Here is a 54,908-nt window from a genome sequence, read left to right as displayed (position 1 = left end):
TCCAGGGCACGCCCCAGGCCGCGAGCTCCCGCACCGCCTTGGGCGCCATGTGGGCGAACATGCGCGCGACGAGCTGGTCGCAGCCCCAGTCCGAGCCGCGCACGGTGTCGCCGAAGTGCACATCCTCGTTGTCGCCCATGCCCTTGAAGGCGTTGCCCAGGCTCGCCTGCATGCCGCCCTGCGCCGCCACCGAGTGCGAGCGCTTGGCCGGCACCAGCGACAGCACCTCGACGCGCAACCCGCGCCGGGCCGCGCCCACCGCGGTGCGCAGGCCGGCCAGGCCGCCGCCCACGACCAGCACGTCGGTGTATTCGATCCTCATCGCGCCTCCTCGGCCGCAGTCGCTCCGCGCTGCCAGGTCGGCACGTAGCGCTCGCCGGCGCGCGGCGCATGCTCGATGCCCATGCGGATCTCCGCCAGCAGCGTGGTCAGCCCCAGGGTGAGCAGGAAGGCGATCAGCCCCCACATCGCCCACTTCAGCCGGCGCCGGCTGGCGCGCACGTCGCGGCCCTCGAACCAGCCCCACTTCACCGCCAGGCGGTACAGGCCCACGCTGCCATGCACCTCGACCGCGAACAGCAGCGCCAGGTAGAGCGGCCAGAAGCCGCCGGTCCACACGCGGTCGGCGGATTCGAAGGGCCCGATCAGGTCGGGATGCATGAACATGGCGTACAGATGCACCGGCGCGAGGAAGAACATCGCGAAGCCGGTCACCACCTGCACGAACCACAGCGTGGTGTCGCCATGGCGCAGGCGGCCGCCGTGGCGCGCGGCGATGCGGTACTGGCGCCAGTCGGCGGGAAACTTGCGCAGCGCCAGCAGGGCATGCAGCGCGAACAGCGAGGCGATCGCGGCGACGAAGGCCGACACCAGCCAGGCCTGCGGGCGCGGCAGGAAGAAGTAGCCCTCGAAGAAGCGCGCCACGCCCCAGGCGAAGTCCGCGCTGATCAGGATCGCGGAGACGAAGCCCATGTGGAGCCACATGAACAGAGCGAGGGCGAGGCCGGAGAGGGCCTGGAGCAGGTCCAGGCGTGCCGGCCAGGGCGACGCGGCCGAAGCCGCGCAAGGTCGCGGGAGCGTCATGAAGATGCGAATGGCAGGACAGGCAGCACACTATACAGCCAATGCCGCAGTGCACAACCTACGCCACCGGGCCCAAGGCCTCGCGCAGCTTCATTCAGTGGATTAAGTCACACCCTCCGTTGCCGCAACGCAACAGCATGCTTGCGAGACCCTCCCGACGACCGCGGTGCGCTCCCCGTACGCCTGCTGCCCGCTACGCCTGCTGCCCGCTACGCCTGCCTCCCCCTATGCTTGCCTCCCCCTCGCCGGCCGCGGGCGGCGGAGGACGCCCAGGAACAAGGCACCCGCCAGGAGCAGCGCCGGCAGCGGGGGCTCGGGCACGAAGGCGGTGCGCACCTGGCGATACATTTCGTCCGCGAGGATCACATGCGCCGCAGCGGACGGATGCACCACGTCCCAGAACAGATGCTCGTCCGGCTCGGAGCAGATCGTCGGCGCGGGCGCGCCGGGCGCCGGTGCCAGATACAGGCCTTGCAGGCAGGCCGTCTCGATGTCGGTGAAGCCGTTGGCCGCAGGATTGCGGACCACGTCGTCGAGGAGGCCGAAGGCGTCGAAGCGCAGCACCTCGAGCCCGGGCACGCCGGCGAAGGATTGCAGGACCCCGTCGATCGCCTGGTTGAACGCCATGCTGTACTGGCGCGCTGCTTCCTGCGCCGGCTCGCCGAAGGCCGCCACCACCGGCATCGCGCCGATGTCCGGCACGGTGGGCACCATGAGCTGGCGCGCGCCCAGCCCGACCAGCCCGCCGATCACGCCGGCCACGTCCCCCACCGCCTCGACCAGACGGGCACCCGCCGCGTCGGTACCGCTCACCTGGGCGAGGCGCAGCACGTCCTGCAGGTCGTTCGCCCCCGCCCACACCAGATACAGCGCCGAGGCCTCGGCAGCGCCACCGGCGAGCCCGTCGCGGTAGCGCCCGAACTGTCCGGTGAGACTGAAGGACGCGAAGTTGGCCGGCCACACGAGGGGCGGCAGGCCGTTGGCGTCGACGTCGAAGGAGTGGTAGCGCGAGCGCGCCCCGCCCACGGCAAAGTTCGTACCGCCCGGCAGCGCCGAGGGGGCGAGCTCCCCGGGAAGGCCCAGCTGGTCCCACAGGCGCTCGGCATACACCGGACCATTGGTGAAGGTCCCCTGCGCGTAGGGAGGCGACACCGGGATCGCGGCGCCGCCGGTCACGGGATTGGCCTGACCGGTCCACGCGTACAGGTTGCCGGTGTCGGACAGGCTGTCGCCGAACACGTACAGGCTCGACGGCAGCGCGTGGGCGCTTGCGGACAGCACGAACAATGCGACGCTCGAAACCGCCATCGCTGCTGCGCGACGGCTCGCTTTGCCGGGTAGGGCCATGGTGCTCCTCCAGTTTGAGGTGAGGCTGGCCCCGCTACCCGGGTGCCATCCGCAGACAAGCTCCACTCAATATATGCCATGGCGACCGATCTGCAAGAAGCGCGCGAGGTCGCCGCCGCGGCCGCGCTGCTAGAATGCCGGCACGCCACCGACCGGAGCAGCCCGGATGTCCCGCCACACCAAGATCGTCGCCACCCTCGGCCCCGCCTCGTCCGATCTCCTTACCCTCGAGCGCATGGTGCACGCCGGCCTCGACGTGGTACGGATGAACTTCTCCCACGGCAAGCCCGAGGACCACGTCGCCCGCGCCGAGACCATCCGCGACGCCTCCGCGCGCGCCGGCCGCCCGGTGGGCATCCTCGCCGACCTGCAGGGGCCCAAGATCCGCGTCGGCAAGTTCGAGGAAGGCCGCGTGACGCTGACCCGCGACGCGCCCTTCATCCTCGACGCCCGCTGCGAGCTCGGCAACGCCCAGCGCGTCGGCCTCGACTACAAGGACCTGCCCAAGGACGTGAAGCCGGGCGACGTGCTGCTGCTCGACGACGGCCGCCTCAAGCTCACCGTGCAGCGCGTGGTCGGCCACGAGATCCACACCCTCGTGAAGGTCGGCGGCGAGCTGTCGAACAACAAGGGCATCAACCGCCAGGGCGGCGGGCTCACCGCGCCCGCGCTCACCGCCAAGGACATGGACGACATCCGCACCGCGGCGCTCATCGGCGTGGACTTCGTCGCGGTGTCCTTCCCCAAGAGCGCGGCGGACATGTACATGGCGCGCCAGCTCATGCGCGCCGCCGGCTGCGCCGCGCTCTTGATCGCCAAGATCGAGCGCACCGAGGCGGTGGCCAACCTCGACGAGATCCTCGACGCCTCCGACGGCATCATGGTGGCGCGCGGCGACCTCGCGGTGGAGGTCGGCGACGCCGCGGTGCCGGCGCTGCAGAAGAAGATGATCCGCGCCGCGCGCGACCGCAACAAGCTCACCATCACCGCCACGCAGATGATGGAATCCATGATCACCAGCCCGGTGCCCACCCGCGCCGAGGTCTCGGACGTGGCCAACGCGGTGCTCGACGGCACCGACGCAGTGATGCTGTCGGCCGAGACCGCCGCCGGCAAGTTCCCGGTGGAGGTCGTCGAGGCCATGAGCCGGGTCTGTCTGGAAGCGGAGAAGTCCTACGACACCGGGCTCGACCGCGAGATGCTCGACCGCGTGTTCACCCGCATCGACCAGTCGATCGCGATGGCGGCGATCTGGACCGCCTACCACCTCAAGGTCAAGGCGATCGCCTCGCTCACCCAGACCGGCTCGACCGCGCTGTGGATGAGCCGCCTGATCGCCGGCGTGCCGATCTACGCGCTCACCCCCGAGGTCTCGGCGCGCAACCAGATGACGCTCTACCGCGAGGTGCATCCGCTGCTGATGAGCCAGACCCACCAGGACCGCGACGTGCTGCTGTGGGAGGCCGAGCAGGTCCTGCTCGAGCAGGGCGTGGTCGATTACGGCGACCTCATCGTGCTCACCATCGGCGAGCCGATCGGCAGCTCGGGCGGCACCAACACGCTCAAGATCGTGCGCGTGGGCGAGCACCACCGCCCCGGCACGCTCGACGACCCCGTCTGAATGCCCGTCCGCGGCGGGCGACGCGGCCAGCGTCCCCGCGCACAAGCTAAAATATCGTTTTCGATCGTCCGGTCGCCACGCCCGGCGGCCTTTTCCGGAGAGATTCCATGCCCCTCGTTTCCATGCGCCAGCTGCTCGACCACGCCGCCGAACACAGCTACGGCCTGCCCGCCTTCAACGTGAACAACCTCGAACAGGTGCAGGCGATCATGGAAGCGGCCGCCGAGTGCGACGCCCCGGTGATCATGCAGGCCTCGGCCGGCGCGCGCAAATACGCCGGCGAAGCCTTCCTGCGCCACCTCATCGACGCCGCGGTCGAGGCCTATCCGCACATCCCGGTGGTCATGCACCAGGACCACGGCCAGTCGCCGGCGATCTGCATGGGCGCGATCCGCTCGGGCTTCTCGAGCGTGATGATGGACGGCTCGCTGCTGGAAGACGGCAAGACGCCCTCGTCCTACGAGTACAACGTCGCCGTCACCCGCGAGGTGGTGAAGTTCTCGCACGCCATCGGCGTCAGCGTCGAGGCCGAGCTCGGCTGCCTCGGCTCGCTCGAGACCGGCCAGGCCGGCGAGGAAGACGGCGTCGGCGCCGAGGGCACGCTGGATCACAGCCAGATGCTCACCGATCCCGACCAGGCCGCCGACTTCGTCAAGCAGACCGACTGCGACGCGCTCGCGATCGCGATCGGCACCAGCCACGGCGCCTACAAGTTCACCCGCAAGCCCACCGGTGACATCCTCGCGATCGAGCGTGTCAAGGCCATCCACGCCCGCATCCCCAACACCCACCTGGTGATGCACGGCTCCTCCTCGGTGCCGCAGGAACTCCTCGAGATCATCCGCCAGTACGGCGGCGACATGAAGGAGACCTACGGCGTGCCGGTCGAGGAGATCGTGCAGGGCATCCAGTACGGCGTGCGCAAGATCAACATCGACACCGACATCCGCCTCGCGATGACCGGCGCGATCCGCAAGTTCATGTTCGAGAACCCGTCGAAGTTCGACCCGCGCGAGTTCAACAAGCCCGCGCGCGAGGCCGCCAAGCTGGTGTGCAAGGCGCGCTACGAGGCCTTCGGGTGCACCGGCATGGCGAGCAGGATCAAGGCGGTCTCGCTCGAGAAGATGGCCGCGCGCTACAAGGCGGGCGAGCTGAGCCAGATCGTGCGCTGATCACGGGCCCGGGGCGGGCAGCGCGCACGCGCGCGCCACCCGCCCATTCCGACATGTCCTCGCTCTTCGAACAGCACCCGCTGCGCCGCACGCTCAGCGACGAGGTGCACGCGCGTCCGCCGGTGCCGCTGGACACCCCGGAATTCGTCACCTACCTGGCCTTCCTGCACCATGAAGGCAGCGCCGGGCGCGAGGCGGACCACCTCGCCGCGCTGGCCGGGCAGCTCGGCCAGCCGGCACCGAACATCGAATCCGGCCACGTGCTGCTCGAGGCCGAGGGCTTCCGGCTGAAGTGGGAGCGCCACAACGAGTTCTCCAGCTACTGCTTCTTCCGCCGCATCGAGCCCGGCGACAGCCCCGACGACTACGCCCTGCTCCACGTTCCCGCGGCGTGGCGCAAGGCCATCCCCGGCCTGCTGATCGCCGCCACCCACATCGAGCTGCGCAGCGTCGGCGAGGTCCCGCTCGAATCCGTACTGCACCAGCAGTCGCGCCACGGCCAGGCCCTGGTCGCCTCGAGCGTGTCGGACGGCGCCGGCTGGGTGCTCACCGACTTCCACCTGCACGACGGCTTCTCGCACTTCCTGCTGCTCGACAACGGCTTCACCCCGCGCCAGGCCGGCCGCATCGCCCAGCGCCTGGTCGAGATCGAGACCTACCGCGTCATGGCGCTGCTCGCCTTCCCGGTGGCCAAGGACACCGGCCGGCTGGTGTCGCGCGCGGAAGACGAGCTCGCCGACCTCATGGACGGCATGGGCCAGTCGCGCAGCGCCGAGGACGACCGCGCCGTGCTCGCCCGTCTGTCGCGCCTGGCCGCCGAGGTCGAGCGCTCGGTCGCACGCACCACCTTCCGCTTCGGCGCCGCCGGCGCCTACTACCGCCTCGTGCGCCAGCGCATCGACGACCTGCGCGAGCAGCGCCTGCCCGGCTTCTCGCCGATCGGCGAGTTCATGGACCGCCGCCTCGTCCCCGCGATCGACACCTGCACCTCGATCGCGCGCCGCCAGGACGACCTCTCCGGCCGCATCGCGCGCAACTCGCAGCTGCTGCGCACCCGCGTCGACATCGAGATCGAGCGCCAGAACCAGGAGCTGCTCGCGCAGATGAACCGCCGCGCCAAGATCCAGCTCCACCTGCAGGAGACGGTGGAAGGCCTGTCGGTGGTGGCGATCACCTACTACGCCTCGCAGCTGGTGAATTACGTCGCCAAGGGCGCCAAGCACCTGATCGAGCCGCTGACGCCCGAGGTGCTGACCGCGGTGTCCATCCCGGTCATCGCCGGCATCGTCTACATGGGGCTGCGGCGGATGCGCAAGCTGCTGGGCACGGGAGAGGACGGCCAGGCCCACTCTTGAGCGGGCCGGGCGCCCGCGCCCCCGCGGCGGGCGGGCCACGGCTCAAGTCAGCACGGCGTCGAGCGGACGGCGCAGCGATCGGGGCATCGCCGGCCCTCTCCCGAACCGGATCACCAGGTCCGGCCGGCCGCCCGCAATACCGAGGAAGGCGCCGAAGGCGGGGCGCAGCGAGGCGAGCTCGACCGGCTGGTTGAGATGTGCGCTGCGCACGCCCAGCGCGGTCGCCTGCAGCGCGAAGCGCTGGAAGCAACGCCCCGCCTCGATCCAGTGCGCGCGGTCGTCGCGCTCGGAGACGAACACGGCGATCCCGGCGGCGCTGCGGACCTGCCGCGCATACTTGTCGCTCTCGGCCTGCTCGGTGAAGAAGGCATCGAACAGCAGGCTGCCGAGCCAGGCAGGGGCGGTGGGGTTTCCGGACGCCCCTGCGAACAGGCCGTCGCCGGAGCGCGCCGCGTCGCCGCCGTTGAAGCGGATCCACGCCTTGAGCTCGCGCACGAACGCGGGATCGCGCATCTGCGCCGTGTTGCCGGCGACGACGAACTCGAGCACGCGCTCCAGGTCCGGCGCCGCGGTGAGCAGGCGCACACGCACGCCCCTGCCTGTGCCGGCCGCCTCGAGCAGCCCCAGCTCCGCGTTGGAAAGCGGCCGCGAGTCGAACTCGCCCCGGGTCGACTGGCGCAGCGGGATGGCCTCGAACAAGGCGCTTCGCCGACTCGCCGCGGGCACCAGCGCGCAGTGCAGGCGCCTTCCTCCCTCGCCGGCCTGGCCCGTCTCATCGGCCTCGGCGACGAGCGCAGGCTCGCAGTGCAATCCCATCGCCGGCGCCGCCTGCACGAGGTTCTCGGCGGCGCAGCCCAGGCTGACGAAGAGGTGGTGGTCGTCCGGATCCACGACCGGGCAGCGCCGCGCGTAGTCGGGGAAGATGGAGACCGCGCGCTCGGCCAGCGCGAACTTCCAGCACTGCGTGTTGTGGCTGGACGGCGCGAGGGTCGCATAGCGCACGAGCTCGCGCAGCACTGCGCGCGCGTCCGCCTGCACCGGCTCGCCATGGCGCCAGGTCGAATCCGCCGCCGCCTCGTACGCCGCTGCGCCGCGGACGTGGGACAGGTAGCCGGCCCCGCCCGCGCCCCCCAGCCCGGCCAGCGCCGCCACGCCGATGAATCGTCTTCTCTCCATGCACCGCCTCCGTCCCACCACCCGGTCTCCAAGGCAGTCTAGACGCGCCTGCGGGCAGGCGCGAGGCGGGCTGCTCTCCAACAAGCTCTGCACCTGGCAGACCCTCGCGACCCTACGCGGAACCGGGTCCAGCCGCTGCGGTCTTCAGTGCGTGTTCACAGCCGGAGCCGCAAGCATGTCCTCCCATTCCGGACTCCGCCGCCGTCTCGTCCTCGGCGGCAGCGCCACGCTGCTCTCCGCGCCGCTCGCGGCGGCGCAGCGCGCGCTGACGCCGAGCCAGATGCTCGGCCCCTTCTACCCGGTCACGCCGCCGCTGCACCAGGACAACGACCTCACCCGGGTCGAAGGCCGCAGCGGTCGCGCCCTTGGGCAGATCGCCGACCTCTCGGGCCGCGTGCTCGACCTCGACAGCCGCCCGCTGGCCGGCCTGCGCGTGGAGATCTGGCAGTGCGACGCCAACGGCCGCTACCGCCACCCGCGCGACCGCGGCGACGTCGAGGAGGACCCGAACTTCCAGGGCTTCGGCCACACCGTCACCGACGCCGAAGGCCGCTACCGCTTCCGCACCATCCGCCCGGTGCCCTACCCGGGGCGCACGCCGCACATCCACGCCGCGGTGATCCAGGAAGGGACCCGCCCCTTCGTCACCCAGATCTACGTCGCCGGCGAGCCGCTCAACCTGCGCGACGGCCTCTTCACGCGCGTGCCCGAGGCGCTGCGCCCGCTGCTGCTCGCCGACTTCGTACCGGCAGACGACCCGGTCGCGACCCTGGCGGCGGAGTTCGACTTCGTGCTGGCGCCGGTGCTGGCCGGGCTGTTCGAGGCGAATACCGCCTGAGGGCCCGGGCTACACCAGTTCGACGCCGTTCTCGGCGCACCACTCGCGCAGGGAGGATTCCTTGGCTGCCTCCTCGTAGTCGAACCACTCCTGCAGCTTGCCCTTGCGCTCGAGCAGTCCCTTGAACTTGCCGTAGGCGCCGCGGTGCCTGAAGAAACCGACGATCGCCTCGACGTCGCCAGGTAGGCGCTCGACCGCGAACCGCATCACCAGGTCGGCCCCCAGGTCGAGGTCGTTCTTGCGCGGCAGCGTGAGATAGGGACCGGTCTCGAGTTCGTCCGGGACCTCCTCCGGGTCACCATGCTCGGCGTCGGTCGAGTAGTGAACGGTGCCTCGCTCCAGGCTGAGGTAGGCCTCGACCTCGTCCAGGCCCCCGAAGGAGGTGAACTCGAAGGCCGTGAGAATGTCGTCGAACTTTGCGGTCACCATGATTCTTCCTCGCTCCATGCTCCGGACGTGGGACCGATTTTGATCCGTGCCGTTCTCCCGGCCTGCGCGCTGGCGAGGCCGCCGCAGCCATGGCCGGGCGTGGAAGCAAGGCGGTACGCGTAAACCGGTGCGTCGCAACCCGCCTCCCCTATAATCCCGGCTTTGCCAGCAACCCGAGGCCCCACCGTGGCGACGCCCATTTTCGAGACTTCCATCCAGAGCCTGCCGCTGCTCGGCCGCGGCAAGGTGCGCGACATCTACGCCGTCGATGCCGACAAGCTGCTGATCGTGACCAGCGATCGCCTGTCGGCCTTCGACGTGGTCCTGCCCGACCCGATCCCCGACAAGGGCCGCGTGCTGGTGGCGCTGGCGAACTTCTGGTTCGACCGGCTCGGCCACATCCTGCCCAACCAGCTCACCGGCATCGACCCCGAGACCGTGGTGGCGGCCGACGAGCGCGAGCAGGTGCGCGGCCGCGCGCTGGTGGTCAAGCGCCTGAAGCCGCTGCCGATCGAGGCGGTGGTGCGCGGCTACGTGATCGGCTCGGGCTGGAAGGACTACCAGGCTACCGGCGCGATCTGCGGCATCGCGCTGCCGGCGGGCCTGCAGCAGGCCGCCAAGCTGCCGGCGCCGATCTTCACGCCTTCGTCCAAGGCCGACATGGGCGAGCACGACGAGAACATCTCGTTCGAGCAGGCGCAGGCGCGCTGCGAGGCGCTGATGAAGGACGCGCTCGTCGGCACCGGCAAGACCGGCGCCCAGCTCGCCGAAGAGGCGCGCGCCGCGGCGATCGCGTTGTATTCCGAGGCGGCCGAGTTCGCCGCGACCCGCGGCATCCTCATCGCCGACACCAAGTTCGAATTCGGCATCGACGCCGCCGGGACGCTGCACCTGATCGACGAGGCGCTGACCCCGGACTCCTCGCGCTTCTGGCCGGCGGACGGCTACCGCGAGGGCATCAGCCCGCCTTCCTTCGACAAGCAGTACGTGCGCGACTACCTGGAGACGCTGGACTGGAACAAGACCGCGCCCGGCCCGAAGCTGCCCGCCGACGTGATCGAGCACACCGCCGCCAAGTACCGCGAGGCCTACGAGCGCCTGACCGGCCGCAAGCTGGACTGATCGCACCGCTCGCCGCATCCCCAAAAAAGGGGCGCCCCACCGGCGCCCTTTTTTCCGCCTGACTCCTACCACCAGACTCCTCACACCTGACGTCTGACGCCTCCCGCCCGACGCCTCCCACCCCATTGCCACTTGCTATCGACCCGATCCAATTCTCATTCACGAACCATTCCCATGCGCTCCGATCATAGATCGCGTGATGCCTGCCTCCTGCCCGGCTCGACCCCGCGGTCCCCGGAGCCCGCAGGCGTCCGTCCCGATCCGTAACGAGGAGTGAAAGATGGACAAGCCCTACGATTCGCTCGATCAGCACTTCGACCTGCCCCAGATCCGCACGGTCGGCCGCGACCGGCCGCTGCAGTGGCTACGCGCCGGCTGGCGCGACCTGCGCGAGAACCTCGGCGCCAGCCTGGCCTACGGCATCCTCCTGTCGGCCATCGGCTACGCGATCCTGGCCTACGCCGCGGATCGGCCGTATCTCTTCATCGCCGCGATCTCCGGCTTCATGCTGATCGGCCCGCTCGCCGCCGCCGGACTCTACGAGCTCTCGCGCCGCGGCGAACAAGGCGAGCGCATCGGCTTCTTCGGCTCGCTGCGCGGGCTCATGCGCAACGCCGACAGCCTGGCCTTCTTCGGCGCCTTCCTGGCGATCGCGCTGCTGGCCTGGGAGCGGCTGTCGGCGATCCTGTTCGCGCTGTTCTACCGCGGCGACGTGGACAACGTGACCAACTTCGTCGCCGGCGTCCTCGCCGCCAACGACAACCTGTACTTCGTCTTCGCCTACCTGATGGTGGGCGCGGTGCTCGCGCTGGTGGTGTTCTCGCTCTCGGCGATCGCGATCCCGATGCTGCTCGACCGCGACACCGACGCCGTCACCGCGGCAATGACCAGCCTGCGCGCAGTGCAGGTGAACTTCGACACCATGGCGCTGTGGGCGCTGATGCTGGTGGTGATGATCGGCATCGGCTTCGCCACCATGATGATCGGCATGGTGATCCTGCTGCCGCTCGCCGGCCACGCCACCTGGCACGCCTATCGCGAGCTGGTGCGCTGAAGGCCTGAAGCCCCCTCGCAGCGGCGGGCGCAGGCGCCCGCCGCGCGCTTTTGCGGCAAAATAGCCGCCTCTCGTCCGGCCGCGCCGGACCGCAACGACAAGGTCGAACATGCAACAAGGCACCCGCCCCTCCCCCGCCAATCCCCTGCTCGACTTCGCCGGCATGCCGCGCTTTGCCGACATCCGGCCCGAGCACGTCGAGCCCGCGATCCGCGGCCTCATCGACGAGAACCGTGCGCTGATCGAGCGCCTCACCGCCGACCCGGCCGCGGCGACCTGGGACGGCTTCGTCAGCCCGATGGACGAGGCCGGCGAGCGCCTCGGCCGCGCCTGGGGCGTGGTCGGCCACCTGCACAGCGTCTTCGACGTGCCCGAGTGGCGCGAGGCCTACAACGCGATGCTGCCGGACATTTCGCGCTTCTACGCCGAGGTCGGGCAAAACCTGGCGCTGTTCGAGAAATACAAGGCGCTGCACGACAGCCCCGAGTTCGCCACCCTGTCGGCGGTGCGCCAGCGCATCCTCGACCACGCCCTGCGCGACTTCCGCCTCTCCGGCGCCGAGTTGCCCGACGAACAGAAGCCGCGCTTCCAGGCCATCCAGGAAGAGCAGTCCCAGCTCGCCGCCAAGTTCTCCGAGAACCTGCTCGACGCCACCAACGCCCATGCCGAGTGGATCTCCGACGAGACTGGCCTTGCCGGCATCCCCGAGGATGCGCGCGAGGCCGCCCGCGCCGCCGCCGAAGCGGAAGGCAAGGAAGGCTGGAAGTTCACCCTGCAGATGCCTTCCTACCTGCCGGTGCTGCAGTACGCCGACGACCGCGAGCTGCGCGCGCGCATGTACCGCGCCTACGCCACCCGCGCCTCCGAGCTCGGCAATCCCGAACTCGACAACGGCCCGCTCATCGGTCGCATCCTCGCGCTGCGCCATGAAGAGGCGCGCATGCTCGGCTACCGCAGCTTCGCCGAGGTCTCGCTGGTGCCCAAGATGGCCGACACGCCGGAACAGGTGCTCGGCTTCCTGCACGACCTCGCCGCCCGCGCCAAGCCCTTCGCCGAGAAGGACCTGCAGGAACTGAAGGCCTTCGCCAAGGCCGAGCTCGGCCTGGACACGCTCGAGCCCTGGGACGTGGCCTACGCCTCGGAGAAGCTGCGCGAACAGCGCTACGCCTACTCCGACCAGGAGGTGAAGCAGTACTTCCCCGAGCCCAAGGTGCTCGACGGCCTGTTCGGCGTGATCCGCGCGCTGTACCGGGTCGACATCCTCCCCGACGAGGCGCCGAGCTGGGACCCGGACGTGCGCTTCTTCCGCATCGAGAAGGAGGGGGAACTCGTCGGCCACTTCTACCTCGACCTGCATGCGCGCAGCACCAAGCGCGGCGGCGCGTGGATGGATTCGGCGCGCAGCCGCCACCGCAACACCTGGGGCAGCGACACGCCGGTCGCCTACCTGGTGTGCAACTTCCCCGGCCCCGTCGGGGGCAAACCCGCCACCTTCACCCACGACGACGTGCTGACGCTGTTCCACGAGTGCGGCCACGGCCTGCACCACCTGCTCACCCAGGTGGACGAGCTCGCGGTGTCCGGCATCCACGGCGTGGAGTGGGACGCCGTCGAGCTGCCCAGCCAGTTCATGGAGAACTTCTGCTGGGAGTGGGACGTGCTGCAGGGTATGACTGCGCACGTCGACACAGGCGAGCCGCTGCCGCGCGCGCTTTACGACAAGATGATCGCCGCCAAGAACTACCAGAGCGGCATGCAGACCGTGCGCCAGCTCGAGTTCTCGATGTTCGACCTGCGCCTGCACGGCGAGTTGGACGCGTCCTCGGGTCCCGTCCCGATCGAGCGCGTGATGGCGCTGCTGGCCGAGGTGCGCCGCGAGGTCGCGGTGATGATCCCGCCCGCCTGGCACCGCTTCCCGCACAGCTTCTCGCACATCTTCGCCGGCGGCTACGCGGCGGGCTACTACAGCTACAAGTGGGCCGAGGTGCTGTCGGCCGACGCCTTCGAGGCCTTCGAGGAAGCCGGCGCCGGCCGCGGCAGCCTGCTCGACCCGGAGACCGGCGAGCGCTTCTGGCGCGAGATCCTCGCGGTGGGCGGCAGCCGCCCGGCGCTGGATTCCTTCAAGGCCTTTCGCGGCCGCGAACCTAAGGTCGACGCGCTCCTGCGCCACAGCGGCATGGTGGCGCAGGCCTGAAGGTCGGAATCGAAGGCCAGAGCGCATCGATCCGAGAAAGGCAGACCCCTATCGCAATTTGCTATTAATCGCAAATTGCGATAACGTTGCCTCGATGAAGCTGATCTCGAACAAGGCGCTGCGAGACTTCTCTGCATGCCATCCCGACGCCGAGGGCCCACTGCAGGCCTTTCGGCAGCTGATCGAGAAAGGCCACTATCCGCACTTCGCCGCCCTGCGCGCCACGTTTCGTGGTGTCGACAAGGTCGGCGAGCGCTACGTGTTCAACATCGGCGGCAACAAGTATCGACTGATCGCGGCCATCGCCTTTACGCCGCAGCTTCTCTGGGTGAAGGCCGTGCTCACGCACGCAGACTACGACGAAGGAGACTGGACATGAGCGTCACGGACGTCCTCGCCCCCTGGGCTGCCATCAATGACGCGCTTGGCTTGTCCGCGCCCATCCGCGACGAGGCGCATTACGCCGAGCTGCTGGCCTTCGTCGACGAAGCCTTCGAACAGTTCGGCGAAAACGACGAGCACCCGATCTTCGGCCTCGTCTCGATCGTGGCCGACCGGATCCGCGAGTACGAGGCGCGCGTGCACCCCTGGCCGGAACTGCCGCCGTCCGAGTTGCTGCGCGAGCTGATGGCCGAGCACGGCATCCGCCAGAGCGACCTGCCCGAGGTGGGTACGCAGTCGGTCGTATCCGAGGTCCTGGCGGGCAAGCGCGGGCTCAATCTGCGTCAGGTCAAGGCCTTGTCGGAACGCTTCAAGGTTCCGATGGAAGTGTTCTCCACCTGATGCGGATGGCTTCGAGGATGCTCGGGGCGCCATTTTTCCCCATTGCCCTTCGGCATGCCCCTCGGGTCTGGTGACCAGATCGCCCCCTCCCGTTCGATAACAAAAGGCTTGCATGAAAATCGCCACCTGCAATGCCTACTGCAACATCAACACGTATCAAGGCATCCCAGTCGACAACTAGATAAGCCGTTGTCACCGCATAACTTTTTGCCGCTACGTACCACTCCGTTTCAGGGCATGTCGGACTGGATTTGTAGCCAGGTTTGTAGCTAGAATCTGTAGCCAGAGACGTAGCTAGGAAATTGATGTTGCGCCTCCGCTCGAAGTAGATGAGCTGTCGTAGACATGGCCTCGGTCGATCGTCACCAGAGGTTCTGTACGGAGGACTTCAAGGTGGCAAAGAGAGGCAAGAACCTTCTGACACCAGTGCAGATCCAGCACTGGATTCGCGCTCGCCAACCCATCGCGCGAACTGACGGCGACGGACTCACCTTCACGCTCTCGGCAGCAGGCACCGCCACCTGGGTTCTCCGCTATCAGTTCGGCGGACGGGCTCGCGAGCTAACGCTCGGTAACTATCCCGACATCAGCCTTCCAACCGCCCGTCAATTGGCGCGGGAGAAGCGCGTCGAAATCGACAAGGGCGGCGACCCAGCCATCACCAAGAAACAGGAGAAGGTCCGCGTTCGGGCGACTTGGAGCGTTCGCGAGTTGGCTGTGGACTACCGGGAAAAGATCGTTGCAGCATTGGCGGAGAGCACCCAAGAGGCCCGCAACGCAGATCTCGACCAAGTCATCATCCCGAAACTCGGTGCGATGCTGGTTACCAGCGTGACGTCAGCAGACATCGTGGGCTTGATCGCCGACTCGGGGCGCACCTGGACGATGTGCAAACGGCTACGCTCGACCTGCAATCGGCTGTTCGCTCATGCACTAGGGAAGCGGCTGATTCACATCAACCCTACAGTAGGCATCGATTTGGTCTCCGTCATTGGTCAGCGCCCGCCCGTGCGCCGCAGGCTGATGTTGTCCGAAACCGAGTTGAGAACCCTGCTGCCCGACATCAAGTCGATTGGCGCAGAGAACGCTCTGGCCTTCAGAATCTTGCTTGCGACGTGCGTACGGACGATCGAGCTCGTCAAAGCGCAGTGGGTCAACGTGGACCTGGAAAAGGGCATCTGGATTGTCACTGAGGACACGGTAAAGACTCGGCGCGGCTACGTGGTTCCCCTTTGCCCGACGGTGGTGTCGTGGTTCCGCGAATTGAAGACGTGCGCGGGAGACTCGCGCTGGGTACTCCCCGCTCGTCGTGGTCACCGACGAGCCAGGCTCGGTGGCGATACGCACGTCGGCAACAGCACTCTCTGGGCGGCCTTGACCCGCAGATTCGAAAGAGGCGGACTGGACATACGCCGGTTTACGCCGCACGACACCCGGAGCACCGCGAAATCGCACATGAAGGCGATGGGGGTGTCCAACGAGGTCTCCGAGAGAGCACTGAACCATGTGCTGAAGGGCATGGAAGAGATCTATGACCAGTACGACTACCTCCCAGAACGGCAGGCTGCGCTCGAGTTGTGGGCTGCGTTCCTTGTGGCATGCGAACAAGGTCTACCCTGGACAGTTGTCCCCCTTCGGCGCGTTGCTTGATTGGATCGTAAACCGCCCCTCCTCGCGGGGAAAGCCACATCCTCACATCCATTGGGCTCCGACATGATCAACCGCTACCGATCGCCCTATCCCAACTACATCCATCAGCTTTTCATAACGCCATCCAAGCATCTCTACGCCCTAAAAGATCGGCGGCTGAAGTGGCAGGACAAAGCGATGGAGGTAAAGCTCGACAAGATCGAGGGGGCAGACAAAGAACATGTCGTCCACTACATCGTGGCCGACCATACCTCTGCGGCGTTCTATGCGGAAATGAGGACCAACAAGACGCTGATGACGCCCATTGAGTTTCTGATGCGTGCGTGGAAAAAGAAATCCGACTTCTTCTTCCATGGCGTACCAGAGCACGTAATCGTACCGACTGCTGTGTCTAGCAAGTACCCCGAGGTGCGAGGCTGGCTGGAACAATTAGGCGTCGGCCTCATTCCGCCGTCCAGCGGCTTCCAGGCTGGCATTCACCAGGTCAGGACTTGGGAAAATGACGTGGCGAACAGCATCAGCCTCCACAGCTATCTTGAGAAGACGCCTTGTACGCTGGACAACATCTCGGTGAACCTCGCCAAGGCACTGCGGATGGCCAACGACGGCGAGATCAACCGCCCCGGCGTTCGCATGTCACGGAAGCAACTATGGGGAATGCAGGTAGAAAATAGGCCGCCCATTCGATACATGGAATGAGAATCTCACGGCACCGGAGACGGCCGCGCCCCAGGACAGCCATCACTGCACATTGCATGGCGCATGCAGCACGGCAGCGTTGACGCGCCTGATCAAGCCACCTCCCGCCAAAGCCCACAAGGTCAGTACATCGTCAAAAGCCTGAACATGCCGCGGACACTTGGCGAGCCACTCGACAAGATCCTGCGCCGTCGAGCTTGAAGGGGCGTCATGCATCGCCGTGAAGAGACGCCACGCGTCGTCGAAGTCCGGATCGCAAGACTTGCGAGCAATGTCTGGCATGTCTGAGTCCAATCCTGTAGTCGTCATCACTTTTTGACGTGCTCCCTGCCCACTAAGACGATTCAGGTTGTCCAGCGTTTATACGCTTGGTTACCCTCTACTCGGCGACTCGTGCACTTTTTCTCGAATCCGCACTGATTGCAGAGCTTTGAGGCGCATGCAAGCCGGGGCTGGATGCTCCCATCCAGGATCGCGGCTCGACGATCAATCAGCGCGTCAACCTCGGCCGGACTCAACAAGCTCACCCTGTGCGCCGTACGATTGCCGTCCTCGGTTCGCACGACCACGTACCCATGCAGCGCCACCTCATCCCCGGTCTGCCTCATGAGGGCGACGCGTTGTGCGGACAACTCAATCACATCCGAATGGTAAGGACGATTGGATCGGCGGGTTTTCAGCTCAACCAGGATGAGCGTCTTGCCTTCGACGCGGTATGCGCGGTCAACCTTTGCCGTCAAGGCAACCGGACCGACACCGCGAAACAACTTCTCGGCGTACGCAAGCGTGGCGCGTCGAAGTTCCAAGGGCATCCATGCCTTCTCCCCTCGGCGCCGCCACTGCAGTAGCAACCAGCCCAGAAAGGCCGCCAAGACCAGGACGGCCAAGGCAGATTCAATCACCGCCCCGCCCTCCCCCGGCTTGCGAGCACCCTCGCCGCCATCCACACCACCGGCCTGAGCAGCGCCCGCGTGATTCGCAACAGATGCAGGTGCCCCTGAAGCAAGCGACACACGCCCGTCGCCATCCGGTAGTAGCCGAAGATAAACGCACGCCCGATGAGTGTGGCGCGCAGCACCCGATCGCGGAACGACCTGAGCACGGCCACCTCTGCTCCCTCCCCGTAGACCAAGGTGGCGATGAAGCAACGCCCCTTGCGCTCCATCCTGCCCTCCAGGAAGAAACGGCGATGCTCGCGGTCACCGCGCATCATGTCGGCATGCTGCTGCGGCGAGTGGCGCCAACCGTATCGGTGCTCGAACTGCACCAGTTGTTCGCAGACGCCCATCTGGGCGAGCTCGGACGCACTGACGCTGGGACGCCCGCCGCAATGGGCTCGGGAGCGACCGCGAGTCATCGCACGGCTCCTTCACGGCTGTGACCCGCACGCCAGCGGCAGTACTCGCGGTCCATCAGATAGTCGACCAGCGCAGCCATCCGATGGCGCCGCGTTTGCGGCAGCTTGGCGGTCACCAGCCAGAACAGCAGCGCGAACACCAGGGTGGTCGGCACAGCGCCCCACCCGAGTGGGACCGCAAACGACCCCGCCGTTGCCGCGATGATGAGGACATCCGATTCGGCCGGCCAGCGGCGTCCTTCCCGACGCAGGACGTTCGTGCCCTCCCCCGTGGTGTGATCCATGAGGACCAGCGCACGGCCATGGCGAGCACGCTCGACGACGACGCTGACCTCGTCGCCGAGCCTGACCGGGCTTTCGATTCGCCCGAGGGAAAGATCCTCGATCCGCCCATCCGCCAGCCGCAACCGAATGCGATGAGCTTCCGGGACGGTGGCATCCCTCACCACATCGTCCACCCAGCCGTGGATGAACAGGTAGTTCGATTCGTTCATCGACGTTCTCCAGCCCGAGTTCACTTCTCAAGGGGCGCGCCAAAGACGTCGGCCGCCGCCGGCATCTCGAAGGCGGCTCCGGACGGTCCGCCTGCGACAGCACTCACGACTGGTGGCACAGACGCCAGCCGCGCGACCACCGCGCCTGCGCCCGCGCTGAACTGCCCAAGCACCGCCTCATGCGCCAACAGGCGCAGGCGGTTAATGCGCTTGGTGCCTTTCTTGAAGCGGATCAGGTCGTCGTAAAGCCGCGGATCGTCTTCCCGATCCAGCTCGAACAGCATCCGGATCGTCTCCAGCTTGGGGCTCACGGCATCGTCCATCACACACCTCCTTGAGAAGCAGTGGCGGCGACCCCGAAGAGTTTGGGCGCGTGATTCATGCCGGCAATCTGGAACCCGCGAACGTTGGCATGCAAGGGATCCTTGACCTCCAGGATCTTGTGCTTCGGGAAGGCTTCCTTCACCGCCTTCTTGAACAAGTAGGCGCCCCCGCCCACCAGGATGATGTTCTGGAAGCTGTAGCTCGCGTCGATCCAACGCAGCATCGATGCGACGGCCTGCTGGGCGATCGAGTGGGCCATGGGCATGGCCCGGGAGATGTCGTACGGCTTCTGGTAGATCACCGGATTCTTCCCCGTGCGCAGGGCCAGGTCGATGGCTTCGATGTCGCTGTAGGGCGTACCGATGTCGTGGCCGATCTCCGCGGCAATCGCCTGCAGGATGTCGAAGACGCCCCGGTTCACCGAGTGGCTCTTGGCTTGCACCAGGCGCATGCCCCGCGCGACCAGCCAGTCGAAGGTCCGCGACCCCGGATCGAGGATCAGGCTCTGCTCCCGCTCGATGGCGCCGCTCTTCCCGTGCTGGACGGCGAAGTCCACCAGGGCACCCTGCGGTTGCGCGACCGCCAGGGCCTTGCGGACCACCACGGTCTTGCCATTGCCGATGTCGTGCGTTCCGGTCACCGCCTTCTCGAGCGCAGCCTTCTTGGCGGTCAGCGCCGCCACCGGCAGCCCCACGACCAGCAGGTCGATCGATGGCTGCTTCATCAGCGCGAGCGCTCCTCGCAGAAGCGCCATGTACTCGGGCGTTTCCGTGTAGCGGTCATGCATCTGGGTCGCACGAAAGGTGTCTGCCGCCAGTTCGACTTCCGGCCCCACCTCGTAGAAGAGGCCATTGATCGGGACCGCCACCGTCTTGCGCCGTTCGTAGCCCGGCTGGACGGATGGCTCGCGCATGCTCGGATAGGCGACCGACGGGAAGCTGGCGCAGCGAATTTCGTTGCCGGACACGCTGGTGACGTACTTGGTGTTACCGAAGCCGACGTCGACGGCTCTGACGACAAAGTCCATGAAGAGCTCCTATGTGGGTTCGAGACTGGCCAGCATCGGTTCAGCGATGCCGGCGTTCCACACGGAAATCGCGGGGGAAAGCTCCGTTCTCGCAATCAGCTCGGACTGTGCTCGCAACCGGTTCGGGTTGAGCCTCAGCCCCAGTCGAACGCATCCGACCGTGCAGTCCCACGGGCTCCGTGTCGGACTACGGTCTCATTGGAGTTGTCGTGGTCAAGACCGCATTTTCAGCGGCGAGGCGGCCACGTCCGGCCGCAGAGCCTCGAAACCCTCACGGTGGCAACCAGAGGCCAGGCAAAGCGATGTCAAGCCCTTGCGCCACCTTGATCAGGCGGTCTTTCGAAAAATAAGCGCCCCTCACGTTGCAATTTCAAGCGCCACCCGCAAACCCGGCTGTTTCGGCGCGAAGTGGGTGGTTGGGAAGTGGCCGCCGTTGACGCGAGCGGGGCCAGGGTGTGAACTACAGGCTCCCGAGGCCTCCTGGCCTGCTCCATCGCGGAGCGAAAGGCGTTGCGGTCGTTACCCGCCTCTTCAAGTCCCGACCTCCGAGTCGGGCTCGGCATGGTCCCTTGAGTCCACGCCCGAAGCAGTTCAACCCGTAGAGCAACGCATGGCATTGCTGGCAGTCGTCTGCCAGACGTTCCCCGAGAACGAGCCCTGCATTCGAGCAGTTCACCCGGCCGGCACCCGATGCCGCGCCACTGTTCCCGTCATCCCTTCGAGCATGCGCACTTCGCGCAGCACACGGCTGTGTTGATCCCTCGTTGGATTCCCCGTGTGCCCCCGCTCGTGAACCTGACACCGCCCTGGACTTTCGGTCAGGGGTGGACCTCATGCAGGTGGATGGCGCTACGTACCGAGGACTGATCCCCCAGTGGCGCACAAGGCAGGACCTTCGCGCTGATGTTGCCCGTGCCCCCTGAGGCCGGACCTCATCCCAACCCCCGACGAACGCAGAAATGCGGATGCGGGACGGATCACCGTGTTCATTTTTAAGACTGACCGAGCCGGAGCGCCGATTGCGCTGACCGGCAAACCCTTGAGGTAGGCGTGGCGTGCTCGTGGCCGCACATCCCGCCCATGGCAGTTGACCACGCATCGCCAGCGCAACGGAATCCGCGCGGGCGATGAGCGAACGGATTCCTCCCCATTTGCGCTGTGCGCCGCCGGGACGGCACACGGCTCCTTCACCGGAGAATTGCCATGTCCAGTTTCAATGCACACCACGCCCCCCGCCGCGTTCAGGGTTCCCCCGGCGCGTGGCGCGATGCCCACCACCAGCCGCCACGCCGCCAGGAACAGGCCGCGCGAACGCCCGCCGAGATCCTCCAACGCCATCGGCCGGGACGGACCGACCCGCTGCGGGTGCTCGATCTGCTGATCGAGTTGTTCAACGCGGAACACACGGCGCTGGAAAAAACCGTGTCGCACAAGACGCGGCAGGAACGCGCCGACTTCCTGCGCCGCTTCTTCCGCGACCTCAGGAACAAGGCCAACTTCGCCACCGTGCCCGATCCACGCAACCTGGGTGACCGCCATGTCCGGGCGATGGTCGAGGTCTGGCAGCGGGAAAGGCTCGCCCCCGCCACCATCCAGACCTACCTCAGCTTCCTGCGTGGCCTTGCCCGCTGGCTGGGCAAGCCGGGTTTCATCCGCAAGCCGGCCTACTACGGCCTGGCGCCGGCCGAGTATCAGCGCCATGAGTATGCGCAACGTGACAGGAGCTGGACCGCTGCCGGGATCGACATCGACGCACTGGTCGAGCGGGTCAGCGCGTATGACCGCTACGTCGGTGCGTCGCTGCGCCTGATCCGCGCATTCGGCCTGCGCCGCAAGGAATCGGTGATGTTCCGCCCCCACCTTGGCGTGGTGCCGTTCGAAGCCACCGGGCTCCCGACCGAAGAAAGACAGGCCGAGCACTATGTGCGGATCAAGGAAGGAGCGAAGGGGGGAAGGCTGCGTTTCGTTCCGGTGGACACCGAGCAGCGCATTGCGGCACTGGCGTTCGCCCAGGCGGTCGTCCAGAGCAGCGATGCGCACCTGGGCGACCCTCGGCACAGTCTTAAACGCAATCTGCGGCGTTTCGACTACGTGATGGCTCGATTCGGCATCACGGCGGAAGGACTGGGAGCGACGGCGCATGGGCTGCGCCATGAAGCGATGATCGATCACTACAGCGGCAAGGCCGGCGTCGAGCCGCCGGTGCGCGGTGGCGGTGACGCATCTGACGAGGTGGACGCGGCTGCGCGCCTCTCGGTCGCCCGCCTGGCCGGGCACAACCGGGTCAGGGCGTCTGGCGCCTATTTAGGTGGGCTACTGGCGCAGCGAGCGGCGCCGAGGTCACAGACGCAGGGCAAGATGCCCGGCGCATCCGGTGACGAAGGGCTGCCCGAGGAGCGTTGAGTCAGGTCGGTATGGTCCGCCCACAACGAAGACGGGGCTTCGCGGCCCTGTCTTTTTCGCTACGGATCACCGGGCCCCATCCGTGCGGCGGCGTAGTCCCTCGCGGTAGAGGATCGCACCGATGCGGCAGAGCAGCGCTTCATCGTCCTCGGAGAGTTCGAAACTGTCCATCCAGATGGCCAGTTGAACGATGGCATCGTCAATCGCTTCGGCACTGCCGACGATGTCCAGCAACTCGGCGTGCGCCTCGAATTGCTTGATGATGGGGTGGTCTTGCGTCAATCTGCCACCCGCAGTGCGGCCAACTCGGGCGCTTCGGCGCCGCACGCCACGTCCCGAGCCCGTGAGGCGGCATACTCGCGAATACCCGACAGGACATCCCGCTCGACGCCTTCCAGCAAATGCTGCGGGATGGTACCTGCCGAGAGGTCTTTCAAACGGCCCATAGCCTCCCCCTTCTTCGAGGTTAATGCGATACCGATTCAGCATACCCCTGAATGCGAGGGTGAGGAAGTGACGCTATCCGCTTCCTTCACGTTCCAGGTCCTCATGCCGTGCCCTCCCCTTCGGCCTCCTCCGGTTCCTGCCCCGCTTCTCCGGCCCCGTGTGCATCGGCCATCACGCAACCGAAACGCGCCCAGGTCTTCGGATCGACCTCGATGGGACCGGCCCGCTTGCTGTCCAGATTGACCACCACGCCGTGCTGGCCGAGCCGCCCTTTGGAGAACAGTTCGTAGAGCAACTGCGCGGCGAAACGCACGGCCACGTCGTTGATGAACAGCCCTTGAGAAGCGAGCGACATGCGGACAGAGCAGGAGGGGCGGTTGTCGTCGGGGACGCTGGCGTCCAGCAATTCCGGGAACAGTTCGGTGACACAAGGCAGGCGCGGGGCATTTTCGCCTTTCGTCCGGTGCAGTCCTTGCCCGAGCACCACCTGGGCACTGGCCTCCGTGTTGCCAAGGTCGAGCCAGTAGCGGTAGCGGCCGCCCCCATCGAACACCGCTTCGTGCAACGTCCGCCGTGCCGACCGGCTGTCGACGCAACTCACCAGGATGTCGGCGCTCGGCGGCGAATAGCGATTCGGCCGGAATACCTCGTAGCGCATCGGATGCGCGATCCAGTCCAGTCCGTAGAACTGGTTGAGGCGATGGATGGTCACGATAGCCTTGTGGCGCCCGATGTCGGCACGGCTGTAGAGTTGCCGGCCCACGTTGGCCTCGCTCACCCGGTCGTCGTCGAAGGCGGCGACGTGCAGGCCGTGGGGGTGGCCGAGGGCCTTTATCGCAATGTCGAGGCGGGCGAGACAGGCTGCCATCTGGGCGCCGTTGCCGCCCACGCCCACCAGATGAACGCCGACACGACGGTCGAGCAGTTCGGGATCGATCAGGTGTTCCACGGTCCGAGCCTCCTTTCCTGGCAGAAAGCCAGTATCCGGCGCAGGAAGCCCGGTTCAAGGTCGGGATCGTTACCCGTTGGCGCGACAGCGGCCTGCCACGGATGGGGCAAGGCACGGAAGCGGCCATTGACCACCAGCCGGAACTCGGCGCGGGGCGCGGGGTGATGCAGGTAGCCAAAGACACCGGCCACCTTGATGCCCACATCGTCGCGGTCGTCCACAGCGGACCAGAAGGGCCTGCCGTAGCCGTGGGTGTGCAGGTCGACGGCCAGCGTCTCGTCGGCTTCCATCGCCGGGACGCGGTAGTCGATGCGGTCGGGTGACGCGGCGGCAGGTTCGCACAGCGCCATCCGCAGGCGCCGGGTGCGCCGCGAGTAGATGAGCGCCCCCGCGACTTCGTTGGGCAGGCCACGCCGCCCTGCTTCGATGAAGTCCTCGATCAGCTTGATCGGCAACACGCCGAAGCCGAACGTGAGCCGCTCGTCGACAGCCCCGTAAGGCAAGGGAATCGGCAAGGCGGGCGACAGCCGCTGGATGCAATCCAGCCAGTCGAGCTTGGCCTGCACGAACACGCCGTTGGCCGCGAGGATGATCCGCTGCCCGTTCGCCATGTCGGGCAAAGGGCCGAAGCGCGGGGCGGCGAGTACTGGGCAGGCCGCTTGCAGGGCGAGGTCGCGCACGTCCATCACGCGCCCTCCTTCATGCCCAGCAGCCCGCCCAGGGTGGTTTTCACGTCCACCAGCACCCGCTCGGGAAAGCGCCGGAACCGTCCATCGAGCATGTCCTTCCAGAAGGCGTAGGCGCCGCCCCGGTAGCGGACCAGCTTTCCTGCGCCGTTCGGGTGGGTGAAGTAGGAGCGCATGAAGGCATCGTTCCAGGTGGCGATCTTCTCCACGGTGGTGCCCTCGGGCACCGGCGCGTTCCCTTGGCAAATACTGCCTTGCGCGTTCACGTTGAAGTACGGGGCCTGAAATAGCGCGGTCGTCGGGGTTGGACGGCGGGCGCCCTTGACGGCCCACACCTTCCAGACCCGGCTCGACGCCGCGAAGACCAGCCCTGGATGGGCGACGGTTTCGCCGCGCTCAAGACCGCCAAAGCCCTCGGCATGCTCCCTGTCGACGCGGAATGCGATGTGGCGACGGGCTGGCGGCACCCACCAGACGATCAGGTCGCCCTCCATGTAGAGCACGGTTTCGGGAAGCAAGCCGCCATGGGCGGCGCGCTTCAGCAGGGCGCGGGCCAGTTCCATCGCCGCGCGGGGCGTCATGGCCTGACCGGCACCGATGACCGGCTCGCCGTCGACTTCCTCGATGTCGTGGACCGTAGCCAGCGCACTGCCCTGCTGGCCGTCGTAGATCAGGACCGCTCGGCGCAGATGGACGGTGCCGGTAGTGGGCGCCTGGATGAAAAACTCGGCTTCGTTCATGGTCGTTGCCTCCATCACCAGTCTCCCGCCGAGAGCCGATGAATCAAGGCGTCGATGCGCCGGATGGCCTCGAAGCGACCCGCCATCGCCCGCTGCCATGCGGCGAAGGCGCCGGGGTCGCCCAGCTGCACCTGGAACTCCCCCATCGTCTCGCAGTATTCGCCCTGGTGGGCGAGGTTCAGGAGGTCGTCGTAGATGCGTGTCGTCACGTCGCCCTCGGTCCAGGACAGCACCGCGCCGAAGCCGACGAACTCGCCATCGGTGTCCGGCCGGAAGGTGTCGTCGAGGTCCAGGCTCGCCAGCGCCAGCGCGTCCTCGGCCACCGCCCTGACGGTCTGGTCGCCGGGGGCGCGCAAACGCTTGACCGCCCGGCGCAGGAAGCGGGCGCACAGCGGCAGTTCCAGCCCGCGCGGCCAGCGCCGCGCCCAAGCCGGGTAAGCAGCTTCGAGGCTGGCCTTGCTGACCATCTCCTCGCGCATCGCTGCGCGGGCCTCCTCGTCCTCACCGCAGTTCATATCGAGGGCAGTTTCCTCGTCGTCCTCGCCGCACCAGTAGAGGTAGGTCACTACGTCGCAGGCGATGTCCGGGGTGAAGAGCGGATAGACCCAGGCACTCTGGCGGCGCAGCACATGCAGGACCACGGGGCCAAGGCCCGGCACCCGCCGGCTCAGCGCCGCCAGCCCCTCGCCCACCACCCACTCCTGCTCGTGGTACTCGCCCCAGGAAGCCTCGACGGCCCCCACGTCGAATTGGCGTTTCGGGTGGTTGGTGAAGGTGCTGTAGCAGTCGCCATCGCGGGAGAGCAGATGCAGGCCGAAGCGGGGGTTCAGGCAGTGCAGCGGCCCGATCTGGCGCTTGATCCAGCGGTCGAGGGCCTGCTGGCAGGCACTGAGGGAATCCGACCACGTGGCCGGGATGTCCGCTTCGTCGAAGGCCTCGGCCTCGATCAGGAAGCGCGACACGGTCGCATTGGCCGCGAGCAGCGGCCCCGGCGCGATAGTACGGGGCACAAGGGCGCCGATGCGCGGCAGGGCAAGCGCCGTCATGGCAGCGGCGCCAGCATGTCGCTGTCCGGCAGCACGCGGGCCGCTTGGCGTTCGCCCCTATGGCGCATGGATTGCAGCACGAAGGCGCCCCACGCGCCGCCGCGCTGCTGCGAGCCGGGGCGGGCAAGCGCACGGGCGAGCTTGCCGCGCACGTCGGTCGCGCCTTTGGCCTCGGCCTCGACATCGGCCTTGAGGGCAGCAAGGCGGCTTCCCTCGCCGCTGGTGCAGCCCTTGGTGCCCACGGCCTTGCGGAAGGTGTATTCCTGCACACCGCCCGCCACCTCGCCGGCCTCGATCTCGGCGCTGATGAGTTCGGGGTACTGGGCGCTGTAGAGGTCGCGGACCTCGCGGGGCGTCATGCCCGGCACGTCCGGCAACGCCACGCCGTTGTAGCGGAAGACCCGCTGGATTTCGTTGATCGCAATCGTCATGATTCGGCTCCTGTCGTCTGGTGCCTCCCACCGGAAGGCCCCTTGCGATCAGTCTCTCGCCACCCTGCCCGCTTTCAAGGCCACGCCTTAGCCGAACAGGTCGTAGGAGCCGCCGCCGGCCGCTGCCGAGGCGGCTGGCTGTGCCGCGCCGGCAGCGCCATCCCCGCCCTCCTCGCCCTCGTCGGCGGGTTCCGGCATCGCGGCCTTCGCCACGCTCGGAGCCTTGGCCGGGGTGGCGGCGGCAGCGGGTTTCGCCGCCTTCGTCATCGCTTCGCCGGCCTTCTTGGCGGAGGCCGCCTTGGCTGCCTGCAGCACTTCCTGGGTGGCCTCAGCCTGCGCCGAGAGGCTCTGGCGAACCTCCCGGTAGCCCTTCAACACCCCCACGAACTCGGCATCGAACTCTTCCGGCGTCGCGGTGAGGCTCAAGGCCTTGGTCAGGGCCGGTTCGTCCACGTCCTTCTTGGGCTTGGGGATCACATTGATCGTCATGCGTCCGCTCTTGTTGTCGGCGCTGATCACCATCGTCAGGGTGGCGCTGGCGGCCAGCGCATAGAGTTCCTCGAACATCGTCATGTCACGCTCCTTCAAAGAGAAATGCCTTCGAGACCATGCTACGAAGGCATTGGGGGTTTTCCAGTGGGCGCGGCTCAGGCTGCGAGGAGCTCGTCCTCGACGCTGTCGTCGGATGCTTCGACGGCGGGGCTGACGGATGCCTCGCTCGTCTCGGCGATCAGCCCGGAGGCGGTGGGCTTCCTGGGGTACTGCATGACGGCAGGCACGGTGCCGTCGTACGCGAAGCCCGGCACGGCGAGCAGCGATTGGATGAAGTCGCCCTTCTTCTTCGCCCGTGCCAGCTTGAAGGCGGCGCCCATCTTCTGTTTCAGCCCCACCTCCCCGGCCAGCGACTCCAACTCGCTCATGGTGAAGAGTTCGAGGAACTCGGCGTTCCATTTGAAGTGCTTTCGCTCGTCAACGTCGAGATAGCTCAGCATGGCTTCCAGGTCGCGCGGATTCACTCCGAAGGCCGCCGAGGCGGTGACCGCGAGCATCAGTTGCTCTACGTGCTGTGCGCCGATGGCGTCCGCCTCGGGCAGGGCCGCCGCGAAGTCCAGCCGTTCGAGCACCCACGGCCCGGCGATGCGTTTGGCGGCTGCACCGAACTCGCGGGTACGCACGTCGCCGGTACGGCCGCAGCGGGCCAGCGCGATCATCACGCGCCGGTTGCGCTCGGGTTGGGCCATCAGTTCCCTCGCCGCCCACTTGCGCCATTGGGCTACCCGGAAGTCCTTCACCCGCTGCGGCGTCTGGTTGCTGGGCGCCGGCGCGGTCCTGGCCGGCGCTGGCGCAGCCGCTTTGCGGGCCGATGCCTTGCCGATCGTCTTGGGCGCCTTCTCCGGCGCTTGCGGCATGTCGTCGCGCCGTGCCTTGCGCCAGGCAGCGACCTTCTGGCTGTTGCACCCGGCATCGAAGCACAGAGAGGCGGTGACCTCCCCCAGGCTGCCCGGCAGGGCCGATACCGCGCAACCGAACGCGGCGCACCCCTTGCACGATCCATACTGCTGCGGGCCGACGCCGAGCGCGCCGTCTTCGGTCACGGGCAGCGGGGTGAAGCCGTCGGAGGCCCTGACGATGCGCACCATGGGGTACTGTTCGCGCAGCCCCTGCGCCTTCGCCTCGATGGCCTGCGTGGTGAGTTCGTCGTAGTGCGTGGGATGCTGGCAATAGCCTTCGCCCAGGCTTTCGTCGAAGAGGCCGGATTGGCGGGCCGAGTTATGCGGACAGGCCGAGCACTGGGCGGTGTCGAAGATGGCATCGGCCAGACGCCGGGCGAAGCGGCCCAACTGTTCCTTGAGGGCGCCTACCGGCACCTTGTGCGCCAGTACGCCCGCCAGCACCGTGTCCTGTTTGTCGGGGGGCACACCAGCCAGCAACTCGGCGTGGCCGAGTTGAATCTGGCGGTGGGTCAGCGCCTCCAGGACGGCCGGGGTGCAGGTCAGCAGCGCCAGCCGCCGTTCCAATAGATCGGGCTTCCAGCCCAGTGTCGCCGCCGCTTCGTCCTTGTCGCCCTTGTAACGGATCAGCATGCGCTTGGCCGCGTGGGCTTCCTCGGCATGCGACATGGGCGCCCGGTGGTGGTTCTCGATGACGGCGATGGCCTCGGCCTCCTCGTCGTTCAGGGCCTCGATCACGACGGGCATGTCGTAGTCTTCGCCGAAGACCTCCTTGGCTGCGCGCCAGCGGCGTTCGCCCGCCACGATCTCGAAGAGGTTGGAGTTGGGGATAGGGCGAACGATGATGGGTTGAACGACGCGCCCGGCGGCTTTCAGGCCGGCCCTGAGGTCGGCCATTTCGGCCGGGTCGAAGTAGGTGCGAGGGTTCCTGCCCTGCACGATGCGGCGCAGGGGCAAGGTGGGGTTGGCGGGTGCGTCCATGAAGACCTCCTGATGGGATGTCTCCATGCTCTCGCAGGGCGGGTCTTCTTCAAGGGCGTGCGTCGGGCCGGAGGGGCTGCCCGCACTTGGCCGGTCCGCCGGCCACCGCGTTACCGATTGTCCGCGCCCTCGCTCGCTTCGATCAACTCGTCCGCCGCCTGCATGGCCCGGCGCAGACAGAGCGCGAGCGAACCGCCGTCGTGGTGCTGGGCGTTGAGTTCGCACTGCTTCCCCCCATCGATCCGGTTCCAGGCATGTTCGGCCTTGCGCAGGAAATGGGCGACCTCGACCAAGGCCTCCCGGTCGTCCGGCGTGATCCGCTCCAGTAGCCGTGGATCGAGCAGCATGGTCAGGCCCTCATCGAGTGAGCACGGCCCATGAAGCGCTTCAGGCGCGCCATGAGCTGCCGGTGGTGATCGGGGAAACGGATGAGGTTCGGGTCGCTGGCGTCCTGCTTCCACCAGATGCTGGCGTAGTCGGAGACGAGCGCGTTATAACCGCACGCCGGCCCGTCCTCGTCGAACTCCGCGCACAGCCGCTGGATCGCCTCGCGGTGGCTGAGCCGGCGCAGCGAAACCAGCACGCCTGGGCTCCAGACCACCCACACGTTGCCGCCGAAGGCGCGTATGGCATCCATGCCCGAACAGACAAAGAAGTCGTCCCAGGCATCCTTGCCGTTCGCCTTGTCATCGAACCGATCCGTCCAGCGGGCCGTCGGCGACAACCTTGCCTCCAGGATGCAGCCTCCGGCCTCGTACATCCCGTACTCGTAGGCGACGGTCAGCGACTCGCTCAGGCAGATTCCGGTGCCGGTGTAGCTGCGGGAACGGGAACGCCGGAAACCCTCGCGCAGGATGGCGCGGGCGGCGGCATCGCGGGTGCCGTGATAGAGGGGGCGGTTGGCGGGTGTCGTCGGGGCATCCATGCGAACAAGCGTCGCACCCGCCCCTTTTGATTCAAGACCGATCGCTTGCCACACCGCGCCCTCTCAGCGGCATGAAGCCTGCCCAGGGTGCTGTGCATACTCCGAGATGGTGTCGCCGAAATTCATCGCATGGCACACTTTCAATAATCGATAACACCAAAAGGCATAACAGTGGCATGAGCAAAGGCATCAAGATGCGTTCGGCGAGGGATCGCCACGGACGCTCCTACACAGTGGAGGAACTGCAACAGCTGACCGATGGAGGCGGCACCGCGCCCGACCTGGCTTGCGACGATCCCTCGTGCGGGTGCAGTGTCAGGTTCGTCCCGCGCTACCAGCAGAACCGAGCCAACCGCATCGAGCCCGTCGATGTCCCGGCCTACATCGGCCTGACCCGAGGATCGGAACATGCTGCCGGCTGCCGCTACGACGCATCGGGCCGCTTGAAGATCATTGCAGCCCAATCCGACCCACAGTTCCTGAACGCCTTGGAAGATGGGAGGCGGGAACTGCGCTTGCTCGCGTTGCACAATGGACTGCGCAAGCACGGACTGTCGGGAAATGCGCCAACGGTCAATGGCAGCGCCTCCGCCGCCGGAACGACCAAGATGGCAACCGAGGTGATCGCCTCGGACAAGAGGCTCGACAGCTATCTGCGCACCACGGCCGACCTCCTGGTCCTGCGCGCGATGTGCGAATCCGATTCATTGCTTGCCGCCGAACTGGTGTTGCGCTTGGGCCCCAAGCGACTCCCCTGGAAACAGTTCTTCTTCGAGCATGACCGCTTCGATGAAGCTTGGGAACTGGTCACCAAGAGCGGCAACAACCCCTACCCGGTTGCCCTGGTCGGCTCGGTGCGGTCTTTCCATCAGCCCCCCGCCGGCGCCAAGTACAAGAGCAGTTTCCTCAACTGCCGGCCGCTGTATCGCAAGACAGACGATCCCCAACGTATTGAGTCGTTCGAGGTCAGCATCGCGCACCCCGATGCTTCCTGGCTCGGCGGCTTCCCGCCCGATGCCGAGATCGTCATGTTCGGTCTCTGGAAGGCAAGCGGCCCCATCGAGAACTCCGCCCCCGACAAGCGCGACCGGACGCGGACCATCACCTACGAGGCCCACAATCTGACGCTCACTCCGAAGTTCAAGAAGCAGATCGTCATCGTCTCCTGACGATCAAGGGCCTCGCTTGAGCGATGTTGAGTGGTAAGGTGAGAGGCTTTTCGCCTCTCGCCTCTCGCCTGTCCCGCTGTTCTGATGTCGTTGCTGCGCTATACCGTCTTGAAACTCTTCGAATCACCGCGCGGCCACCTCGCCGAGATTTCCCGGATGGTGCGCCCCGACCGCGGGACCTGGGTGGACGAATGGGTATGGATCGAAGAGCGTCATGTCATGACCCTTCAGTCGCTTCCTGAACGCGGCGGCCTCGATTTTGAGGAAGGCGAGTTGCACCTCGCGGGATATGCTGGTGAACTGCGCTGGTCGAACGGCCGGATCGACACGCTGAGCCGCGTTCACGTTGGCAAACTTCCGCAACCATCGCGCAGCTTCCTGGAACTACACCTCAGCTGACCCTTCACCAGCCTCCTGCCCGAAGGCTGGAGAGCGGCGCGGCCTGTCCACGACCTGCGATGTCGTCGCCCTGTGAGGCTGGCACCCAGACGCCGGACAACAGAGTTGATGCACTGCCACTACCCCCCGGAATGGCGGCATGCGCGACCTACGCTTTCAGCGCGCGCACCGGGCATGGCTGGATCACAACGCCATCACCCTGGCGAGCCACATGGATCGCTCGATGCTCGTCGATGAGAATGCACGGTTTGCCCGTGCGGCGGCAGTGATCCTGCACCCGCCAGTAATCACCGTGGCTGATGCAACCGGTGCGACAGATCAGGAGTTCAACCTCCTGCTCACTGTGGCTCGCGGCTTCGCCGTCACACACGGACTCAGGCTCGACCACGGTAATGTGACCAGCGGAACCACTTGGCGCCGAGGAAGAAGTCGGCGAAATGTAGCACGGGGGACGGCGTTGCTTACAGTAAAGGGCTACACGTTATTGCTCAGGGACACCCTCCTTGGCGCGCGTCCCCTGGCGCGCAGTGTTGGAGCCTCCCCACAGTCCCAGCAGACCGACAGGCAGCAGCAAGATCCACTGCGGCAGCTTGAAGAGCCAAGCGCTCTCGGGCTGAATGGCAGCAAGTCCAAGAAAAACCAGGCCGAAAGCGCACCACAGGGCTGAAACGAACAGTACGAGATAGCGGGCTGGGCGCGCATGGCGGGGCAAACTGCCAACGATCAATGCCGGCACGGAGATGGCTAGCACCACCGACGCCATGTGCCAGACCGCATAAAGCGTGAGCTTCGGTTCTACGGCCATGGACGATGCCAATAGTGGAGCGGCAACATCCGGGCCGCCAGCTAGTGTCCTGAGTTAGAAGTTCGCAAACAAAATCTTTCGACGCTGGCAAGGATGTCGTCAGCGGTCTTGGCCCATTGAAAGGGCTTGGGGTTTGCGTTGTTGAGTTGCAGGTATTGCTTGATGGCCTGCTCGAGTTGGCGCGTGGAGCGGTGTGTGCCGCGCCTGATGTATTTCTCGGTGAGCGTGGCGAACCAGCGCTCCACCTGATTGAGCCAGGACGCAGAGGTGGGCGTGAAGTGCACGTGGAACCTCGGGTGTCGCGCAAACCAGTTGCGAATCGTCGGCGTCTTGTGCGTGCCGTAGTTGTCCATCACGAGGTGCACGTCCAGCCCGGTGGGCACGTTGGCCTCCACGGTGCGCAGGAACTGCAGGAATTCGCTGCTGCGATGGCGCCGGTGGAGTTCTCCGATCACCTCTCCGGTGGCGATGTCCAGCGCTGCGAACAGGGTCGTCGTGCCGTGGCGCATGTAGTCGTGCGTTCGCCGCTCGGGGATGCCCGGGGCCAGTGGCAAGATCGGCTGTGTGCGGTCCAGCGCCTGGATCTGGCTCTTCTCGTCCACGCACAGCACCATGGCCTTGAGCGGCGGATCCAGGTACAGGCCCACGATGTCGCGCACCTTCTCCACGAACAGCGGGGCGCTGGACAGCTTGAAGGTCTCCTGGCGGTGCGGCTGCAAGCCGAAGGCGCGCCAGATGCGCGTCACAGCCGTTTGCGACAGATTCATTTCGCGTGCCATGGTGCGCGTGCTCCAGTGTGTCGCGCCTTGCGGGATCGACTCCAGCGTGCGGGCGATCACCGCATCGACTCGCGCATCGTCAATGCTGCGCGGTGCGCCGGGACGTGGCGCATCCAGCAGCCCCTCCAGGCGGTGTTTGACAAAGCGCGCTCGCCACTTGGAGACGGTCTGGGGCGTGACCCGCTGGCGAACGGCAACGGCCTTGTTCTCCATCCCCTGGGCACAACCCAGCACGATGCGTGCTCGCAATGCCATGGCCTGCGCGGTCTTGCGCCGCAGCGTCAACGCGGTGAGTTGTTCGCGCTCCGCATCGCTGAGCACCAGTTCCGTCTTGGGTCTGCCTCTCATGATCACCTCGTCGTGTTCGAACAGTACACGACTGATAGCAATGGTCAATATTAGTTCAATGAACTTCTAACTCAGGACACTAGGGCAACGCTGAACAACCCCTCGAAAATCGCAGCGTCTGCTCCCCCTTCTCGTCATGCGGGATGAGTTGACGTTTTCGACGGCAATTGAGGCCCTGCGGCCCTGAAATCACCCTCCGCGGCGCCGCTTTGGCGCCCGGCGGACGCACCTATGCCACCAGGCGCTTGCGCGCCAGGTAGATGTTGGCCAGGCCCAGCGCCACGAATGCCCGGTTGGCGTTCTTCTCCAGGCCCCGGTAGCGCACCTTGGCGAAGCCCCACAGTTTCTTGATCACGGCGAAGACATGCTCGACCTTGGGGCGCACCTTCGACTTGATGCGGTTGACGATCCTTTCGAGATCGGCCGTCGGGCTGCTCGGCCGCACACGCTGATTCGTACAGTCCTGGGCCCGCGGCGCCTTCTTGGCGATCAGCGCCTGCTGGGATACATACGCGCTGTCGCCCCAGACCTTGTCCTCGCCCCCGTGCAGCAGATCGGGCATCGGGTGCTTGTCGTGCACGTTCGCGGCCGTCACCACCGCGCTGTGCGCAAGCCCCGTCTGGCTGTCCACGCCGATGTGCAGTTTCATCCCGAAGTACCACTGATTGCCCTTCTGGGTCTGGTGCATCTCGGGGTCACGGGCCTTGTCCTCGTTCTTGGTCGAACTCGGCGCGCTGATGATCGTCGCATCGACGATGGTGCCCGTGCCCACCTTCATGCCCTTGGCCTGCAGCAACTCGCCGACCTTGGAGAACAGCGCCGCGCCCAGCTTCTTCTCTTCCAGCAGGTGCCTGAACTTCAACAGCGTCGTGCCGTCCGGCACGCGCTCGCGTCCCAGGTCGATTCCCACAAAGCGCCGCAGCGACGTGCTGTCCAGCAGCGCCTCCTCGCACGCCTGGTCGGCCAGGTTGAACCAGTGCTGCACGAAGTACATCCGCAGCATCGACGGCAGCGGCACCGGCGGCCGACCATTGCCGGCCTTCGGGTAGTACGGCTCGACCACCGCGCACAGTTCCTGCCAAGGCACGATCTGTTCCATCGTCGCCAGGAACTCGTCTCGCCTCGTCGCCTTGCGGTAGCGCTCGAATCCTTCGCCTTGATCGGCCGCCATTGCCAGGGTCTGCTGCTTCATCGTTGTGCGCCTCGCTTGCTCGTTGCATTAGCAAGCAAGCGCCGCGCCTCGTGGGGACTTAATCAGCGTTGCCCTAGTGTCCTGAGTTAGAAGTTCATTGAACTAATATTGACCATTGCTATCAGTCGTGTACTGTTCGAACACGACGAGGTGATCATGAGAGGCAGACCCAAGACGGAACTGGTGCTCAGCGATGCGGAGCGCGAACAACTCACCGCGTTGACGCTGCGGCGCAAGACCGCGCAGGCCATGGCATTGCGAGCACGCATCGTGCTGGGTTGTGCCCAGGGGATGGAGAACAAGGCCGTTGCCGTTCGCCAGCGGGTCACGCCCCAGACCGTCTCCAAGTGGCGAGCGCGCTTTGTCAAACACCGCCTGGAGGGGCTGCTGGATGCGCCACGTCCCGGCGCACCGCGCAGCATTGACGATGCGCGAGTCGATGCGGTGATCGCCCGCACGCTGGAGTCGATCCCGCAAGGCGCGACACACTGGAGCACGCGCACCATGGCACGCGAAATGAATCTGTCGCAAACGGCGGTGACGCGCATCTGGCGCGCCTTCGGCTTGCAGCCGCACCGCCAGGAGACCTTCAAGCTGTCCAGCGACCCGCTGTTCGTGGAGAAGGTGCGCGACATCGTGGGCCTGTACCTGGATCCGCCGCTCAAGGCCATGGTGCTGTGCGTGGACGAGAAGAGCCAGATCCAGGCGCTGGACCGCACACAGCCGATCTTGCCACTGGCCCCGGGCATCCCCGAGCGGCGAACGCACGACTACATGCGCCACGGCACGACGACCCTGTTCGCAGCGCTGGACATCGCCACCGGAGAGGTGATCGGAGAACTCCACCGGCGCCATCGCAGCAGCGAATTCCTGCAGTTCCTGCGCACCGTGGAGGCCAACGTGCCCACCGGGCTGGACGTGCACCTCGTGATGGACAACTACGGCACGCACAAGACCCCTGCGGTCAAGGCATGGTTTGCAAGACACCCCAGGTTCCACGTGCACTTCACGCCAACCTCCGCGTCCTGGCTCAATCAGGTGGAGCGCTGGTTCGCCACGCTCACCGAGAAATACATCAGGCGCGGCACACACCGCTCCACGCGCCAACTCGAGCAGGCCATCAAGCAATACCTGCAACTCAACAACGCAAACCCCAAGCCCTTTCAATGGGCCAAGACCGCTGACGACATCCTTGCCAGCGTCGAAAGATTTTGTTTGCGAACTTCTAACTCAGGACACTAGCACATGGACCGCAGTGGTGACAGCGGCAAGAATGGCGGCGGTGACAAGCAGTCGGTTCATGTCATGTTCGCTCCATTGGATCGGAGTCGAGCCAGCCTTCCCGGGCGGCAGCTTCGAGCAGGGCGCGGCACCGGCACGCTCCGGCGGGAGGCAATTTGGAAATCCATAAGTCACCCTCCCATGTGATCGCATTCCGTGCAGGCGTCGGCTGCAAATCGGTTCGGACGGCCGAGCGCCCAGGCGATGGCCTCGCGCAGCCGGGCCAGCGCATCGCGGCTCTCCGGCAGATAGTCCCCATAGCCGTGGAACTCATGCACCATGTGCTCCCAGACATCCAGCCGCACCTGGCCGCACTGGGCGGCAACCGTCGTCGCGAAATCGCGGATCATGTCGACGAGGATCTCCTTGCCGCCAGCCTGCAGGTAAATCGGCCCCAGGTCGCTGAAATCCTGGCAGATCGGCGACAGCTCGGCATCGCTCAGGGCTTGGCCTCCCTTGAGCCAGGCCGCGAACTGCAGGGTCATGTAGCCCTGGACGAGATCGTAGGGGTCGTTGCCGAACTGACTCCTGCCGCGGCGGCCGATATCGGTCCACGGGCTCAGGCCCAGTGTCAGGGCGGGTTTCGGCAAACCGGCCTGCCTCAGCCTGGCCAGGGTCATCAGGGCCAGGTGGCCTCCGGCCGAATCGCCGCAGAGCACCAGGGTCGCCGGGTCGACGCCGCATTCGAGCACATGGGCGTAGGCCGCCAGCCCGTCTTCGAGTTGTGCCGGATGGGGGTGCTCCGGCGTCAATCGATAGTCCGGCGCGAATACCGCAACCCCCAGCGTGTTGGCAAGGCAGGCGGCGAAATGATGCGAGACACCGGCATAGAAGGTGTAGCCACCGCCGTGGAAATGAAGCAAGGTGGCGTCACTGTGGCGCACCCGGGGCAGGAACCAGTGGCCGCGCGGCTCGCCTTGGCCGGTGGGGCGGATATCGACATCGGGATAGGTCTCGAGCAGCGCATAGACGCTGTCGAAATAGGCCCGGCTTTCCGCGATATCGCTGCTCAGACGAAAGGCGTGGTTGAACTGGGCACGGATATACAGCGTCCCGTATTCGACCAGGAAGGGCCATTCCGCCACGAGCGGCCGGCTCAGCGCCCGTCGGACCAGGACCCTGGTCGCGATCCACCCGGAAATCGCCATGCTGCGCAGCTTGTGTGAAAAACGGCCCTGAATTATTGTTTTCTTCATTTCACGTTCCGACGTTGGTACAACTGCCATGATGCTGACGTCGTGTTTTCGCCGCTAGAACGGAAACGACATCGAATGTCCCGCCCCGCCGCGATCATGCATATCCCATCGCCCGCCCTCGGAGCTTGCCTGATGGCCGGCGTCGAGCGCGATACGCGCGGCTGCGTCCTGACCGATACGGAACGCTTCAACTACTACCCGGCAACACCGATGGCGGTGATCTCCTGGATCTTCGAGGGAACACTGCACATGGTGGAAGAAGGCGGGCCGAGCACGCGACCGACGCTCGGTCCGGCCTTGCCACGGCTCGTTTTTTCCGGGCCGCAGCGATACCCTTCCGTCAGTTGGTCTCCGGGACCCGTGCATGCGCTTTCGGTCGGTTTCTATCCCGAAGCCCTCAGCCGCCTTGTCGGCCGGCCCATCGAACCCTACCTCGACCAGAACCTGCCGCTGGAGGCGGTCGCACCCCCGGCTCTCCTGCAGGCTTGCCAGGCCGTTCTCGACACCGGTGGCGATGCACCATTCGCAATGCTGGAGACGCAGTTTCGGCCTCTGTGGCACGGACCGGGCCAAGCCAGCCCGGCACCATACATCGGCGACTGGGTGCGGTCCGTCGCCACACGCGCGGCGCATTCGGCCGCCGGGCGTAGCCTGCGCCAGTTGCAACGCAGAATCCGCGAGTGGACCGGCCAGAGCTACCGCGACCTGCAGCTTTTCATCCGTGCCGAGGAGGCGTTTCTTCGCCGCATCGAGGCGCGGGACAGCAGGATCGCGGACCTCGCCGCCATCGCTGCCGACGCGGGCTTTGCCGACCAGTCGCACATGGGGCGCGAAATCCGCCGGGTCACCGGCCTGTCGCCAGCGTGCCTGGGCGAACGGCTGGAGAAGGACGAGGCTTTCTGGTACTACCGCTTGATGGCCGGAGAACTTGGGCGCCGGGGCTGACCGAGCTTCGGGACAGTTCGTGTTGCTCCTGTCGAGAAGGCCAGCCGGGATGGCGCCGGTGGCGAAATCACCCCGATTACCCCGGAATTTGCGCTCGCCGGAACTTCCTGGCCAACCTATGGTGACTGTCCATCCAACTCGACTGCGCTTTGCATAGTGACATTGCCCGGACTGTTTCGCCGCCGCCGTCGTGCCCAACTCGTATGCTGCATCGTCGAACTGCAGCATCCCCTGGCCCCGTGGGTTTTCAAGGTGGCACGCCGCGTTCCGGACCACGCGCCCATGCTTTCCTGCCCGGTGGAGGCCCCGGCGTTGCGCTCGCGCAGGTTGATGCATCAACGAAGCTACGGCAAGTTGCCTGGCCTCATCGGCGTGCGGTCGATGTGCATCTCTCCCACGTGCGATGGCGCTGTTCAATCGGTACCATAGTCGCACGGGTCAGCCGCGACCTTGCGCCCCATGCTTGGTGAGGGGCTACGGCCGGTTCCACGAACAGGCATGGGGCGAACCCAACCAAAAGGGACACGCATGAATCTCGACCTTTCGTTTTGGCGCTCCTATGCTCACTGAAACCTTGCAGCGGATGGCGCAAACGCTGCCATTCCGGTCCTACTCCGACGACGAGCAGCGCTGGGCCTCCGTCACGGCAGAGTTTTCCGGGCGAATCCATACGCTGGCGGATGAACTCCTGGCATCGCTTTCCGGCGATCTCACCCGCCGTGTCATGGCAGAGTCCAAGCGCGAGGTACTTTGCAGCAGGAAGCCGACTGTCTCGGTGGCCGAGTTCCGCTTGCGCCCGGCGAACGGTTACTACGCCAAGCTCAACCGCCGACTGCCACGTCCCGAGGATCCACACGGCTTCGACGCCACAGGCCTTGCCGTCTCGATGGCACTGTGCCGGGGGTTCGCCGGACAAGACAGCGGCACCCCACCGTTCGTGGCCCTGGACTTCGAAGTCTGGGGCGCGCACGAACGCGCCTGCTTCGCCAGGCTGCTGCGCGATCACCGCTATCTGATCGAGATGCTTGTCACCCGCTCCGGTGCGGCGCTGTTCACCTCCTGCCCCTTCAAGAACGTCGAGGCGGCCGAGTACGTTTCGACGTTCGAGGAACTTGAGCTCTATTTCGCGAACGAGGTGGACCCTGAAAACCAGTTCGCGCTCCAGTGCAAGTTCGGTCGCCATGCGCGTGCAACGGACATCAAGCACTCATTGCAGATCGCACTCGCCCTGTACGACGCGACGATGGGCTATTGCCTTCCTCAGCCCCAGCGGGAGCGCATACTGGAACACGGCTGCTTCGCCGCGCGCGCCCTGGGCAACGGCGGCTGAAGGATCTTGCCGCCCGGGAAAAACCGCCGTCAGAGACTGCGCACGGGACACGCCTGAATCACGATGCCGTCACCCTGACGCATGGCGTGAATGGCCTGATGTTCGTCGATGAGGATGCAGGGCTTGCCGGTTCGGCGACATTGATCCTGCACGCGCCAATAATCTCCGTGGCTGATGCAGCCGGTGCGGCAGATCAACAGTTCTGCCTCCTGCTCTGCCGGCCCTGTCGATGCCTCCTCCTGGGGGGCGAACGCGCCGCCTTCAACCATCCCGCCACCGCCGTCGCATGTCGGAGACTCGACTTTCGGCGATGAGGACGGACGCGCTTCGCGCCGGGGCTCCCGCCCCCAACGCCAGCGGGTTTGCTCCCGCAGCAGCGCCTCGATTCGTCCCATCAGGTATTCGATCTGGCGCGCGAGCACAGCCCGGCGGGGCAACCCAGGCGCCATGGCTTCCAGGCGCATCCGATCCTCACGCTCGAACTGCAAGGCGGTCACCCGGATCACCAGTTCGGCACGCAGGCACACCTGCTCGGCCTGCAAGGCATCAATCAGCGCAGCCTGCTCGGCGATCACGCTGCTGCAGCGTATCTGCGCCTTGCCGTACTGGGACACCAGCACGGCCAACTCTGACCGAGCCGGTTTGCGATCGAGCGCACACCACAAACTCGCCATGCCTTCACCTCCAGGCACAAAGGACATCCACGCCCAAATCCAGGACCTTCTTTCTGAAGACGGATGAAGCGCAGGGATGTTTAGTCGGCGAACCGCAGGACTGTGAGCGACTGCAACACCCCGCCGATGTGGAAAACGACTTGTTCCGCCGCGAATTGCTCCTCGCCCACGATGGGTGGAGAACCTACGGTGATGGTTCGCCCACTCCGCCCGCCTCCAACCCGTGTTGCCAGCCCTGTTTCGCCGTCGTCGCCGCGCCAAGCTCACGAACCGCATCGTCGAGCTGCAAATGGCGCTTGCAGAAGCGCAGCGGGCTCTTCACCATGACGATCTGACGGCGCTACTCAACCGCCGAGGACTCCGACGCGCCTGTGATCTGCCCCGTGATTGCCCCTCGTCGGCGCTCTCCTGCGCGATGATCGATCTGGATGACTTCAAAGGGATCAACGACACCCATGGCCACGCCGCCGGAGACGCGGTATTGCGGTACTTTGCGGCCGCACTGCGTCAGGGCCTTCGACCCGTCGACACAGTGGCGCGCCTGGGCGGCGATGAGTTCGCGGTCATGCTGGCCGGGGCGGCCGACGTGGACATGGAACACATCCTGCTGCGCATCCAGCACACCCTTCGATCCAGCGCTTGCACAACAATGCCGGCCCAGGCGTGGTCGCTGAAATTCTCGGCCGGCATCGCTGAGCGAACCCCGGGCGAATCGCTGGCACGGGCACTTGCACGCGCCGATGAGGCCCTGTTGGAAGCCAAGCGCCGCGGCAAGGGTTGCATCGTCCGCGCGAGCACTTCTCGGGCAGATCAGCCAGGCGCGGTTGATTCCGGCTCTGGATCGATTGAAAACTCGAGCAGGCGTGCGGGAGGAAGCTGAAGGGTCTGCGCGAGGATGCAGATATTCATCAGTGACAGGTTACGCACGCCGCGTTCGATTCCGCTCAAGTAGCTGCGCGCCAGGCCGCTTTCCAGCGCGAGACGCTCCTGCGATATGCCTTTGGCGCGTCGCAGCGCAGCGAGATGTCCGCCGAAGCGTTTGAGGGGGTCGTAGTCCAGTTCCATGGTTTTTTTGCTCTGAACTGGACACTAACGGCGCACGCCCCATGAATCTACGCTTTATACGAGCACGCTCTATGAGTAACATACACACAAGCCCGCTTGCTTGACTTGACCTTGAACACAAGAATGAAAGCGCCCGCACCAGACAAACCATTGCGCTGTCTCGATCCGCAGACGTTCCGAGTCCTCGATGGCCTCAAGAAGACGCCTTTGGGCTCTCCCGCCAACCGGCTCAGCATCGGCTGCTTCAGAATCGCCTTCCACGATGGCGTCCTGCTCATTGAGAACGGCGCCATGACCCAACTCAGTTCAGCCCTGACGCCCGAAGCGCTGCAGATTGTCATCGGCGATCACAAGCTGGTGATCGACATGTGGCAAAGCACGGCCAGCACCGTCATCCTGTCCGCAACCAAGGAGGAACTGGCAGCGGCACGGACCTACTTTCAGGAACATGGCTTTGCCATCAGCTTCTCGTGATGCAAGCTGCCCGCCCCTGGGCTGCACACCTGCAGCCGAACATATCCACAGTTTCTGTGGACAACCTTGGGGACATTACATCCCGGTGACACCGGGAGGCCCACGGCCACCGAACCAGGCGCGCCCAGTTTCGGTACCGCACAAAAAATAGGCAACCTCCGTCTGAACAAGAGCTTGCAGGACAAAGTCAGGTGCGACTCAACACGGCTGGCTGAGCCCAAGGCGCAGGATGGAGCGCACGCCGAGTACGTGGAACCGCCCCGAAGATATCAATCGCCCCATCGCTTTCCAGGCACACCGGACGCAGCAGACCTTTCAGGGTTTTGGCTGCGGCCATGGCGTAGGGCTTAAGGGGATCCGCCCCATCCCAATCCTCTGGCGAGCGGGGAAGGCGTGATCCCGAATAGGCTGCAGCGGCCACTCCCACCGCCTTCGGAGCATGGAAGCCGAACACCTCAGTCGCCGTGCCGTTGAGGCGCGGCTCGATGACCAGAAACATATCGGCACAAGGGGTTGCGAGGACGTATCGCGCCAGCCGACCGGCATCCCACGGCGCATTCGGAAACCCAAAGCGCCGAAACAGGTAGGCAAACAAGGCGCCGTAATCCAGTTCATCGCCAACCAGCGGGCCGAGCACCCGATCGACACGGCGCACCACCTGCCCGTGTGGCTCGACGCCATCAACGTGGAACCGCAAAGCCTCGTATGTGGCCGCATCGGCTGGCAGCGAAGCGAGTTTCATGCGAAAGGACATAGGTCGATACCTCCAAGACAATGATCGTCTCGGAGCCGACGCATGCAACCCACCCCCACTCACCGGAGTGCCCAGACGTGATCTTCACGTTCAGCCCCCAGAGCAAGGCCACGAGCCATCAACGTCCAACGCGAGCGACATTGGATTGTGGAGAGCATTCCATGAAATCCGGAAGCAATGTCGGACAGGTATCCAACTCTTCTGGGTACGTGGTGTGGCCCTGAATGAAGTCGTCACAGTCTGAGCGGGGCTGCGGCGGAGCGGCTCCAGCGTTTTCGGCGGAACCATGCCACTTGGTTGACTCCATGCCACATTCCAGCAGCAAAATGTGGGCTTTGTGCTCGTGCCACCAGGAGTCGTACGCGGCGCGCGCAGCCCCCCCACCGGGAGATTCTCATGGCCACCAGTCCACGGTATCGCGCAGGAATACACGCACTGCTCTTCGTGCTGCTGTCAACTTCGCTCGCCCAAGGCTTCGCGCAGGAAGTCTGCACCTTACCCGCGTCTGTCGAAGCGGCGCCTCCCAAGCCTGTCGACTACGTCAACAAAGATCTTCCAACGGATTACCTGGCACTGGTCCTCTCCTGGTCGCCAGAGCACTGTGAAGCGCAGCGGAACAAGCCCAAGGATCAGCGAAAGAAGCACGCGTTTCAGTGCTTCTCCGACAATAGGTTCGAATGGGTGGTTCACGGCCTCTGGCCCCAGAACGGTCGGGCCCGATCCAGCCGAGACCATCCGCGCAACTGCCAGACCGTCGGATCGCTTTCCGTCCCTTTGATCAAGCAGCACCTCTGCATGGTGCCGGGAGAGGATTTGATGCAGAACGAGTGGCAAGCCCACGGCACATGCGGATGGTCTTCACCGGAGCGCTATTTCTCTGACATCCAGAGCGTCTACATGTCGCTGCGACGCCCCACCATGCGCGAAATGATGACCAGCGGCATCAGCCCCGGCTCCGGGCAACTGGTGGACGTCCAGGCGATCGACGTCAAGCGAGCGTTTCTGAAACTCAACCCTGCACTGCCAGACGCCAGCCTGCGCGTCAACGTGGCTTCCGGCAACCGGCTCAAGGAACTATGGGTGTGCCTGACCAAGGACTTGAAACCCATGTCCTGCCCAGCAGGCGGAACACCGGACACACAGCAAATCCGAATCCGAACACCCCATCAATAGCCAACTCGGGAGGAGCATGTTCATGCGAGCATCCATCAACGGAGAATACCTGCGCCTGCGTGCCATCGCGGGAACCCATGTCGTCGTCTTGGCCTGGGATTTCGCGAAACCGCCAAACCTTGCCGACTTCACCGACGACAACAACCTTCTCGGTTTCGCGATACACCGCAAGAAATTCAACACCTCCGGGCAGATCGAAACCAGCTACTACCTGCGGGGTATCAAGCGCTTCGAAAGCAAAGACAAAGGGCTGCCCCCGGGAACGCTGGTGCCGACCAGCGAGCATCCTGTTCAGAGCTTTCTGTGGGCGGACTACACGGCTACGGCCGGCGTGGAATACGAATACGCGGTTAGCCCCGTCTTCGGCGAGCCCAAGAAGCTCCGGCTCGACGAAGCCAAGGGGGTTTCGGTCCGCGTTCGCTGCGAAACGACCGCAGCACCTCACGGGAAAGGCTCCCGGCATGACATTCACTTCAACCGGGGCGTGATCGGCTCCCAGGCATACGCGCGGGAGTTCGGCAACGTCGAACCCGATCCGGATGCCCCCTCATCCAAGCCGATGAAGTGGCTCTCGCGCGGCCTGTACGAGGCCCTGCTCGCGTTCATCAAGCGCGGCGCCAAGAAGGGCATGGGATTGCGGGCGGCCTTCTACGAATTTCACTACCTGCCTGTCGCCCAGGCACTGCGCAAGGCCGCGGACAAAGGCGATGTGCAGATCGTCTATGACGCGGAGAGCAGCTACAAGGCGGAGAACGAAGCCACGATCGAAAAAGCAGGCCTTGGCGACTTTGTCCATCCCCGAACCGTCACGGCGGGCATCCGGCACAACAAGTTCATCGTTCTCTTGAAGGACGACAAGCCGATCAGCGTGTGGACGGGCTCGACCAATATCTCGGCCGGCGGAATCTTCGGCCACTCGAACGTCGGCCACGTGGTTCATGACCCGGAAATCGCCCGCCAGTATCTTGCCTACTGGGAGCGCCTCCAGCGCAATCTCACGGCGACCAAGTTGCGCGAGCCCAATGCCCAGGAAAGCCCGGTTCCGCCGCTACCGCTACAGCCCGGCACCTACCCTCTGTTCAGTCCTCGTGAGGCAAAGGAGACGCCACAGGCGCAGAAGACGCTGCAGTGGTATGCGAACCTGGCCGATGCCGCGGAGCAACTGGTGTGCTTCACCGCCGCGTTCGATATCGCGCCGGAGTTCCAGGCGGTCTTTCAGAAGCAGAACGACGTGTTGCGCTACATCGTCAAGGACGATCCCCTCAAGAAGACCGAGAACATCGGCACCGACGGCGACGTCATCTTCGCCGCGGGCAGCTATCTCGAGGAAGAAAGCACTCTGGTGAACGCGCTCAAGGAGCGCGACAACCCGCTCAACAGCAACGACTACATCCACACCAAGTACATGCTGGTCGATCCGCTGAGCGACACGCCCACCGTCGTGACCGGCTCGGCAAACTTCAGCAGCTCATCCCAGGTCCAGAACGACGAGAACATGCTCGTGATCCGCGGTGACACCCGCGTGGCGGACATCTATTTCGGCGAGTTCATGCGCCTGTTCGACCATCACTACGCGCGCTACCTGGCGGCCAAGTACCAGCGCAAGCCCAAGAGCTCCGGCAACTATCTGAAGGAGCGAGCCGATCAATGGCTGCCGCCACACCTCGACCCGTCGAACTATCGCGCGAAGCGGCGCAGTTACTTTGCGGGCTGACAGGAGCAGCCCGGGCCAGCCTCCCATCGCCTGAGCCAATCCCGGCACCAAAGAAGCGCAACTACAGCCAACGCGGAACCGATCGCTGGTACTCGATGTACTTGTCCCCGAACTTCAATGTCATCGCCTCTTCTTCGCTGCGTATGTACCAGAATTGCGCGAGTGCGAAGAACGCAACTGGCCCTGCAAGTGCGGAAGTCGAGCCCAATACACACGCGACTCCGAAAAGGGAGATAAACATCCCGAGATACATGGGATTCCTGGTTCGACGAAAGAGTCCTTCCATCGTCAGTTCGCCCGGCTCGCCGAACGTGTTGATGTTTGTGCCGAGACGACGAAAGAGACGAGCATGCCAATTGGCGATTCCGAGACCGGCCATGATCAGCGCGAGCCCAAGCCAGTTGTATGGCTGTGGCAGCCACACCGCGATGGGGCTCTTCCAATGGAGGACCAACATGCAGACAACGGACACAAGCCAAACAACGGGCGGGAGCAAGAGAGGTTTCATGATGGCTGCTGATCGAAGAGACCAATCCAGTATCTCCGCTTCGGCGAGCGACATCGATAACCCTGGTTAATGACATGCGCAGAACTCGCTCTTCCACAAGCGATGCGTTTCAGCGCCTCGCCGGGTCGGCTCTCCCGGAGTGGTCCGTCGTCGAAGGCGCGGCGTGCGAACGGCGACTCCGGCCCGGGGAAGCGCTATTCCTTGCTGGCGAGAGAAAGCCGTTCGTCTTCGTCGTCAATGAGGGGATCGTGAAGATGGTTTACGAAACGCCCAACGGTGATTCGTGGGTAAAGGGCTTTGCGGAGTCCGGCGTTTGCTTCGCAAGCGTCGCCGCGCTCGAAGAAGATGGACTGACAAGTTTCTCCAGTTACGCCGTTGTCGAATCGTGCATTCATCAAATCGACTATCGTGTGTTACTTCGTCTGGCAGGCCAGCATATTGCTTGGCAGCGTGCCATCGCCAACGCTCTGAAGTTCTACGGACAGCGCAAGGAGCGGCGGGAAATGGAACTTCTCACGCTCTCACCCGAAGACCGCTACATACGGTTCATGCACGACAACCCCGAATTGGTCGCCGCCTTGCGACAAAGCGATATTGCAAGCTACATCCGGGTGACACCCGTGGCGCTGAGTCGCATCAAGTCAAGGCTCGGCAAGCAAGGCGATCAGTGATGTTGTCACTGAAAAAGGACTTCGTTGCCCAGTCGGCAAGCGGGACCAAGGACACCAGGAGCGCAACAGGCACTTGAAACGCCCCACGCCCCTTGGGCAAGTGTGACCGCCACCTTTCAAGGCGCAATGCACAAGAGCCGTCATCAGCAGGGAGTTGGGGGTGGCGTGCATTCGAAGGGCTTTACTCGCCCTTGAAGACGATCATTTCCCGGATCACACTGAGTGTGCTTCCTGCGGACATCGTGTCTGCGCAGCCTTCAACACCGCCCATCGCGGGTGGCTTGAAGTCCAGCTTCGCTGGCGTCGCGGTCGTTACCCGCCCTCTGGTCGCCAGGTCTTCCTGGTCGGTCCGCCGCTTCGACGGCTGACCCAGTAGCTGGGCTTCATGCCCTGCATCCGGCCCGCCGGATGAGTGTCCTTCGCATCGCATCGATGCCGAGCTTTTGCCGCCAGGCAGGAGCGCTGGTCCCCGTGCGCAAGCACGGTGGACCACCACCCCGGCGCACCGCAAGGTGCCGCCACCGAGCCGCTTCGCCCTTTCCGGGCAGAGCACACCCGAACGGGAACACTGTTTCCCGTCCGGGGATGGGTGTTCCCTTTACCCGAAGGAGAACACCATGTTCGCATCGATCGCAACCCGATCCGTCGCACGCACCTGCGTGCTGTTGGGCGGTTCCGGCCACAGCCGGCCGCCCACCGTGCAGTCGCGTCCTGTGGCCGCACTGCTGCGTCCCCAGCCGTCTCCTTCGGGAGCGGCCAGCGGCGCCGTCGAACCGCGCTTTGACAGGAGCTGAGCATGCTCGGCAACTACCGCAAGCGCATTGCAGCCATGGCGATCCAACTCGCCAAGGATGACCCGCAACTGGTCAAGGAGGTCATCGCCCGTCTTCGCGAAGCGGGCGACATCGAAGCCGACGATCTCGTCTATCTGGACAGGATCGCCGACCGCTGGATCAGGATTGCTCAGGAGAATCAGGTGCGGGGCCAACGACGCTGAGTCGCGGGGGTAGCGACACCTCCTTGGCCTTTGCCATTTCCAAGGCAATCTTCTCCAGCAGATCCGGCCGTTCTTCGCCGAGCACGTGGGTCCATCTGGCCAGCGCCGCCTCGACATCGGCCTGTGTTCGCACGCCGTCAAAATCGATTCCGAGCGATCGGAACTCCTCGATTTCGGCGGCTGTGAACCGGAGTGAATCGCCTGCGCGCAGCATGTTCGTCGCTCTCCTCGATAGGGGTTGTCGACCAGCATAGCCACGCCGCACAGCCATGCAACCCCGGGGAGACTCAGTCGTCTCCCGGCCGGGGACGGTGCCTCCCTGTTTTCCGAGGAGAAACCATGTCCCCTGAGAAACGTCCCCGCCCGAAGCGTTCGGGCATCGAAAGCGAGGAAGAACGGACCTGGGTCGAGTTCTACCGGCGCGTGCGCAGCGATGCTGCGCTGGCCGCCGAAGTGCTCGCCCAACTCGAACGTGATGTCGAAATGAAGCGCAGTCATCTGGCGCTGTACCTGTCCTGCAAGGAAGCCTTGCGGCGCGATAAGGCGCGACAGGCCCGCCACAAGCGCATCGGCTTCTTCGTTCGCTGGCTGGCGTACACCCTGTTCGTCATGCCGTGGCAGGCCCTGCGGGAGTTCGGCAGCGAAGGCCGCGACATCGCGATCGAGATGCTGCCCGAAGCCGACCGTTCGCCCCGGCAGACACCGCGCGCCCTTGAAACGGCCGCCGCCCTGCCCCCTTCCCCGTCCGGCGTCACCACGCCACCCCGCCGCAGCCGCAAGGCCCGGCCCGATGCCACTGCACCCGCAGAGGCAGGCGCGGAGAAAGCCGACCCGGCTTCCTCCTGAGCTGCGATGTGCCCACGCGACCTGGCGTCCTCCGACGCCGGTCCGTGCGGCGCGCATCGCCGCTCCGCGCCCTCCCCTCGCGTATTTCCCCAATTTCCCGGCCCCGGCTCCCGCCGCGGGCTTTCACCCCCCATCGCCGTGCCCGCACGGTGACCTCCACAAATTTCGCTCACTCGAAAGGAGCCCACCACCATGAGTACCGCCACAGACATCCTGCGTTCGATCGAACAGCGCGCCGAACGCGCCATTGCCCAGGAGCTGCATCAGATGATTCAGCAGGTGCTGGGCCTGCGGACGGCCCTGATCCTGGACGATCGCGCCCATGCCGATGCCTTGCTGCTCAAGCTCGACCGCCTGATCGACGATCAGGTTGTCCGGCCAATCGACACCGGCACGATGCCACCCATGCCGCCGCTGCCGGACCTGGACGGCCTGTGGCCGCCCGGCCCGAGCGACTACGAAGTCCGCTTCTTCGACCGCGACTATGGCGACCTCGAGGACGTGACTGTCGTCGAGAGCTTCCCACTGGCCGTCCAGGTAGCCGCCGATCGGCATAAGGCCGATCCGGCCGATCTGACCGAAGCCGGCTGGGCCGATGGCCGGGGCACGCTCACCGTGCGCTCGCACTACGGCACGGTGCTGCTGCGCATCGAGGCCATCGAGAAGCCGATGCCTGTCGTGCAAGCGCACGTCGCCCGCGCCTGCCAGGCCCTCGAGAACGGGGAGCCGGCGCCGGCACAGCAACTCTTCACCGCGCTGCGGCAGGTCGCCTGAGTCCCTGAGCCGCTCGTCACTGATCCCAGACCACCCGGTCTTTTCATCCACCCGACGGGGGAGCCTTCCCCCTACGGGCGAGGGCATCTCACGTCTTCATCAGGAGTTGAGCATGCCCTCCACATTCTGGGCCGACGCGCCCACCCCGGTCCTCGCGACCGAGCAGTTCCCGCGCATCCTCGCCGGCGTGATCGCGGCGGAGCCCCACGACCGCAGTGTCCTGAGGATCTTCGGCATCCCCGAGTCCGCCGGGTCCGATGCCACCCACAAGCCAAGTCCCCGGCCGCAGATCGCCCTGAAGCTCTATGAGCGGCTGATCGAGGCAGTTCTCGCGAGCGGGGTGGTCTATTCGCTGCGCACTGTTCGGGTCGCCGACGATTTCTACATCGAGTACCTCCCGGCGCAGCGCTGCCTGTGGCTGAAGTATCAGCAGATCCTCGGTTCGCGCCTGCTGATCCAGATGACCGAGGAGCAAGCCGCGCTGTTCGAGAAGACGGCCCGGCAACTGCGAGCGCCCGAACCGGACAAGGACGCCGACTCGGAAGCCGAGATCGACACCTCGTCGCTGCAAGGCGAGATGGCCCTGCTGCGCGCGAAGGGGCAACGCATCGAGCTGCCCGCCCGGCGGCTTCAGCACTACGCCCGCATCAAGGCACTGATCCTGGCGGCTGGAGGCGTCTACAGCCGCAACGGCTTCCAGTTCGGCGCGGCCATCGACGTCAAGGAGGTGCTGACCCGATTACGGGGTGGCGAGAAGCCCAACCCTAAGAAGGCGCGGCAAGCCTTCTTCACCCCAGAGGATCTGGCCGCCGAGACGGTGGCCTGGGCCGCTGAATACCTGGGTGACCTCGCTGGCAAGCGGATGCTCGAACCCTCGGCCGGAGAAGGTGCCCTGGCCGAGCCCGCCCGCGCCGCCGGCGCCAAGGTGCTCACCGTGGAAAACCATGGCCCGAGCGCGCAGATCCTGCGCAACAAGGGCTTCGAGGTGGTGGAGCGGGATTTTCTGTCCCTGAGCCTGGCCGACATCGGCCTCTTCGATGTGGTCATCGCCAATCCGCCGTTCACCAAGGACCAGGACATCGCCCACGTGATCCACATGTGGCGTTTCCTGCGTCCAGGGGGCGTGCTGGTGAGCCTGACCTCGCCGGGCTGGCGTACCGGACGCACGAAAGCACAACGCAATTTCCGCGCCTTCGTGGACAACATCGGCGCCGAGGTCGAAGCCTTGCCGGCCGGGACCTTCAAGGCGGCGGGAACGAATGTCTCCGTCCTGCGCCTGCGGGCCGTGAAACCGGTCGAGGGTGCCCCCTCGGGTCGCCGAGCCGGGCGGAAGGGGTGAGGTGTGCCATGGTCAACGTCACCCTCAATACCGAGCAGCAGCTCTACGTGCTCGATCATGGCCGCGGCTACTCGTGCTTCGGCTTCGCCAACGCGCATGATCACGCAAACCAGATGGCCGAGCGCCTGAAGCGTCCGGATCTCGCCTTCGGTGAAGCGGACTTCGGCACCCTCAGTGGCTACCAGAAATACCTGGCCGCGGTGGAGGCCTGGGGGAAGTCCCTCTTGAGCCGCAAGACCTACTTCGACCCGGCAACCGATCCCAAGGCCGCCCGGGTCCTGGAACGGTGCCGGGAAGCCCATGCGAAGGTCCGTCTGATCCTGGGCGACACCGCAACAGGCCGGACTTGGCTCGACGAGCATGACGTGGTCGGCCGGATCGGCCGATCGACGGGAACGCTCAAGGTGCCGCTGCTGATCGAGCCGGGCGCCGACGGCGGCATCGCCGTCCTCACGGCCTGCCTGCTGGCGATCATCGACTGGGAGAGCGGGAAGTTCCTTTTCCGCCATCCCCGGTACCGCGCGCCGGACCTGCTGATCCGGCCGAGTGACGACACGGAACGCCCCTGGGAGGTGCTCCATGACGAACAGGTTGTGGCGTGCTTCTGGGACATCGGCAAGGCCGGTGCCTATGTCGCCTTCATGCGCGGCGAGACGGTCGAGCCGCGCATCTTCCAGTAGCTGCCCTCACTTTACGGCCCCGACTCCCCACACGGGTGGTCGGGGCCGCTTTTTGTGCGGAAAGATGCGGCTCCTGAAAACGATGGTCACGTCAGCCGCAAGCGTCTTCACTTGCCACGCATTGCGGATGGCGTTTCGCCCTCCCCCATCACGAACCCACCCTCGCCGCGAGACAATGCCTCATCACTCGCGCTCCATCGCGGAGCCATTCCGGGTACGCCCGGCGTCGCAGTCGTCACCTGCCCTTTCGTACCGGCCGCGCACGCGGCTGGTTCCTCCCATCCATTCGGGACACCGGTCCCGAGGGAGGTCTGGTGTTCCGTCCATCAGGAGAACACCATGAGCAACCTTCGCATGGATCTTTGGACCGTGCTGACCGCAGCGATCCGCAACGCCATCAAGTCGGTGATCGGCGGAACCGCGCCGAAACCCGCAGCGACAGCCTGCGTCGCCACACCGACAGACGCACCCACCGCAGGCACCGGCTTCGACCCACGACAGCTCAGCCGCGCCAGGCTATTGGGCGAACTCCTTGCCCCCATGCCTCCCATCGGATCAGGTGAGCTGAGCCAAGCCTGCGACGCAAGTCTCCCACTGGCCTTGCCGGCCGCCCTGGAAGCCGGGATCACCCGGCGCCTGCTCGCTGCACGGGAACTGCTGTGCCGCGACATGCTGACTGACCTGCAGGGACGTCCGGTGATGGATTCACCCAAGCAACTGGCCGAATGGTTGCGCCTGCATTGCGCGGGGCTGGACTACGAGGTCTTCCTCGTCATTTACCTGAATTCCCAACATCGGCTGATCACTGTCGAGCAGCTCTTTCGGGGGACGCTCACCCAGGTCAGCGTGTATCCCCGAGAGGTCCTGAAACAGGCACTTGCCCACGGGGCTGCGGCCCTGGCCCTGGCGCACAACCACCCCAGCGGTGGCCTGGAGCCCAGCATGGCAGATCAGCGGATCACCCAGCAGTTGAAGACCAGCCTGGCGCTCATCGACGTCCGCGTCATCGACCACTTCATCGTGGCCGCAGAGGGGCACTACTCGTTTGCCGAACACGGGTTGATCTGAGCGATGAGCACACGCATTCCTCCCTCCTGCCCTATGTGCGCTGGCCCCGGCGTCGCGCTGGGCCAGCTCGGCAACCTGCGCTGGTTCCGCTGCCGGGATTGCGGCATGGACTTCAGCAAGGCCGCTCGGCGCAAGCCCAGGCGAGCCGAGGTTCATCACCCCCCTCCTCTGACACGCCCGGAGCATCAACCATGATGCCCCCACGACAAGGAACTCCCAGTCTGTGCGTCGCGGAATCAAGGTGATAATTCGACGGCCAGGTCTGCACCTCCCTGCCATCTCCTCCCTGTAGCAAGCAGACCTTTCACCGCCTTGGTTCGCCAAGGCGGTTTTCTTTTTCCGTTCAACAGCGATGTCCGGGAATCAACGAGAAGTAGAGAGGGCCTGCGCCCTGGCATGAAAGGCTGCGCTATCCGCAATGGACATGGTGCCAACGGGACTCCAGCCAGCCGGACGATCAACGCCGGTCGGCCTTGGACATGGCTCGGCTCATTTCAAACGCTTGGTACTTCTGCATGACACGCACGTCGGTGTACTCGCCATCGACCGCGTCCTCGATACTCCGCCCATCCAGCCCTCGGATGCCGTCGATGGCCCCACCCCACAGTTGGCGTTCGCATGCGGCACCGACAAAGCTCAACAGGTAACCGTCCAAGAGGCCTTGCCCGGGAGATGCGATCTCCGCGTTCAGCGCCGCAAGGTACTCCGTTTTGCGAGTGCGCTGCCACTCAATGCAAAAACCAGCTCGATGGCAGAGTTCGCTGTGGATGATCAGCATCGTCCGACCATTGCCATCGAGAAAGGGGTGACCGTAGGCGAACCATCCCATGACCTCGCCCGGGTGCTGCCGCAAGGCAGCCTTGTCTTGCCCGATGCGCAATCCCTCCTCAACCGCCCGTCGAGCATCAAGAGGATGGGCAAACACGGTGTTGCCTTTGGAAACCGCGATGTTGGGCACAGTCGCTGCACGATCCTGCCCGGCCGAAGGATAAAACGCCGAAAACAGGATTCGATGAACGGCAAGGAAGTCTGAGTATCCGAGCGTCCGGCGCTTCGCAACGTGGGCGAGCGCCTCGTCCAACCCAGTTCGAAACAAGGTGTGCTCCAGCCCCCGCACGATCTGAGGATCCTTCTCGCCGTACAGGTTTCGAAGGTAGCCGGCCTGGTCGAAGTCCTTAAACGGGTCGAACATTCTGCTTACGCTCCCGGAGGTGGTTGACCGTCAGTGCTGCCACCTCCTCCTTGGACAGCTTTCCAGCCCGCTTGAGTGCAACGAGCAAATCCTGAGTAGTGTCTGACCTGACCTCATCGCCAGCCAGATTCGTGACCGTCTCCGCCCACTGATCCATCGAGCTCGGGACGTAGGCCACCTCGAGTCGACGCGCGAGGTCTTGAACGAAGCGCGCGACGCCCGACGCCGGGATCGCCAGCGACCGATGCGCCTCGACTTCACGATGCTTTCGACGACGGCTTCGGAATTTGACGAGCTGTCCATCAATCACCAGCCTGCGCGAGATCCTCGGCGAATCGGTCTCCGCCACGAGAGCCACTGCACCATCTTCAGTTCCGCCAGCTTCATTGCAGGACACCATCCCTCGCAGAACCAACCCCCACTTCTGGGCCGTCTCGCGAACGATTTCCTCCAGATTTCCAAGGGGACGTACTCGCCCGCTCGGGCTTTCGCGCTTCGCCTTGGCATAGACGCCATTTGCAAGACGGAGCAACTCCCCATCGCGCAACAGAGCTCCCAGAGCATGCGTCACCTGCGTCCGACTCCCTAGAGCAGCAACTTCCGAGCGAAGCACGACGGAGCCTGATCGACGCCTGATCGACTGGCGCATCCGATCCTCCAACTTCATACGAACACCCCTTGCAAGGTCACAAGTTCAATTTTAACACTCACCCCATAGAAATTCCATTTTTCCAAGCAGCGACAATAACTTACATGTTCACAATTTGCCGGAAAACCGGCATCAGTTGTCCATTCTGTAACCAGCCGTGACGCCCATCATGCCCCTTGATACTCCGGCTCAGCTGGCGGGGCCGACGCTTTCATCGTTGGAGGCCCCCAGGCGTCCAGATTGATCACCGCGTCGGCCATGGACGTCAGTTCCGGCGTCTGGGAGATGAAGATCTCCCGCGCATACCCACCCAGGCGCAGCACCTCGCGCTTCATCGCCATGAACATGCGCTTGCGCGCCGGGTCCAGAGCGCCATCGGCCTCGTCGCTGAAGAGCGTGCCGTAACAGCGGCCACTGTTCTGCGACAGGTACAGGGCGACCGCACGCACCAGGCACTCGTTCACCCAGATCCTCTCCCCACCGCTCATCTGCTCGACCCGCTTGCTCTGCCCGGACTCCCCGTCGTGGACTTCGATGACGAAGCCCTCGCGCTGCTCGCCCTTGCGGTTCTCCACCTGGGTCAGCAGTGAGACCGTGAACCTCGGGCCGTAGCTCGCCAACAGCAGGTCGTTGGCAAGGCCCGCGAGGGCGGGCCCCGCATCGTCGATCGCCAGCGCGATCAGGCCATCGTTGCCCAGGCACTTGACCAGCAGGCTCCAGTTGCCCAGCTGCGCCTCCACCTGGGCGATGCGTGCCGCTGCATCCGCCCGCTCCCGCTTCCTGTCCCGGAGCTGGCGGTCCAGGGCGGTCCGCCTTTCGGCATCCCGCACCGCTTGCAGGTGGGCGCGCTCGGCCTCGGCGAATGCAGCCTGCGCTGCGGCCAGGGTTCGCTCCGCCTCGGACAGAACCCGTCCGTCGAAGGCCGGCGGCAAGGCTGCCAGTGCCTCATCCAGCCGATCGAGCCCCTGTCGGTAGTGCTTGGCCTGCTGCTCGTGCTGTGCTTCCAGCGCCTTTAGCGTCGCCCTGATGTCGAGGCGCTCGGCATGTTCCTCATCGGTCTCGCCGTCCTGGCTTCCGGCTTGCGTCAGCGCTGCCAGTTCCC

62 protein-coding genes (2 of these 62 running past the window's edge) are annotated in these 54,908 nt (G+C 65.4%); 29 read left to right on the top strand and 33 right to left on the bottom strand.

The genetic code is table 11. From position 1 onward, the window contains the following. From C667_RS00970 to C667_RS00960, 3 genes are all read right to left on the bottom strand, one after another. Window positions 1-322, bottom strand: part of the annotated coding region (locus C667_RS00970; RefSeq protein WP_004355179.1) for a fumarate reductase flavoprotein subunit (this coding region is incomplete at its 3' end). 1,084 nt of the annotated region lie to the left of the window's left edge; 322 of its 1,406 annotated nt are in view. Continuing rightward, window positions 319-1,083 carry a fumarate reductase cytochrome b subunit gene (locus C667_RS00965; RefSeq protein ID WP_004355178.1) on the bottom strand — a complete coding sequence of 255 codons (765 nt, stop codon included), beginning with the start codon at window positions 1,081-1,083 and terminating at the stop codon, window positions 319-321. The genes C667_RS00970 and C667_RS00965, both read right to left, overlap by 4 nt. Window positions 1,084-1,308: 225 nt before the next feature. Continuing rightward, window positions 1,309-2,391 carry an SGNH/GDSL hydrolase family protein gene (locus C667_RS00960; protein WP_039920428.1) on the bottom strand — a complete coding sequence of 361 codons (1,083 nt, stop codon included), beginning with the start codon at window positions 2,389-2,391 and terminating at the stop codon, window positions 1,309-1,311. A 205-nt stretch (window positions 2,392-2,596) separates the two neighbouring features. On the opposite strand from C667_RS00960, the gene pyk reads away from it, so the two are divergent. From pyk to C667_RS00945, 3 genes are all read left to right on the top strand, one after another. Beyond that, window positions 2,597-4,051 carry a pyruvate kinase gene (gene pyk / locus C667_RS00955; RefSeq protein ID WP_004355176.1) on the top strand — a complete coding sequence of 485 codons (1,455 nt, stop codon included), beginning with the start codon at window positions 2,597-2,599 and terminating at the stop codon, window positions 4,049-4,051. Between the two features lie 107 nt (window positions 4,052-4,158). Next, window positions 4,159-5,223, top strand: a complete 1,065-nt coding sequence (gene fba / locus C667_RS00950) for a class II fructose-bisphosphate aldolase (RefSeq protein WP_004355175.1) — start codon at window positions 4,159-4,161, stop codon at window positions 5,221-5,223. Between the two features lie 53 nt (window positions 5,224-5,276). Then, window positions 5,277-6,578: a DUF3422 family protein gene (locus tag C667_RS00945; protein ID WP_004355174.1), complete on the top strand. Its 1,302-nt coding sequence runs from the start codon at window positions 5,277-5,279 to the stop codon at window positions 6,576-6,578. Window positions 6,579-6,620: 42 nt separating this feature from the next. On the opposite strand, the gene C667_RS00940 is transcribed toward C667_RS00945, so the two are convergent. Then, window positions 6,621-7,754, bottom strand: coding sequence for an Acg family FMN-binding oxidoreductase (locus C667_RS00940; protein ID WP_039920426.1), 1,134 nt, complete (start codon window positions 7,752-7,754; stop codon window positions 6,621-6,623). A gap of 175 nt (window positions 7,755-7,929) precedes the next feature. On the opposite strand from C667_RS00940, the gene C667_RS00935 reads away from it, so the two are divergent. Beyond that, window positions 7,930-8,592, top strand: a complete 663-nt coding sequence (locus tag C667_RS00935) for a dioxygenase family protein (protein ID WP_004355171.1) — start codon at window positions 7,930-7,932, stop codon at window positions 8,590-8,592. Window positions 8,593-8,601: 9 nt separating this feature from the next. Here the strand turns inward: C667_RS00935 and C667_RS00930 are convergent, their stop codons facing one another. Continuing rightward, a complete protein-coding gene (locus C667_RS00930) occupies window positions 8,602-9,021 on the bottom strand; it encodes a hypothetical protein (RefSeq protein WP_004355169.1) in 420 nt (139 codons plus the stop codon). A 186-nt stretch (window positions 9,022-9,207) separates the two neighbouring features. On the opposite strand from C667_RS00930, the gene C667_RS00925 reads away from it, so the two are divergent. From C667_RS00925 to C667_RS00895, 7 genes are all read left to right on the top strand, one after another. Next, window positions 9,208-10,143 carry a phosphoribosylaminoimidazolesuccinocarboxamide synthase gene (locus tag C667_RS00925; RefSeq protein WP_004355166.1) on the top strand — a complete coding sequence of 312 codons (936 nt, stop codon included), beginning with the start codon at window positions 9,208-9,210 and terminating at the stop codon, window positions 10,141-10,143. Window positions 10,144-10,423: 280 nt separating this feature from the next. After that, the gene (locus C667_RS00920; protein WP_004355164.1) at window positions 10,424-11,197 is read left to right on the top strand and encodes a DUF2189 domain-containing protein; all 774 of its coding nucleotides are present in this window, start codon (window positions 10,424-10,426) and stop codon (window positions 11,195-11,197) included. 109 nt (window positions 11,198-11,306) lie between these two features. Then, entirely contained in the window at window positions 11,307-13,391 is a 2,085-nt protein-coding gene (locus C667_RS00915) for a M3 family metallopeptidase (RefSeq protein ID WP_004355162.1), read from the top strand. Window positions 13,392-13,485: 94 nt separating this feature from the next. Next, window positions 13,486-13,770, top strand: coding sequence for a type II toxin-antitoxin system HigB family toxin (locus C667_RS00910; RefSeq protein ID WP_004355161.1), 285 nt, complete (start codon window positions 13,486-13,488; stop codon window positions 13,768-13,770). Then, window positions 13,767-14,174 carry a helix-turn-helix domain-containing protein gene (locus C667_RS00905; protein WP_004355159.1) on the top strand — a complete coding sequence of 136 codons (408 nt, stop codon included), beginning with the start codon at window positions 13,767-13,769 and terminating at the stop codon, window positions 14,172-14,174. The genes C667_RS00910 and C667_RS00905 overlap by 4 nt, the downstream gene beginning before the upstream one ends. A 345-nt stretch (window positions 14,175-14,519) precedes the next feature. After that, window positions 14,520-15,824: a tyrosine-type recombinase/integrase gene (locus C667_RS00900; RefSeq protein WP_004355156.1), complete on the top strand. Its 1,305-nt coding sequence runs from the start codon at window positions 14,520-14,522 to the stop codon at window positions 15,822-15,824. 63 nt (window positions 15,825-15,887) lie between these two features. Beyond that, window positions 15,888-16,523, top strand: coding sequence for a hypothetical protein (locus C667_RS00895; RefSeq protein ID WP_157302069.1), 636 nt, complete (start codon window positions 15,888-15,890; stop codon window positions 16,521-16,523). Window positions 16,524-16,565: 42 nt separating this feature from the next. On the opposite strand, the gene C667_RS24535 is transcribed toward C667_RS00895, so the two are convergent. The 6 genes from C667_RS24535 to C667_RS00865 form a co-directional block, all read right to left on the bottom strand. After that, the gene (locus C667_RS24535; RefSeq protein ID WP_083881232.1) at window positions 16,566-16,805 is read right to left on the bottom strand and encodes a hypothetical protein; all 240 of its coding nucleotides are present in this window, start codon (window positions 16,803-16,805) and stop codon (window positions 16,566-16,568) included. Between the two features lie 62 nt (window positions 16,806-16,867). Further along, the gene (locus tag C667_RS00890) at window positions 16,868-17,410 is read right to left on the bottom strand and encodes a PD-(D/E)XK nuclease family protein (protein WP_157302067.1); all 543 of its coding nucleotides are present in this window, start codon (window positions 17,408-17,410) and stop codon (window positions 16,868-16,870) included. 11 nt (window positions 17,411-17,421) lie between these two features. After that, window positions 17,422-17,811, bottom strand: a complete 390-nt coding sequence (locus tag C667_RS24245; RefSeq protein WP_004355151.1) for a CFI-box-CTERM domain-containing protein — start codon at window positions 17,809-17,811, stop codon at window positions 17,422-17,424. 65 nt (window positions 17,812-17,876) lie between these two features. Further along, a complete protein-coding gene (locus tag C667_RS00875; RefSeq protein ID WP_004355150.1) occupies window positions 17,877-18,374 on the bottom strand; it encodes a hypothetical protein in 498 nt (165 codons plus the stop codon). Between the two features lie 20 nt (window positions 18,375-18,394). After that, on the bottom strand, window positions 18,395-18,697 hold the full coding sequence (locus tag C667_RS00870) for a hypothetical protein (protein WP_004355149.1): 303 nt from the start codon (window positions 18,695-18,697) through the stop codon (window positions 18,395-18,397). Beyond that, a complete protein-coding gene (locus tag C667_RS00865) occupies window positions 18,697-19,725 on the bottom strand; it encodes a PRTRC system protein D (protein ID WP_004355148.1) in 1,029 nt (342 codons plus the stop codon). Before C667_RS00865 ends, C667_RS00870 begins: the two co-directional genes overlap by 1 nt. 1,203 nt (window positions 19,726-20,928) lie before the next feature. Here C667_RS00865 and C667_RS00860 point away from each other — a divergent pair. Continuing rightward, window positions 20,929-22,128 carry an integrase domain-containing protein gene (locus C667_RS00860; RefSeq protein WP_004355147.1) on the top strand — a complete coding sequence of 400 codons (1,200 nt, stop codon included), beginning with the start codon at window positions 20,929-20,931 and terminating at the stop codon, window positions 22,126-22,128. 66 nt (window positions 22,129-22,194) lie between these two features. On the opposite strand, the gene C667_RS00855 is transcribed toward C667_RS00860, so the two are convergent. From C667_RS00855 to C667_RS00810, 11 genes are all read right to left on the bottom strand, one after another. Then, a complete protein-coding gene (locus C667_RS00855; protein WP_004355146.1) occupies window positions 22,195-22,410 on the bottom strand; it encodes a hypothetical protein in 216 nt (71 codons plus the stop codon). Continuing rightward, window positions 22,407-22,574: a hypothetical protein gene (locus C667_RS25440; RefSeq protein ID WP_157302065.1), complete on the bottom strand. Its 168-nt coding sequence runs from the start codon at window positions 22,572-22,574 to the stop codon at window positions 22,407-22,409. Before C667_RS25440 ends, C667_RS00855 begins: the two co-directional genes overlap by 4 nt. A 101-nt stretch (window positions 22,575-22,675) precedes the next feature. Next, complete coding sequence (locus tag C667_RS00850) at window positions 22,676-23,524, bottom strand: PRTRC system ThiF family protein (RefSeq protein ID WP_004355145.1); 849 nt, start codon at window positions 23,522-23,524, stop codon at window positions 22,676-22,678. After that, complete coding sequence (locus tag C667_RS00845; protein ID WP_004355144.1) at window positions 23,512-24,210, bottom strand: PRTRC system protein A; 699 nt, start codon at window positions 24,208-24,210, stop codon at window positions 23,512-23,514. Before C667_RS00845 ends, C667_RS00850 begins: the two co-directional genes overlap by 13 nt. Beyond that, entirely contained in the window at window positions 24,210-24,950 is a 741-nt protein-coding gene (locus C667_RS00840; RefSeq protein WP_039920498.1) for a PRTRC system protein B, read from the bottom strand. The genes C667_RS00845 and C667_RS00840 overlap by 1 nt, the downstream gene beginning before the upstream one ends. A 14-nt stretch (window positions 24,951-24,964) precedes the next feature. Beyond that, entirely contained in the window at window positions 24,965-25,996 is a 1,032-nt protein-coding gene (locus tag C667_RS00835) for a PRTRC system protein F (protein ID WP_004355141.1), read from the bottom strand. Continuing rightward, on the bottom strand, window positions 25,993-26,427 hold the full coding sequence (locus C667_RS00830) for a PRTRC system protein C (RefSeq protein ID WP_004355139.1): 435 nt from the start codon (window positions 26,425-26,427) through the stop codon (window positions 25,993-25,995). The genes C667_RS00835 and C667_RS00830 overlap by 4 nt, the downstream gene beginning before the upstream one ends. 87 nt (window positions 26,428-26,514) lie before the next feature. Further along, window positions 26,515-27,000 carry a PRTRC system protein E gene (locus tag C667_RS00825; RefSeq protein ID WP_004355137.1) on the bottom strand — a complete coding sequence of 162 codons (486 nt, stop codon included), beginning with the start codon at window positions 26,998-27,000 and terminating at the stop codon, window positions 26,515-26,517. Window positions 27,001-27,074: 74 nt separating this feature from the next. After that, a complete protein-coding gene (locus tag C667_RS00820) occupies window positions 27,075-28,859 on the bottom strand; it encodes a PRTRC system ParB family protein (RefSeq protein ID WP_004355134.1) in 1,785 nt (594 codons plus the stop codon). Between the two features lie 110 nt (window positions 28,860-28,969). Further along, entirely contained in the window at window positions 28,970-29,206 is a 237-nt protein-coding gene (locus tag C667_RS00815; protein WP_004355133.1) for a hypothetical protein, read from the bottom strand. A 2-nt stretch (window positions 29,207-29,208) separates the two neighbouring features. After that, entirely contained in the window at window positions 29,209-29,838 is a 630-nt protein-coding gene (locus C667_RS00810) for an RNA 2'-phosphotransferase family protein (protein ID WP_245538400.1), read from the bottom strand. Window positions 29,839-29,960: 122 nt separating this feature from the next. On the opposite strand from C667_RS00810, the gene C667_RS00805 reads away from it, so the two are divergent. From C667_RS00805 to C667_RS25985, 3 genes are all read left to right on the top strand, one after another. Next, window positions 29,961-30,953, top strand: a complete 993-nt coding sequence (locus C667_RS00805; RefSeq protein WP_004355129.1) for a hypothetical protein — start codon at window positions 29,961-29,963, stop codon at window positions 30,951-30,953. An 84-nt stretch (window positions 30,954-31,037) separates the two neighbouring features. Further along, window positions 31,038-31,352 (top strand): hypothetical protein, encoded by a 315-nt coding sequence (locus C667_RS00800; protein ID WP_039920423.1) that lies wholly within the window; start codon window positions 31,038-31,040, stop codon window positions 31,350-31,352. 139 nt (window positions 31,353-31,491) lie between these two features. Then, window positions 31,492-32,019 (top strand): hypothetical protein, encoded by a 528-nt coding sequence (locus C667_RS25985; protein WP_169317674.1) that lies wholly within the window; start codon window positions 31,492-31,494, stop codon window positions 32,017-32,019. Window positions 32,020-32,198: 179 nt separating this feature from the next. Here C667_RS25985 and C667_RS00790 read toward each other — a convergent pair whose 3' ends face one another. Both C667_RS00790 and C667_RS00785 read right to left on the bottom strand, forming a co-directional pair. Further along, a complete protein-coding gene (locus C667_RS00790) occupies window positions 32,199-33,284 on the bottom strand; it encodes an IS630 family transposase (RefSeq protein ID WP_039920496.1) in 1,086 nt (361 codons plus the stop codon). A 229-nt stretch (window positions 33,285-33,513) separates the two neighbouring features. Then, window positions 33,514-34,476, bottom strand: a complete 963-nt coding sequence (locus tag C667_RS00785; protein WP_004355117.1) for an IS5 family transposase — start codon at window positions 34,474-34,476, stop codon at window positions 33,514-33,516. Window positions 34,477-34,632: 156 nt separating this feature from the next. Between C667_RS00785 and C667_RS00780 the strand changes: the two genes are divergently transcribed. After that, a complete protein-coding gene (locus C667_RS00780; protein WP_004355115.1) occupies window positions 34,633-35,718 on the top strand; it encodes an IS630 family transposase in 1,086 nt (361 codons plus the stop codon). Between the two features lie 170 nt (window positions 35,719-35,888). Here the strand turns inward: C667_RS00780 and C667_RS00775 are convergent, their stop codons facing one another. Next, a complete protein-coding gene (locus C667_RS00775; protein ID WP_157302063.1) occupies window positions 35,889-36,953 on the bottom strand; it encodes an alpha/beta hydrolase in 1,065 nt (354 codons plus the stop codon). A gap of 75 nt (window positions 36,954-37,028) precedes the next feature. On the opposite strand from C667_RS00775, the gene C667_RS00770 reads away from it, so the two are divergent. Together C667_RS00770 and C667_RS00765 are read left to right on the top strand one after the other, a co-directional pair. Further along, window positions 37,029-37,898 carry a helix-turn-helix domain-containing protein gene (locus C667_RS00770; RefSeq protein ID WP_004355112.1) on the top strand — a complete coding sequence of 290 codons (870 nt, stop codon included), beginning with the start codon at window positions 37,029-37,031 and terminating at the stop codon, window positions 37,896-37,898. A gap of 559 nt (window positions 37,899-38,457) precedes the next feature. Then, window positions 38,458-39,228: a hypothetical protein gene (locus C667_RS00765; RefSeq protein ID WP_157302061.1), complete on the top strand. Its 771-nt coding sequence runs from the start codon at window positions 38,458-38,460 to the stop codon at window positions 39,226-39,228. A 29-nt stretch (window positions 39,229-39,257) separates the two neighbouring features. Here the strand turns inward: C667_RS00765 and C667_RS00760 are convergent, their stop codons facing one another. Continuing rightward, window positions 39,258-39,848, bottom strand: a complete 591-nt coding sequence (locus tag C667_RS00760) for a DUF2325 domain-containing protein (protein WP_157302059.1) — start codon at window positions 39,846-39,848, stop codon at window positions 39,258-39,260. Between the two features lie 277 nt (window positions 39,849-40,125). Here C667_RS00760 and C667_RS24525 point away from each other — a divergent pair, with 277 nt between their 5' ends. Then, window positions 40,126-40,782 (top strand): GGDEF domain-containing protein, encoded by a 657-nt coding sequence (locus C667_RS24525; protein WP_157302057.1) that lies wholly within the window; start codon window positions 40,126-40,128, stop codon window positions 40,780-40,782. On the opposite strand, the gene C667_RS00750 is transcribed toward C667_RS24525, so the two are convergent. Next, complete coding sequence (locus C667_RS00750; protein WP_004355102.1) at window positions 40,713-40,967, bottom strand: helix-turn-helix domain-containing protein; 255 nt, start codon at window positions 40,965-40,967, stop codon at window positions 40,713-40,715. The two genes, C667_RS24525 and C667_RS00750, sit on opposite strands and share 70 nt — an antisense overlap. 123 nt (window positions 40,968-41,090) lie before the next feature. On the opposite strand from C667_RS00750, the gene C667_RS00745 reads away from it, so the two are divergent. Then, entirely contained in the window at window positions 41,091-41,441 is a 351-nt protein-coding gene (locus tag C667_RS00745; protein WP_157302055.1) for a hypothetical protein, read from the top strand. A 187-nt stretch (window positions 41,442-41,628) separates the two neighbouring features. On the opposite strand, the gene C667_RS25435 is transcribed toward C667_RS00745, so the two are convergent. Continuing rightward, entirely contained in the window at window positions 41,629-42,183 is a 555-nt protein-coding gene (locus C667_RS25435) for a hypothetical protein (RefSeq protein WP_157302052.1), read from the bottom strand. A gap of 408 nt (window positions 42,184-42,591) precedes the next feature. Here C667_RS25435 and C667_RS24520 point away from each other — a divergent pair, with 408 nt between their 5' ends. Both C667_RS24520 and C667_RS00735 read left to right on the top strand, forming a co-directional pair. Next, on the top strand, window positions 42,592-43,368 hold the full coding sequence (locus C667_RS24520) for a ribonuclease T2 family protein (protein ID WP_004355098.1): 777 nt from the start codon (window positions 42,592-42,594) through the stop codon (window positions 43,366-43,368). A gap of 22 nt (window positions 43,369-43,390) precedes the next feature. Further along, complete coding sequence (locus C667_RS00735) at window positions 43,391-45,082, top strand: phospholipase D-like domain-containing protein (protein WP_004355096.1); 1,692 nt, start codon at window positions 43,391-43,393, stop codon at window positions 45,080-45,082. A 61-nt stretch (window positions 45,083-45,143) separates the two neighbouring features. On the opposite strand, the gene C667_RS00730 is transcribed toward C667_RS00735, so the two are convergent. Beyond that, entirely contained in the window at window positions 45,144-45,644 is a 501-nt protein-coding gene (locus tag C667_RS00730; protein WP_082437283.1) for a methyltransferase family protein, read from the bottom strand. A 20-nt stretch (window positions 45,645-45,664) separates the two neighbouring features. On the opposite strand from C667_RS00730, the gene C667_RS00725 reads away from it, so the two are divergent. Both C667_RS00725 and C667_RS00720 read left to right on the top strand, forming a co-directional pair. Beyond that, a complete protein-coding gene (locus C667_RS00725) occupies window positions 45,665-46,261 on the top strand; it encodes a Crp/Fnr family transcriptional regulator (protein WP_004355091.1) in 597 nt (198 codons plus the stop codon). Window positions 46,262-47,057: 796 nt separating this feature from the next. Then, window positions 47,058-47,258, top strand: coding sequence for a hypothetical protein (locus C667_RS00720; RefSeq protein WP_004355089.1), 201 nt, complete (start codon window positions 47,058-47,060; stop codon window positions 47,256-47,258). Here the strand turns inward: C667_RS00720 and C667_RS24515 are convergent. Then, entirely contained in the window at window positions 47,215-47,472 is a 258-nt protein-coding gene (locus tag C667_RS24515; RefSeq protein ID WP_082437282.1) for a hypothetical protein, read from the bottom strand. The genes C667_RS00720 and C667_RS24515 overlap by 44 nt on opposite strands. Window positions 47,473-47,597: 125 nt before the next feature. On the opposite strand from C667_RS24515, the gene C667_RS00715 reads away from it, so the two are divergent. From C667_RS00715 to radC, 5 genes are all read left to right on the top strand, one after another. Further along, complete coding sequence (locus tag C667_RS00715; protein ID WP_004355084.1) at window positions 47,598-48,104, top strand: hypothetical protein; 507 nt, start codon at window positions 47,598-47,600, stop codon at window positions 48,102-48,104. Window positions 48,105-48,296: 192 nt separating this feature from the next. Next, a complete protein-coding gene (locus tag C667_RS26120) occupies window positions 48,297-48,878 on the top strand; it encodes a hypothetical protein (protein WP_004355083.1) in 582 nt (193 codons plus the stop codon). A 106-nt stretch (window positions 48,879-48,984) separates the two neighbouring features. Then, the gene (locus C667_RS24240; RefSeq protein WP_157302048.1) at window positions 48,985-50,217 is read left to right on the top strand and encodes an SAM-dependent methyltransferase; all 1,233 of its coding nucleotides are present in this window, start codon (window positions 48,985-48,987) and stop codon (window positions 50,215-50,217) included. An 8-nt stretch (window positions 50,218-50,225) separates the two neighbouring features. Continuing rightward, on the top strand, window positions 50,226-50,897 hold the full coding sequence (locus C667_RS00700) for a hypothetical protein (protein ID WP_004355081.1): 672 nt from the start codon (window positions 50,226-50,228) through the stop codon (window positions 50,895-50,897). A 339-nt stretch (window positions 50,898-51,236) separates the two neighbouring features. Beyond that, window positions 51,237-51,965, top strand: coding sequence for a RadC family protein (gene radC, locus C667_RS00695; protein ID WP_004355080.1), 729 nt, complete (start codon window positions 51,237-51,239; stop codon window positions 51,963-51,965). Between the two features lie 457 nt (window positions 51,966-52,422). Here the strand turns inward: radC and C667_RS00690 are convergent, their stop codons facing one another. From C667_RS00690 to C667_RS00680, 3 genes are all read right to left on the bottom strand, one after another. Continuing rightward, window positions 52,423-53,157, bottom strand: a complete 735-nt coding sequence (locus tag C667_RS00690) for a Fic/DOC family protein (protein WP_004355079.1) — start codon at window positions 53,155-53,157, stop codon at window positions 52,423-52,425. After that, window positions 53,141-53,806, bottom strand: coding sequence for a hypothetical protein (locus C667_RS24505; RefSeq protein ID WP_211207639.1), 666 nt, complete (start codon window positions 53,804-53,806; stop codon window positions 53,141-53,143). The genes C667_RS00690 and C667_RS24505 overlap by 17 nt, the downstream gene beginning before the upstream one ends. Before the next feature lie 167 nt (window positions 53,807-53,973). After that, window positions 53,974-54,908: the final stretch of an SMC family protein gene (locus C667_RS00680; protein ID WP_004355075.1), read on the bottom strand. It continues 1,180 nt past the right edge of the window; 935 of the gene's 2,115 nt are visible here — the last part of the coding sequence; its start codon lies off the right edge, out of view — the gene reads right to left on this strand; its stop codon occupies window positions 53,974-53,976.

Source organism: Thauera phenylacetica B4P, assembly GCF_000310225.1.
Taxonomy (GTDB): Bacteria; Pseudomonadota; Gammaproteobacteria; order Burkholderiales; family Rhodocyclaceae; genus Thauera; species Thauera phenylacetica.
The sequence above is the reverse complement of the archived record's forward strand: the minus strand, read 5'-3'. Positions and strand labels throughout refer to the sequence as shown.

Bases quoted from the DNA above. Each gene is read 5' to 3' on its own strand.
- C667_RS00825 (WP_004355137.1), bottom strand. From the start codon at position 27,000: ATGACGATGTTCGAGGAACTCTATGCGCTGGCCGCCAGCGCCACCCTG.
- C667_RS00840 (WP_039920498.1), bottom strand. From the start codon at position 24,950: ATGAACGAAGCCGAGTTTTTCATCCAGGCGCCCACTACCGGCACCGTC.
- C667_RS25440 (WP_157302065.1), bottom strand. From the start codon at position 22,574: ATGGGCCGTTTGAAAGACCTCTCGGCAGGTACCATCCCGCAGCATTTG.
- C667_RS00965 (WP_004355178.1), bottom strand. From the start codon at position 1,083: ATGACGCTCCCGCGACCTTGCGCGGCTTCGGCCGCGTCGCCCTGGCCG.
- C667_RS00845 (WP_004355144.1), bottom strand. From the start codon at position 24,210: ATGGACGTGCGCGACCTCGCCCTGCAAGCGGCCTGCCCAGTACTCGCC.
- C667_RS00870 (WP_004355149.1), bottom strand. From the start codon at position 18,697: ATGGACGATGCCGTGAGCCCCAAGCTGGAGACGATCCGGATGCTGTTC.
- pyk (WP_004355176.1), top strand. From the start codon at position 2,597: ATGTCCCGCCACACCAAGATCGTCGCCACCCTCGGCCCCGCCTCGTCC.
- C667_RS00765 (WP_157302061.1), top strand. From the start codon at position 38,458: ATGCTCACTGAAACCTTGCAGCGGATGGCGCAAACGCTGCCATTCCGG.
- C667_RS24505 (WP_211207639.1), bottom strand. From the start codon at position 53,806: ATGCGCCAGTCGATCAGGCGTCGATCAGGCTCCGTCGTGCTTCGCTCG.
- C667_RS26120 (WP_004355083.1), top strand. From the start codon at position 48,297: ATGAGTACCGCCACAGACATCCTGCGTTCGATCGAACAGCGCGCCGAA.
- C667_RS00945 (WP_004355174.1), top strand. From the start codon at position 5,277: ATGTCCTCGCTCTTCGAACAGCACCCGCTGCGCCGCACGCTCAGCGAC.
- C667_RS00785 (WP_004355117.1), bottom strand. From the start codon at position 34,476: ATGAAGCAGCAGACCCTGGCAATGGCGGCCGATCAAGGCGAAGGATTC.
- C667_RS00745 (WP_157302055.1), top strand. From the start codon at position 41,091: ATGAAAGCGCCCGCACCAGACAAACCATTGCGCTGTCTCGATCCGCAG.
- C667_RS24245 (WP_004355151.1), bottom strand. From the start codon at position 17,811: ATGGGCGTCTGCGAACAACTGGTGCAGTTCGAGCACCGATACGGTTGG.
- C667_RS00895 (WP_157302069.1), top strand. From the start codon at position 15,888: ATGATCAACCGCTACCGATCGCCCTATCCCAACTACATCCATCAGCTT.
- C667_RS00940 (WP_039920426.1), bottom strand. From the start codon at position 7,754: ATGGAGAGAAGACGATTCATCGGCGTGGCGGCGCTGGCCGGGCTGGGG.
- C667_RS00805 (WP_004355129.1), top strand. From the start codon at position 29,961: ATGAGCAAAGGCATCAAGATGCGTTCGGCGAGGGATCGCCACGGACGC.
- C667_RS00865 (WP_004355148.1), bottom strand. From the start codon at position 19,725: ATGGACTTTGTCGTCAGAGCCGTCGACGTCGGCTTCGGTAACACCAAG.
- C667_RS00730 (WP_082437283.1), bottom strand. From the start codon at position 45,644: ATGTCGCTCGCCGAAGCGGAGATACTGGATTGGTCTCTTCGATCAGCA.
- C667_RS00735 (WP_004355096.1), top strand. From the start codon at position 43,391: ATGCGAGCATCCATCAACGGAGAATACCTGCGCCTGCGTGCCATCGCG.
- fba (WP_004355175.1), top strand. From the start codon at position 4,159: ATGCCCCTCGTTTCCATGCGCCAGCTGCTCGACCACGCCGCCGAACAC.
- C667_RS25985 (WP_169317674.1), top strand. From the start codon at position 31,492: ATGCGCGACCTACGCTTTCAGCGCGCGCACCGGGCATGGCTGGATCAC.
- C667_RS00830 (WP_004355139.1), bottom strand. From the start codon at position 26,427: ATGACGATTGCGATCAACGAAATCCAGCGGGTCTTCCGCTACAACGGC.
- C667_RS00875 (WP_004355150.1), bottom strand. From the start codon at position 18,374: ATGAACGAATCGAACTACCTGTTCATCCACGGCTGGGTGGACGATGTG.
- C667_RS00775 (WP_157302063.1), bottom strand. From the start codon at position 36,953: ATGAAGAAAACAATAATTCAGGGCCGTTTTTCACACAAGCTGCGCAGC.
- C667_RS00905 (WP_004355159.1), top strand. From the start codon at position 13,767: ATGAGCGTCACGGACGTCCTCGCCCCCTGGGCTGCCATCAATGACGCG.
- C667_RS00715 (WP_004355084.1), top strand. From the start codon at position 47,598: ATGTCCCCTGAGAAACGTCCCCGCCCGAAGCGTTCGGGCATCGAAAGC.
- C667_RS00860 (WP_004355147.1), top strand. From the start codon at position 20,929: ATGTCCAGTTTCAATGCACACCACGCCCCCCGCCGCGTTCAGGGTTCC.
- C667_RS00930 (WP_004355169.1), bottom strand. From the start codon at position 9,021: ATGGTGACCGCAAAGTTCGACGACATTCTCACGGCCTTCGAGTTCACC.
- C667_RS00960 (WP_039920428.1), bottom strand. From the start codon at position 2,391: ATGGCGGTTTCGAGCGTCGCATTGTTCGTGCTGTCCGCAAGCGCCCAC.
- C667_RS00690 (WP_004355079.1), bottom strand. From the start codon at position 53,157: ATGTTCGACCCGTTTAAGGACTTCGACCAGGCCGGCTACCTTCGAAAC.
- C667_RS24520 (WP_004355098.1), top strand. From the start codon at position 42,592: ATGGCCACCAGTCCACGGTATCGCGCAGGAATACACGCACTGCTCTTC.
- C667_RS24515 (WP_082437282.1), bottom strand. From the start codon at position 47,472: ATGCTGCGCGCAGGCGATTCACTCCGGTTCACAGCCGCCGAAATCGAG.
- C667_RS00900 (WP_004355156.1), top strand. From the start codon at position 14,520: ATGGCCTCGGTCGATCGTCACCAGAGGTTCTGTACGGAGGACTTCAAG.
- C667_RS00815 (WP_004355133.1), bottom strand. From the start codon at position 29,206: ATGCTGCTCGATCCACGGCTACTGGAGCGGATCACGCCGGACGACCGG.
- C667_RS25435 (WP_157302052.1), bottom strand. From the start codon at position 42,183: ATGAAACTCGCTTCGCTGCCAGCCGATGCGGCCACATACGAGGCTTTG.
- C667_RS00835 (WP_004355141.1), bottom strand. From the start codon at position 25,996: ATGACGGCGCTTGCCCTGCCGCGCATCGGCGCCCTTGTGCCCCGTACT.
- C667_RS00725 (WP_004355091.1), top strand. From the start codon at position 45,665: ATGCGCAGAACTCGCTCTTCCACAAGCGATGCGTTTCAGCGCCTCGCC.
- C667_RS00920 (WP_004355164.1), top strand. From the start codon at position 10,424: ATGGACAAGCCCTACGATTCGCTCGATCAGCACTTCGACCTGCCCCAG.
- C667_RS00770 (WP_004355112.1), top strand. From the start codon at position 37,029: ATGTCCCGCCCCGCCGCGATCATGCATATCCCATCGCCCGCCCTCGGA.
- C667_RS00800 (WP_039920423.1), top strand. From the start codon at position 31,038: ATGTCGTTGCTGCGCTATACCGTCTTGAAACTCTTCGAATCACCGCGC.
- C667_RS00780 (WP_004355115.1), top strand. From the start codon at position 34,633: ATGAGAGGCAGACCCAAGACGGAACTGGTGCTCAGCGATGCGGAGCGC.
- C667_RS00750 (WP_004355102.1), bottom strand. From the start codon at position 40,967: ATGGAACTGGACTACGACCCCCTCAAACGCTTCGGCGGACATCTCGCT.
- C667_RS00700 (WP_004355081.1), top strand. From the start codon at position 50,226: ATGGTCAACGTCACCCTCAATACCGAGCAGCAGCTCTACGTGCTCGAT.
- C667_RS24535 (WP_083881232.1), bottom strand. From the start codon at position 16,805: ATGCCAGACATTGCTCGCAAGTCTTGCGATCCGGACTTCGACGACGCG.
- C667_RS00935 (WP_004355171.1), top strand. From the start codon at position 7,930: ATGTCCTCCCATTCCGGACTCCGCCGCCGTCTCGTCCTCGGCGGCAGC.
- C667_RS00720 (WP_004355089.1), top strand. From the start codon at position 47,058: ATGCTCGGCAACTACCGCAAGCGCATTGCAGCCATGGCGATCCAACTC.
- C667_RS00820 (WP_004355134.1), bottom strand. From the start codon at position 28,859: ATGGACGCACCCGCCAACCCCACCTTGCCCCTGCGCCGCATCGTGCAG.
- C667_RS00790 (WP_039920496.1), bottom strand. From the start codon at position 33,284: ATGAGAGGCAGACCCAAGACGGAACTGGTGCTCAGCGATGCGGAGCGC.
- radC (WP_004355080.1), top strand. From the start codon at position 51,237: ATGAGCAACCTTCGCATGGATCTTTGGACCGTGCTGACCGCAGCGATC.
- C667_RS00915 (WP_004355162.1), top strand. From the start codon at position 11,307: ATGCAACAAGGCACCCGCCCCTCCCCCGCCAATCCCCTGCTCGACTTC.
- C667_RS00910 (WP_004355161.1), top strand. From the start codon at position 13,486: ATGAAGCTGATCTCGAACAAGGCGCTGCGAGACTTCTCTGCATGCCAT.